This window comes from Kribbella sp. NPDC058693, from assembly GCF_042715335.1.
In the GTDB taxonomy this organism is placed as follows: Bacteria; Actinomycetota; Actinomycetes; order Propionibacteriales; family Kribbellaceae; genus Kribbella; species Kribbella jiaozuonensis.
Genome location: NZ_JBHXSQ010000008.1, coordinates 1 through 48,711, shown reverse-complemented (window position 1 = coordinate 48,711; position 48,711 = coordinate 1). Strand labels below are relative to the sequence as shown.

General features: G+C 68.4%; 41 protein-coding genes, 1 tRNA gene and 2 pseudogenes. 11 read left to right on the top strand and 33 right to left on the bottom strand.

Annotated features, from left to right (window positions below; genetic code table 11):
- Positions 1–122: 122 nt before the first annotated feature.
- From ACFWUU_RS40090 to ACFWUU_RS40055, 8 genes and pseudogenes are all read right to left on the bottom strand, one after another.
- Positions 123–839, bottom strand: a complete 717-nt coding sequence (locus ACFWUU_RS40090; protein WP_137254711.1) for an ABC transporter ATP-binding protein — start codon at positions 837–839, stop codon at positions 123–125.
- Positions 836–1,765 carry an ABC transporter ATP-binding protein gene (locus ACFWUU_RS40085; protein WP_380183881.1) on the bottom strand — a complete coding sequence of 310 codons (930 nt, stop codon included), beginning with the start codon at positions 1,763–1,765 and terminating at the stop codon, positions 836–838. Before ACFWUU_RS40085 ends, ACFWUU_RS40090 begins: the two co-directional genes overlap by 4 nt.
- On the bottom strand, positions 1,762–3,477 hold the full coding sequence (locus ACFWUU_RS40080) for a branched-chain amino acid ABC transporter permease (RefSeq protein ID WP_137254709.1): 1,716 nt from the start codon (positions 3,475–3,477) through the stop codon (positions 1,762–1,764). Before ACFWUU_RS40080 ends, ACFWUU_RS40085 begins: the two co-directional genes overlap by 4 nt.
- Complete coding sequence (locus ACFWUU_RS40075) at positions 3,474–4,331, bottom strand: branched-chain amino acid ABC transporter permease (RefSeq protein WP_380090514.1); 858 nt, start codon at positions 4,329–4,331, stop codon at positions 3,474–3,476. Before ACFWUU_RS40075 ends, ACFWUU_RS40080 begins: the two co-directional genes overlap by 4 nt.
- Before the next feature lie 105 nt (positions 4,332–4,436).
- Positions 4,437–4,790, bottom strand: a pseudogene (locus ACFWUU_RS40070) (branched-chain amino acid ABC transporter permease); the annotation flags it as partial.
- An 84-nt stretch (positions 4,791–4,874) separates the two neighbouring features.
- Complete coding sequence (locus tag ACFWUU_RS40065; protein WP_233714727.1) at positions 4,875–6,116, bottom strand: branched-chain amino acid ABC transporter substrate-binding protein; 1,242 nt, start codon at positions 6,114–6,116, stop codon at positions 4,875–4,877.
- Between the two features lie 180 nt (positions 6,117–6,296).
- On the bottom strand, positions 6,297–6,878 hold the full coding sequence (locus tag ACFWUU_RS40060) for an ANTAR domain-containing response regulator (RefSeq protein ID WP_134098654.1): 582 nt from the start codon (positions 6,876–6,878) through the stop codon (positions 6,297–6,299).
- An 18-nt stretch (positions 6,879–6,896) separates the two neighbouring features.
- The gene (locus ACFWUU_RS40055; RefSeq protein ID WP_380183879.1) at positions 6,897–7,667 is read right to left on the bottom strand and encodes a transcriptional regulator; all 771 of its coding nucleotides are present in this window, start codon (positions 7,665–7,667) and stop codon (positions 6,897–6,899) included.
- A gap of 90 nt (positions 7,668–7,757) precedes the next feature.
- Here ACFWUU_RS40055 and ACFWUU_RS40050 point away from each other — a divergent pair.
- Positions 7,758–7,831: transfer RNA gene (locus ACFWUU_RS40050), tRNA-Leu, on the top strand.
- Between the two features lie 43 nt (positions 7,832–7,874).
- Positions 7,875–8,624: a transcriptional regulator gene (locus ACFWUU_RS40045; RefSeq protein WP_380183877.1), complete on the top strand. Its 750-nt coding sequence runs from the start codon at positions 7,875–7,877 to the stop codon at positions 8,622–8,624.
- A gap of 182 nt (positions 8,625–8,806) precedes the next feature.
- Here the strand turns inward: ACFWUU_RS40045 and pyk are convergent, their stop codons facing one another.
- From pyk to gltB, 4 genes are all read right to left on the bottom strand, one after another.
- Positions 8,807–10,258, bottom strand: a complete 1,452-nt coding sequence (gene pyk / locus ACFWUU_RS40040) for a pyruvate kinase (protein WP_137254706.1) — start codon at positions 10,256–10,258, stop codon at positions 8,807–8,809.
- Between the two features lie 99 nt (positions 10,259–10,357).
- Positions 10,358–11,908, bottom strand: coding sequence for a metallophosphoesterase (locus ACFWUU_RS40035; RefSeq protein WP_380183875.1), 1,551 nt, complete (start codon positions 11,906–11,908; stop codon positions 10,358–10,360).
- 74 nt (positions 11,909–11,982) lie between these two features.
- Positions 11,983–13,449: a glutamate synthase subunit beta gene (locus tag ACFWUU_RS40030; protein WP_380183873.1), complete on the bottom strand. Its 1,467-nt coding sequence runs from the start codon at positions 13,447–13,449 to the stop codon at positions 11,983–11,985.
- Positions 13,449–17,972 (bottom strand): glutamate synthase large subunit, encoded by a 4,524-nt coding sequence (gene gltB / locus ACFWUU_RS40025; RefSeq protein ID WP_380183871.1) that lies wholly within the window; start codon positions 17,970–17,972, stop codon positions 13,449–13,451. Before gltB ends, ACFWUU_RS40030 begins: the two co-directional genes overlap by 1 nt.
- A 232-nt stretch (positions 17,973–18,204) precedes the next feature.
- Here gltB and ACFWUU_RS40020 point away from each other — a divergent pair, with 232 nt between their 5' ends.
- Positions 18,205–18,765, top strand: a complete 561-nt coding sequence (locus ACFWUU_RS40020; RefSeq protein WP_380183869.1) for a phosphotransferase family protein — start codon at positions 18,205–18,207, stop codon at positions 18,763–18,765.
- Here the strand turns inward: ACFWUU_RS40020 and ACFWUU_RS40015 are convergent.
- Positions 18,690–19,472, bottom strand: a complete 783-nt coding sequence (locus ACFWUU_RS40015; RefSeq protein WP_380183867.1) for a hypothetical protein — start codon at positions 19,470–19,472, stop codon at positions 18,690–18,692. The genes ACFWUU_RS40020 and ACFWUU_RS40015 overlap by 76 nt on opposite strands.
- A gap of 71 nt (positions 19,473–19,543) precedes the next feature.
- On the opposite strand from ACFWUU_RS40015, the gene ACFWUU_RS40010 reads away from it, so the two are divergent.
- Together ACFWUU_RS40010 and ACFWUU_RS40005 are read left to right on the top strand one after the other, a co-directional pair.
- Complete coding sequence (locus tag ACFWUU_RS40010) at positions 19,544–22,690, top strand: tetratricopeptide repeat protein (protein WP_380183865.1); 3,147 nt, start codon at positions 19,544–19,546, stop codon at positions 22,688–22,690.
- Positions 22,691–22,700: 10 nt separating this feature from the next.
- Positions 22,701–23,726, top strand: coding sequence for a 1-aminocyclopropane-1-carboxylate deaminase (locus ACFWUU_RS40005; RefSeq protein ID WP_380183863.1), 1,026 nt, complete (start codon positions 22,701–22,703; stop codon positions 23,724–23,726).
- A gap of 3 nt (positions 23,727–23,729) precedes the next feature.
- On the opposite strand, the gene ACFWUU_RS40000 is transcribed toward ACFWUU_RS40005, so the two are convergent.
- The 13 genes from ACFWUU_RS40000 to hisI all read right to left on the bottom strand — a co-directional run bounded on the left by ACFWUU_RS40000 (position 23,730) and on the right by hisI (position 33,853).
- Positions 23,730–24,560 (bottom strand): hypothetical protein, encoded by an 831-nt coding sequence (locus tag ACFWUU_RS40000; protein ID WP_380183861.1) that lies wholly within the window; start codon positions 24,558–24,560, stop codon positions 23,730–23,732.
- 82 nt (positions 24,561–24,642) lie between these two features.
- A complete protein-coding gene (locus ACFWUU_RS39995; RefSeq protein ID WP_380183859.1) occupies positions 24,643–25,368 on the bottom strand; it encodes a VIT1/CCC1 transporter family protein in 726 nt (241 codons plus the stop codon).
- Positions 25,361–26,383 carry a prolipoprotein diacylglyceryl transferase gene (gene lgt, locus ACFWUU_RS39990; protein ID WP_380183857.1) on the bottom strand — a complete coding sequence of 341 codons (1,023 nt, stop codon included), beginning with the start codon at positions 26,381–26,383 and terminating at the stop codon, positions 25,361–25,363. Before lgt ends, ACFWUU_RS39995 begins: the two co-directional genes overlap by 8 nt.
- 64 nt (positions 26,384–26,447) lie before the next feature.
- Positions 26,448–27,143: a DsbA family protein gene (locus ACFWUU_RS39985; protein ID WP_380183855.1), complete on the bottom strand. Its 696-nt coding sequence runs from the start codon at positions 27,141–27,143 to the stop codon at positions 26,448–26,450.
- The gene (locus ACFWUU_RS39980; protein WP_380183853.1) at positions 27,140–27,610 is read right to left on the bottom strand and encodes a DoxX family protein; all 471 of its coding nucleotides are present in this window, start codon (positions 27,608–27,610) and stop codon (positions 27,140–27,142) included. The genes ACFWUU_RS39985 and ACFWUU_RS39980 overlap by 4 nt, the downstream gene beginning before the upstream one ends.
- Positions 27,607–28,263 carry an SCO family protein gene (locus tag ACFWUU_RS39975; RefSeq protein ID WP_233714726.1) on the bottom strand — a complete coding sequence of 219 codons (657 nt, stop codon included), beginning with the start codon at positions 28,261–28,263 and terminating at the stop codon, positions 27,607–27,609. The genes ACFWUU_RS39980 and ACFWUU_RS39975 overlap by 4 nt, the downstream gene beginning before the upstream one ends.
- 7 nt (positions 28,264–28,270) lie before the next feature.
- Positions 28,271–29,095 carry a tryptophan synthase subunit alpha gene (trpA, locus tag ACFWUU_RS39970; protein ID WP_380183851.1) on the bottom strand — a complete coding sequence of 275 codons (825 nt, stop codon included), beginning with the start codon at positions 29,093–29,095 and terminating at the stop codon, positions 28,271–28,273.
- A complete protein-coding gene (gene trpB, locus ACFWUU_RS39965; RefSeq protein ID WP_380183849.1) occupies positions 29,088–30,299 on the bottom strand; it encodes a tryptophan synthase subunit beta in 1,212 nt (403 codons plus the stop codon). The genes trpA and trpB overlap by 8 nt, the downstream gene beginning before the upstream one ends.
- Positions 30,300–30,375: 76 nt before the next feature.
- Positions 30,376–31,182, bottom strand: a complete 807-nt coding sequence (gene trpC, locus ACFWUU_RS39960) for an indole-3-glycerol phosphate synthase TrpC (protein ID WP_137254692.1) — start codon at positions 31,180–31,182, stop codon at positions 30,376–30,378.
- A gap of 13 nt (positions 31,183–31,195) precedes the next feature.
- Positions 31,196–31,453, bottom strand: a complete 258-nt coding sequence (locus tag ACFWUU_RS39955) for an HGxxPAAW family protein (RefSeq protein WP_137254691.1) — start codon at positions 31,451–31,453, stop codon at positions 31,196–31,198.
- A 56-nt stretch (positions 31,454–31,509) separates the two neighbouring features.
- A complete protein-coding gene (locus ACFWUU_RS39950) occupies positions 31,510–32,040 on the bottom strand; it encodes a Trp biosynthesis-associated membrane protein (RefSeq protein ID WP_380183847.1) in 531 nt (176 codons plus the stop codon).
- Positions 32,037–33,527: an anthranilate synthase component I gene (locus tag ACFWUU_RS39945; protein WP_380183845.1), complete on the bottom strand. Its 1,491-nt coding sequence runs from the start codon at positions 33,525–33,527 to the stop codon at positions 32,037–32,039. The genes ACFWUU_RS39950 and ACFWUU_RS39945 overlap by 4 nt, the downstream gene beginning before the upstream one ends.
- Entirely contained in the window at positions 33,524–33,853 is a 330-nt protein-coding gene (hisI, locus tag ACFWUU_RS39940) for a phosphoribosyl-AMP cyclohydrolase (protein WP_170989743.1), read from the bottom strand. The genes ACFWUU_RS39945 and hisI overlap by 4 nt, the downstream gene beginning before the upstream one ends.
- Before the next feature lie 91 nt (positions 33,854–33,944).
- Between hisI and ACFWUU_RS39935 the strand changes: the two genes are divergently transcribed.
- Complete coding sequence (locus ACFWUU_RS39935; RefSeq protein WP_380183843.1) at positions 33,945–35,024, top strand: dipeptidase; 1,080 nt, start codon at positions 33,945–33,947, stop codon at positions 35,022–35,024.
- Here the strand turns inward: ACFWUU_RS39935 and ACFWUU_RS39930 are convergent.
- Positions 35,021–35,905: a GNAT family N-acetyltransferase gene (locus ACFWUU_RS39930; protein WP_380183841.1), complete on the bottom strand. Its 885-nt coding sequence runs from the start codon at positions 35,903–35,905 to the stop codon at positions 35,021–35,023. The two genes, ACFWUU_RS39935 and ACFWUU_RS39930, sit on opposite strands and share 4 nt — an antisense overlap.
- A gap of 104 nt (positions 35,906–36,009) precedes the next feature.
- Between ACFWUU_RS39930 and ACFWUU_RS39925 the strand changes: the two genes are divergently transcribed.
- A complete protein-coding gene (locus ACFWUU_RS39925; RefSeq protein ID WP_137254685.1) occupies positions 36,010–36,318 on the top strand; it encodes a Fe-S cluster assembly protein HesB in 309 nt (102 codons plus the stop codon).
- 75 nt (positions 36,319–36,393) lie between these two features.
- Here ACFWUU_RS39925 and ACFWUU_RS39920 read toward each other — a convergent pair whose 3' ends face one another.
- Both ACFWUU_RS39920 and ACFWUU_RS39915 read right to left on the bottom strand, forming a co-directional pair.
- On the bottom strand, positions 36,394–38,190 hold the full coding sequence (locus tag ACFWUU_RS39920) for an ABC transporter ATP-binding protein (protein WP_380183839.1): 1,797 nt from the start codon (positions 38,188–38,190) through the stop codon (positions 36,394–36,396).
- The gene (locus ACFWUU_RS39915) at positions 38,187–40,007 is read right to left on the bottom strand and encodes an ABC transporter ATP-binding protein (RefSeq protein WP_380183837.1); all 1,821 of its coding nucleotides are present in this window, start codon (positions 40,005–40,007) and stop codon (positions 38,187–38,189) included. Before ACFWUU_RS39915 ends, ACFWUU_RS39920 begins: the two co-directional genes overlap by 4 nt.
- Positions 40,008–40,100: 93 nt before the next feature.
- Here ACFWUU_RS39915 and ACFWUU_RS39910 point away from each other — a divergent pair, with 93 nt between their 5' ends.
- A complete protein-coding gene (locus ACFWUU_RS39910; RefSeq protein ID WP_380183835.1) occupies positions 40,101–40,742 on the top strand; it encodes a TIGR03085 family metal-binding protein in 642 nt (213 codons plus the stop codon).
- Here the strand turns inward: ACFWUU_RS39910 and ACFWUU_RS39905 are convergent.
- From ACFWUU_RS39905 to ACFWUU_RS39890, 4 genes are read right to left on the bottom strand one after another with little or no spacing between them, the layout of a single operon-like run.
- Complete coding sequence (locus ACFWUU_RS39905; protein WP_137254681.1) at positions 40,728–41,309, bottom strand: DedA family protein; 582 nt, start codon at positions 41,307–41,309, stop codon at positions 40,728–40,730. The two genes, ACFWUU_RS39910 and ACFWUU_RS39905, sit on opposite strands and share 15 nt — an antisense overlap.
- Positions 41,306–42,070 carry an MBL fold metallo-hydrolase gene (locus ACFWUU_RS39900; RefSeq protein WP_380183833.1) on the bottom strand — a complete coding sequence of 255 codons (765 nt, stop codon included), beginning with the start codon at positions 42,068–42,070 and terminating at the stop codon, positions 41,306–41,308. The genes ACFWUU_RS39905 and ACFWUU_RS39900 overlap by 4 nt, the downstream gene beginning before the upstream one ends.
- Positions 42,071–42,084: 14 nt before the next feature.
- The gene (locus ACFWUU_RS39895) at positions 42,085–44,190 is read right to left on the bottom strand and encodes an alkaline phosphatase family protein (RefSeq protein WP_380183831.1); all 2,106 of its coding nucleotides are present in this window, start codon (positions 44,188–44,190) and stop codon (positions 42,085–42,087) included.
- A gap of 59 nt (positions 44,191–44,249) precedes the next feature.
- Positions 44,250–45,539 carry a family 43 glycosylhydrolase gene (locus ACFWUU_RS39890; protein WP_380183829.1) on the bottom strand — a complete coding sequence of 430 codons (1,290 nt, stop codon included), beginning with the start codon at positions 45,537–45,539 and terminating at the stop codon, positions 44,250–44,252.
- 148 nt (positions 45,540–45,687) lie between these two features.
- Between ACFWUU_RS39890 and dacB the strand changes: the two genes are divergently transcribed.
- From dacB to ACFWUU_RS39875, 3 genes and pseudogenes are all read left to right on the top strand, one after another.
- Positions 45,688–47,259 carry a D-alanyl-D-alanine carboxypeptidase/D-alanyl-D-alanine-endopeptidase gene (gene dacB / locus ACFWUU_RS39885; protein WP_380183827.1) on the top strand — a complete coding sequence of 524 codons (1,572 nt, stop codon included), beginning with the start codon at positions 45,688–45,690 and terminating at the stop codon, positions 47,257–47,259.
- A gap of 40 nt (positions 47,260–47,299) precedes the next feature.
- On the top strand, positions 47,300–48,250 hold the full coding sequence (locus ACFWUU_RS39880) for a GNAT family N-acetyltransferase (RefSeq protein ID WP_380183825.1): 951 nt from the start codon (positions 47,300–47,302) through the stop codon (positions 48,248–48,250).
- Positions 48,247–48,711 (top strand): annotated as a pseudogene (locus ACFWUU_RS39875) (hypothetical protein); the annotation flags it as partial. The gene ACFWUU_RS39880 and the pseudogene ACFWUU_RS39875, both read left to right, overlap by 4 nt.

Genomic DNA, 48,711 nt, shown 5'->3' with positions numbered 1-48,711 from the left:
CGAACACACTTTTAAAATTAATGCGGTGGGCGGCCCCGCCACTCACCCCGGTTTTTTGGGGCGCCCCGTGGGTGTTAAGTCGGCTTTTTCAACCCCAAAATTAACCCCCCCGCGACGAACCCTCAGTCCTCGCCGAGATAGGCCTTACGGACCGAGTCGTTCACCAACAGATCGCTGCCGGAGCCCGACAGCACGATCTTCCCGACCTCGAGCACGTAGCCGAAGTCGGCCCGCTTCAACGCGGCCTGGGCGTTCTGCTCGACCAGCAGGATCGTCGTACCCTGCCGCTGCAGCTCGGTCACCGTCGACATGATCCGCTTCATCATGATCGGCGACAGACCCATCGACGGCTCGTCCAGCATCAGCAGCTTCGGCCGGCTCATCATCGCCCGGCCCATCGCCAGCATCTGCTGCTCACCGCCGGAGAACGTACCGGCCGGCTGCTTGCGCCGCTCCCCCAGGATCGGGAACAGCTCGTACGCCGACTCCAGGTCGGTCCGTACGCCGGTCGGGTCCCGGCGCGAGAACGCGCCGAGCATCAGGTTCTCCTCGACCGACAGCCGCGGGAAGATCCGCCGGCCCTCGGGCGAGTGGGCCAGACCCCGGGTGACGATGTCGTGCGCCGCCACGTGGTCGATCCGCTCGCCCTGGAACCAGATCTCGCCGCCGGTCGGCCGGAGCAGACCGGAGATCGTCTTCAGCGTGGTGGTCTTGCCGGCGCCGTTGGTGCCGATCAGCGACACCACCTGCCCCTGCTCCACGCTGAAGCTGATCTTCTTCACCGCAAGGATCTTGCCGTAGGCAACTTCCAGGTCCTTGACCTCGAGCATGGCGGTCATGAGGTCTCCTCTCCCGTTGCCTCGTCCTCGTCGTCCTCGCCGGTGCCGATGTAGGCCTCGATCACCCGCGGGTCGGACTGCACCTCGTCCGGGCTGCCCTCGATCAGGGCCTCCCCCTGGACCAGACACAGCACCCGGTCGCACAGGTTGAAGATGAACCGCATGTCGTGCTCGATCACCACGACCGACAGCCCGGAGTCCCGGATCTTGAAGATCAGGTCCATCGCCTGCCGGGTCTCCTGCGGGTTCATACCGGCCGTCGGCTCGTCCAGCAGGATGAGCTTCGGGTCGGTGGCCAGCGCCCGCGCGATCTCCAGCCGGCGCTGGTCGCCGTACGGCATGTTCCGGGCCAGGTGCTCGGTCGAGCGGCCGAGACCGACGAAGTCGAGCAGCTCCTGCGCCCGGGCCCGGGTCGCCTCCTCCTCGCGCCGGAACTTCGGCCCTCGCAGGACCGACGTGAGCGCGCCCGCGCTGGTCCGGCAGTACCGCCCGACCATCACGTTCTCCAGCGCGGTCATGTTCGCGAACAGCCGGATGTTCTGGAACGTCCGCGCCATCCCGGCCCGGACGACCGCCCGCGGCTTGGGTGGCAACGGCGACAGCGCGGCGAGCTCCTGGACCGGCACAGCCTCCAGATCGAGCTCCTCGCCCTTCTTGCGCTTCGGGGCCTTCGGCGCCTTCCGCGGTACACCGGCGAACCGGACCTGACCGCTGGTCGGCTTGTACAGACCGGTCAGGCAGTTGAAGAACGTCGTCTTGCCGGCCCCGTTCGGGCCGATCAGACCGACGATCTCACCCTCGCGAACGGTCAGGTTGACGTTGTTGACCGCCAGCAGACCACCGAACCGCATGGTCACGCCGGAGGCTTCCAAGACCGGCTCGCCGATCGGCCGGGAGGCCGCGGGCCGGGACTCGGTCACTGTCATTTCGCCTCCCCGACGGCCAGGCGTTCCTCTTCGATCTCGACGGCCAGCTCCTCGTCCTCTTCGTGGAACTCGAGCTGTCTCCGTCTGCTCGCGACCAGGCCCTCGGGCCGGAACCGCATCATCAGCACCAGCAGCAGGCCGAACATCAGCAGCCGGTACTCCGAGAAGAACCGCAGCTTCTCCGGCAGCAGCTTCAGGATCGTTGCTCCCAGCAACACACCGGCGATGGTGCCCATACCGCCGAGCACGATCGCGGCGAGCAGGAACGCCGACTCGATGAACTGGTACTGGTCCGGACTGACCGCGGCGTCCTGGTGCGCCTTGATGGTGCCGGCCAGACCGGCCAGGAACGCGCCGACCGCGAACGCGAGCAGCTTCAGCCCGAACACGTTCACGCCCATCGCCTCGGCGGCCTTCTCGTCCTCCCGGATCGCGACCCAGCCGCGGCCGATCCGGCTGTTGTTCAGCCGGGCGAAGACCAGGATGACGAAGCCGATCAGGATCAGCAGCAGGAAGTAGTAGTTCGAGAACCGGCCCAGCTCGATCCCGGCGATCGCGTGCTCGTCACCGAAGTTGAACCCGCCGATCTCCAGGTCGGGGATACCGGGGATACCGTTCGGTCCGTTGGTCAGGTTCGGGCCGTTGTTGCCGTCCAGGTTGCCCATCGAGAACCGGAAGATCTCACCGAAGCCGAGCGTCACGATGGCCAGGTAGTCACCCGAGACCCGCAGCGTCGGCGTACCGATGATGAGACCCAGCGTCGCGGACACCGCCGCACCAACCAGCATCACGACCAGGAACGGCGGCTTCCACCCGACAGTGGCGAACGCCGAGTTCGACAGCACCGCTGCCGTGTAGGAGCCGGCCCCGAGGAACGCGATGTACCCGAGGTCGAGCAGGCCGGCCAGACCGACCACGATGTTCAGGCCCATCGCGGTGGCGCCGAAGATCAGCACCTGGTTCGCGATCGACATGTTCGCGTCCGACCCGTTCTGCGTGAACGGGAACAGGAACGCGACCACGAACGCGGCCAGCGTGAGCACCTTGCGGTGCCGCTGCCCGACGTGACCGACGAACGTCATCGTGCCGGTCCGGAACAACGCCGTCGCGATCACGGCGATGAACACCAGACAGAGCACGAACGACCAGGCGTCCTGCAGACCGAGGGCGTACGCCGCGGCGAACAGCACCGCGGCCATCAGCACCGCGATCGTCAGGATCTCGAACCAGCCCGGCAGCCTCGCCTCGCTCATGTCCCGCAACTGCCGCAACGGCAGCATCCAGCCCGAGACCGCGATCGCCAAGGCACCTACGAGCGTGATGTACGCACCCGGGTTCACGTTGATCAGGCCGTCGGACTCGGTGCCGATCGCAACCAGGATCAGCACCATGTACAGCGTCAGACCGGCGCCGAGCGTCCGGATCCCGAGCGTGGCGTCCAGCCACGCGCCGAGCCTGGTCAGCGGGCCCTTCTCGGCCAGCAGCAGCACCAGCGCCAGGACGGCGGTGATGATCGCGAGGATCTGCAGCCCGCCCGGATAGAAGTTGATCGACAGGTCGTTCAGGATCGTCTTGTCGTAGCTCCACGACAGGAACGAGCCGACGATCACGAGCACGACGCCCGCGATCCCCAACGGCCACGCGATCGGGCTGACCGGTTTCGCCGGCGGCGCTTCCGTTGCCTCCGGCACCGGAGTTTTCACATCCGTCATGCCCGGTCCACCACCCTCGCGCCGAGCAGGCCCTGCGGCCTGAAGACCAGAACCAGAATCAGGATGACGAAGGCCCAGACGTCCTTCCAGGTGCTTCCGCCGAACTGACCCGGGATGTACTGCGTGGCCATCGCCTCGACCACACCGAGCACCAGACCGCCGACGACAGCGCCGTACACGTTGCCGATACCACCGAGCACGGCCGCGGTGAACGCCTTCAGACCGGCCAGGAAGCCCATCCGGAAGTCGATGTTGTTGTTCTGCAGACCCTGCGAGACACCCGCGATCGCCGCGAGCACCGCACCGAGTGCGAACGCGACCACGATGATCCGGTCGACGTTGATACCCATCAGTCGGGCGGTGTCCGGGTCCTGCGACACGGCCTGCATACCGCGGCCGAGCCGGGTCCGGTTGATGAAGAACCACAGCAGTACGGCGCAGACCACGAGCGCGGCGACGGTGAAGATCGCGGACCGCTGGATGGTCACGCCGCCGACCTGCAGCGCCGTACCGGTCACCACGTCGAGCTGCGGGAACGGGATGCGCTGCTTCGCGCTCGGCCACTCGACCTTGTTGATCAGTTCCTTGAAGATGACCCAGCCGATCTCCGCGGTCAGCGCGGACGCGACGGCCGTGGCAGCCACGGCCTGCACGTTGATCTCGACCCGCGCACCCTTCTTCGCGAGCCGGCCGGCCAGCACGCCGACCGCCGTACCGACGATGGCACCGCCGACGACGGCCACCACGATGTACAGCGCGGACACGTCGCCGTTGTACAGCCGGACGACGCCCCACAGCACGACGGCGCCGACCGCGGCGCCGAGCAACGGGGCCCGGTCGTTCCATTTGGACACCGGGTGGTTGAGGTTGACCTTGGCCTGCCGCGCACCGACGACGTAGCCGATGGCGATCGCCAGGCCGGCGAACACCGCGACGGTCCAGCCCGGCTGCTCGTAGAAGAGCCGGATGAACTCCTGCAGGAACACCGAGATACCGATCGCGGTGATCAGCGGTGCCAGCCGTGGCGCGTTCCGCAGGGGACGGTACGCGACACGTTCCATCAGCACCGCGGTGCCGACCGACGCGATCATCGCGCCGATGATCATCACCGGCAGGATCCAGACGCTGGTATGACCGTTGAAGAACAGCAAGTACGTGGTCAGCGCGCCGAACGCGCCGATCATGAAGACCTCGCCGTGGGCGAAGTTGATGAGCTGCACGATGCCGTAGACCACGGTGTAACCCACCGCGATCAGGGCGTAGAGCGAGCCCAAGGTCAGCCCGTTGACGAGCTGCTGGAGGAACTGGTCCACGTCGACCTCCCATCTGCCTCAGTTATGACACGCCACGGGGGTGGGAGGATCGCTCCCACCCCCGAGACATGAGGTCGACTTCGCTTACTTGTCTTCGAACGCCTTGGTCTCGACGGTGGCCCACTTGCCACCGGCAACCTTGTAGACGGTCAGCACCTTCGACGTGGTGTCACCGTACTGGTCGAAGGAGACCTTGCCGGTCACGCCGTCGAACGAAACCTTGCTCATGGCATCGACCGTCGCCTGACGCGCGGACTCGACGTCCTTGGCGTCCTTCAGCGAGGTCTTCAGCGCCGCGATGATCGCGTTGGCCGCGTCGAAGGAGTAACCGCCGTACGCCGCGTACGGCTCCTTGTAGCCCTGCGCGTTGTAGTCGGAGACGAACTTCTTCGCCGACTCCAGCGAGTCCACCGGCGCGCCGACCGAGGTGGCCAGGTCGTTGTCGGAGGTCTTGCCGGCCAGGGTGATGTACTTCGGGTCGAAGATGCCGTCGCCGCCCATCAGCGGGACGTTCAGACCGGCAGCCTTCATCTGCTGCGAGAGCGGACCGGCCTGCGGGTACTCACCACCGTAGTAGACCGCCTGCGGAGCGGACGGCTTGATCGCGGAGATCACGGCCTGGTAGTTCGAGTCGTCCGGGTTGATGGTCTGGGCCGCAACGACCTGACCGCCGAGCTTCTTGAACTCCTCGGTGAAGGTGCCGACCAGACCCTGGCCGTACGCCTTCTTGTCGTGGATGGTGGCGACCTTGGTGATCTTCGCCGTCTCGTACAGGTACCGGGCCGCGAACGGACCCTGGACCGCGTCGGTGGTGCAGGTGCGGAAGTACGTCTTGTACGGCCGCTGCGGCGCGGTCTGCCAGTTGGCGCCCTGGGTCAGGCCGGGACCGGTGTTGGCCGGCGAGACCTGGACGATGTTCTTCGGCGCGAGCACCGGCTGGACCTGCTGGCTGACGCTGGTGTTCAGCGTGCCGACCACGCCGATCACGTCCGCGTCGCCGGCCAGGGCGGTGGCGGCGTTCTTACCGGGGTCCGGCTTCGCCTCGTCGTCCTTCGGCACGACCTCGAGCTTCCAGCCCGGGATCGCGTTGGAATCGTTGGCCTGCTTCACGGCCAGCTCGACGGAGTGCTGGATACCCAGACCCAGGGCCGACAAGTCTCCGGACAGCGGCGCGATGACACCGATCTTGGCAGTCTTCGTCGAACCTCCGGAGCTCCCCCCGGAGTCGTTGCCACTGCGTGAGCCGCAGGCAGTCAGAGCCAACGACGCAACGATCAGCGACGCGCCGACCCTTACTACGGAACGCTGGTGCACTGTTCCTCCCATGTCTGGATAGTCCGGCAAATCCCCGGACTCTCGCGTTTGCCGCGAGCATCCGCAGGTTAGACCTCGGGTGGCTCTTCAGGCGATGTGACAGAGCGTGTGTTGTGAGGTCGTTACAGCGGTAAGCAGCATGGGGAGTAGTGGTTACTGTACGCGCGCTCAGCCCGATGAGCGGAGAGTGATTCAGTCGCTACTGCCAGCCTCGTCAACGACCAACTGCGCGACCTGCCGCATCGAAACTCTTTTGTCCATTGCGGTTTTCTGGATCCACCGGAACGAGTCCGGTTCGGACAACCCGAACTTGGTCTGCAGGATCGACTTGGCCCGGTCGACCAGCTTGCGCGTCTCCAGCCGCTCGGCCAGGTCCGCGACCTCCCGCTCGAGCTCGGCGAGCTCGACGTACCGCGACGCGGCGATCTCGATCGCGGGCAGCAGATCGGCCTTGGAGAACGGTTTCACCAGGTACGCCATCGCGCCGGCGTCCCGCGCCCGCTCGACCAACTCCCGCTGCGAGAATGCGGTCAGCATCAGCACCGGGGCGATCCGCTCCCCCGCGATCTTCTCCGCCGCACTCAACCCGTCTAGCTTGGGCATCTTCACATCGAGAATCACCAGATCCGGCCGCTGCTCCTCAGCCAGCCGGATCGCCTCTTCCCCGTCCCCCGCCTGCCCGACGACGTCATACCCCTCTTCCGCGAGCATCTCAGCCAGATCCATCCGAATCAGAGCCTCGTCCTCAGCGATCACCACACGCTTAGCAGTCACGCCCACACCTTAGCGACCTCACCCCTTGGCCCCCACGAACCCGTCCAACACAGCAACCGCCTCTTTCCGACTGACCGCGATCACGTTCCGCCTCGGCTGCCGCCAAGCGATCCCGAGCAGATCCAACGCGTCAGTGAGAATCTTCCGAATGTCCTCCGACTCGTTCGAGAACATGTACCGCACGTAGCAGTACCGCTTCCCCGTCGCCGGCTTACTGGCCCAGTTCACAAACCGACACCCATCCGAGTGAAACAACCCCCGCAAGAGCCGTTCGGGGTACTTGGCAACAATCTCCCGCTGCCAGTCAGCCAACTCGATCTTCCGCAGATGCTTCAGCCCAGGGCCGTGCTGCGGGAAGAGACACGTCCAATGCTTCCAACGCGCCTCGATCCGGATCGCATTACCGTTCCGCAGACAAGGGCTCGCGGTAGGTTTCACCAGTCGCATCGTCGCGGCGATCTCCTGGTTGAGGATCGGGTACTTCGGATCGTTCGAGATCGACAAGACGTAGACACCTCGCCTGGCCTTCGCGATGTGGCCGTCGCCCAGGTACCAACCGAGCAACAGCGCGTACGCCGACTCGTCCAGCTCGGCTCCGTCACACCTGGGACAAGGCGTCCCCGGATACGGGGTCCCCCGCGGCAGGCCTTGACGCTGATACAGCCGCCGCCAACGCCGGATCGTCTTGACAGCAACACCGTGGATCTCGGCGTTCGTCTTGTCACTAACGCCGTTGTCCGACATCCGCAACGCGGAGTCCACCGTCTCCTGCGACCTGAAGTGAGCCATGCGACATACTCGCGTCGCCCACCGACAGTTTCGGGCCGTCGTGCCGATGCGCGAGCACCGGCGGCGATGCGCTAACATCTTTCAGGCCACGCCCTGGTATTCCAATTGGCAGAGAATGCGGATTCAAAACCCGTACAGTGTGGGTTCGAGTCCCACCCAGGGCACCGTCGACCGCTATCTGTCGGTCGTGTCTGCGAGTCTCCCGTCATGTACGACGAGCAGATGCGCGCGTTCGCTCGCGATGCCATGGCTCGCGGCGAGAGTCTCAACTCGATCAGCAAGCGTCTCGGAATGAGTCGCGCTACCCTCCGTGATTGGCGGGATCGAAGGGGTCGTCCGCGGTACCCGAATGACTGCCCACGGTGCGCGGACGGGAAGCTCGATGCTGCGTCGTACGCCCATTTGCTCGGGTTGTATCTCGGTGACGGCTGCCTGTCGAAGCATCGGCGCGAGGTCTACGCGCTGCGGATCGCGTGCGACGACGCCTACCCCCGACTGATCGACGAGGCGGCGGACGCCGTTCTCGCCGTACATCCAAGCCGCCCAGTGCATCGCGTCCAAGCCGTCGGCTACACGTCTGTCGTCGCCTACTGGAAACACTGGCCGTGCATGTTCCCTCAGCACGGGCCGGGGCCTAAGCATCATCGGAGGATCGAACTTGAGGGCTGGCAGCAGGAGATCGTTGCCGAATACCCCGAACTCTTCCTCCGCGGTCTCTTCAACTCCGACGGCTGCCGAGTAGCCAACTGGACAACCCGCACCGTCGCCGGCCACCTCAAGCGCTACGAATACCCCCGCTACATGTTCTCCAACGAATCCACCGACATCATGCACCTCTGCCAATGGTCCCTGGACCTACTCAACATCCCCTGGCGCATGCCCCGCCCCAACGCCCGCTCCGTAGCCCGCCGAGAAGCAGTCACCCAACTAGACACCTTCATCGGCCCCAAGTCATAGCCCACCACCAGTCCCGGCCCCAGTCCTCTGCTTCCCCTCCTCGAACCCCGCGACCCGCCGGCTACCCACCCAGCCCAGCCACATCTCAGAACTCTGTTCTTTGTTTGTTTTGGGGTGCAAGTAGTTGAGGCGGGCAGTCGGTTGACTGGCCGCCTCAGCTGCTTCTGTGAATGGTTGTTCGGTTACGGGTTTTGGCTGCGGTAGGCCGGGGCTATGCCTTCGATGGCGTCGCCCATGCGGTGGACTCGGAGGGCGTTGGTGGAGCCGGGGATGCTGGGTGGGGAGCCGGCGACGATTACTACCAGGTCGCCCTTTTGGAGTTTGCCCAGCTCGAGGAGGCGTTGGTCTACCTGGCGGACCATTTCGTCGGTGTGTTCGACGGTCGGGACGATGTACGTCTCGATGCCCCACACCACGCTCAGCCAGGAGCTGACCGACGGGACCGGGGTGAACGCAAGCAGCGGTACCTCGGTGCGATATCGCGCCAGCCGCAGCGCCGTGTCGCCCGACTGCGTGAACGCGATCAGGTACTTCGCGTCCAGCCGCTCAGCAACATCCGCGGCGGCCCGGGCGATCACGCCGCCCTTCGTCTTCGGTTCCCACTCGATCGCCTGGACGCGGCTGAGGCCGTGTTCCTCGGTGGACTCCACGATCCGCGCCATCGTCTTGACGGTCTCGATCGGGAACCGGCCGACGCTGGTCTCGCCGGACAGCATGACCGCGTCCGCACCGTCGAGTACGGCGTTCGCGACGTCGGAGGCCTCCGCCCGCGTCGGGCGCGGTGCGGAGATCATCGACTCGAGCATCTGGGTGGCGACGATGACCGGCTTCGCGTTCAGCCGGGCCTGGTCGATGATCAGCTTCTGGACCAGCGGGACCTCCTCGAGCGGGAGCTCCACACCGAGGTCACCACGCGCGACCATGAACCCGTCGAAGGCCTCGATGATCTCGTCCAGGTTGGCGACCGCCTGCGGCTTCTCGATCTTGGCGACGACCGGGAGCCGCAGCCCCTCCTCGTCCATGATCTTGTGCACCAGCTGGATGTCGGCCGCGTCCCGCACGAACGACAGCGCGATCATGTCGGCCGGCAGGTGCAGGGCCCAGCGCAGGTCCTCCACGTCCTTCTCGGACATCGCCGGCACGCTGACCGCGACACCCGGCAGGTTGATGCCCTTGTGGTTCGACACCGGCCCGCCGACGGTGACCCGGCAGACCACGTCGGTCTCGGTGACCTCCTCGGCCACCAGCGCGATCCGACCGTCGTCGATCAGCAACTGGTCGCCGGGTCTCACGTCACCCGGCAGGCCTTCGTACGTCGTCCCGCAGATGGTCTGATCGCCCGGCACCTCCCGGGTGGTGATCGTGAAGCGCTCGCCGTAGGTCAGCGTTGCCTTCCCCTCGGCGAACTCGGCCAGCCGGATCTTAGGACCCTGCAGGTCGACCAGGATGCCGACGTTGCTACCGGTCTCCGCGGCTGCGGTGCGGATCCGCTGGTAGATGCGCTCATGCTCGGCATGGGCGCCGTGGCTCAGGTTGAGCCTTGCGACGTCCATACCTGCTTGGACGAGTTCCAGGATGCGCTCCGGGGCGGCCGTAGCCGGGCCGAGCGTACAAACGATCTTTGCGCGACGCACGTCACAAAACCCTACTCCTGCAAACCACTGCCCCCGCTGGTCCACCCCCGTTACTGGACAGTTAACAGCTGATGGCAATCAGCCGCATCGCCTGAATCGTCAAGAACTCAAGGGGGTGTAGGCCCCTACGGTCACATCGCCACTGGGTTGCGCGGTGACCGTCTGCAGGCCGACCGGCTGCCCCTTCTGGTACGTGATGAGGGTGACCTCACCCGGCTTCCGCAGCGTGTAGCCCAGGGCGAACGCGTACGCCGCTCCCCCGGTCGTCCCGTTCGTGTACGTCGTGACCGCGCGCCCGTCGATCACCCGCGTCGTCGGGCCGACCTGGCGGTGCAGATGACCGGACAGCAGCAGCGTCGCGCACCCGCGCTCGGCGGTGGCGGCGTACGACGACGGGTCGTGCACCACCATCGTCGAGATCCGCTTGTCCTCCGGCTGGTCGCAGGCGACGTCCGCGAGCCGGTTCGACTGGTGCTCGATCGTCTCGTCCCCCGGCATGTCCGCGCTGCCCAGGCCGGTCTTGGTCGGGTCGCTGTCGCCGAGGAACCGGATCCCCTCGACCTCGACCGGCTTGCTGTCGAGTACGGTGAACCCGCTCTTGCGCATGAATTCCTCGACGTGCCCGCCGGCGTCGTGGTTGCCGGCCACCGCAACTACCTTGAAGTCCTTGAAGTGCTGCCGGAGCGAGTTGATGCTGAACGCTTCCCAGCTCTGCCCCGACGAGGTGTCGTCACCGGCGTCGATCAGCAGCTTGGCGCCGCCGGCCTTCGCCACCTCGGACGCGAACCCGTCGATGCCGATGTTGTCGTGCCGGTCCGACACCAGCAGCGCGACCTTCTCCTCCTTGTTCGGCTGGTGGATCTCCGGCGCGACGTCGGCGACCCGGTCCTTGAGCTGCCCGTACAGCTCGGTCGACTTCCGGTACGTCTCGACCAGCGTCCGGATCACCCCGACACCGCCCGTGGTGGAGAACCCGGACGCGACCTCGACCTTCTTCAGCCGGTCGTCGAACGACATCTCCGGCAGCAGCTTGAACAGCGGCTGCCACTGCGTCGGCGGTACCTCGGCCGGCCGCATCCGCCCCGGCCCGTAGATCGAGGCGATCGTGATCAGCATCGCGACCAGTACGACGATGGCGCGGTGCTCGAACCGGCGTTCGTGCCGGTGGACCAGGTGCCACAGTTCGCGCCGGCGACGTACGCCGAGGGCCGTCCACAGCGTCGCGACCACGACGACCACGAGCAGGCCCGTACCGGCTCCGGCGACTGCGTTGTCGACGGCCATCTGCTGGATGACCTGCTTGATCTGCCCGATTTCACCGTCGGGCTGGGACGCGATCAGGGTGTCGCGGGTGAGCAGCTCGGTGAGGTTGTCGGCGTCGGTCTCCTGTACGTCGATGTTGACGCCGATGCTGCCCGGAGTGTCGGCCGGGATCCGCAACCGCGGGAGTACGGCGCCGAGGTCGAGCGTCGCGTACCCGTCGAAGGTGGGCGACACCGTCGCCGCGTGTGCGCCGATCGTCACCCGCTCGGAGTCGTTCACGAATCCGAGCAGGCCGACCACGGCCGTGGTCAGGACGAAGAGCAGACTGAGCCCGGCCCACGGTGCGATCGCACGGAGCCGGGCCTTCGTCACCAGCCGGGTAGCCACGCTTCCAACCTATCGAGCCGATCCAGTTCGGGCACCCACCTCGCGTTTCGTGTTGGCGGGTGCCCGAAATGCGATCAAACCGCCAGCGGCCGGGCGGTCGGCGGGATCGGGGTGGGAAGCGTGGACGAGCCGGTGAGGTGGGTGTCCACGCCGTTGGCGCAGGACCGCCCCTCGGCGATCGCCCAGACGATCAGCGACTGACCCCGACCGGCGTCACCGCAGGCGAAGACGCCCTCGACCGAGGTCTGGTAGTCCTTGTCCCGCTTGACGTTGCCGCGCTCGTCGAGCTCGACGCCGAGCTGCTCGAGGAAACCCTCGCGCTCCGGGCCGACGAAGCCCATCGCCAGCAGCACGAGCTGCGCCGGGATCGTCCGCTCGCTGCCCTCGACCGGGTTGAACTTGCCGTCGGCAAACTTCACCTCGACCAGGTTCAGTCCGGAGACGTTGCCGTCGGCATCGGCCTCGAAGTTCACCGTCGAGACGGCGTACACCCGGTCGCCGCCCTCCTCGTGCGCGGAGGCGACCCGGTAGATCATCGGGTACGTCGGCCACGGCTGGTGCCCCGGACGGTCGTCGCCCGGCCGCGGCATGATCTCCAGCTGGGTCACCGTCCGGGCGCCCTGCCGGTGCGCCGTACCGAGGCAGTCGGCACCGGTGTCGCCGCCGCCGATGATCACCACGTCCTTGCCGGTCGCAACGATCTGGTCGTCGACGGTCTGCCCGAGCGCGACCCGGTTGGCCTGCGGCAGGTACTCCATCGCCTGGTGGATGCCGCCGTACTCGCGGCCCGGTACGGGCAGGTCGCGGGCCGCGGTGGCCCCGGTGGCGATGACGACAGCGTCGTACCGCTGCTTGAGCTGGGTGCCGGTCACGTCCACGCCGACGTTCACGCCGGAGCGGAAGACCGTGCCCTCCTCCTTCATCTGCTGGATCCGGCGGTCGACCTGCAGCTTCTCCATCTTGAACTCGGGAATGCCGTACCGCAGCAGGCCGCCCGGGGTGTCGGCGCGCTCGTAGACCGCGACCGTGTGGCCCGCGCGGGTCAGCTGCTGTGCGGCGGCCAGGCCGGACGGACCGGACCCGACGACCGCGATCGTCTTGCCGGTCAGCCACTCCGGCGGCTGGGGCCGGACGTCGCCGGTCTCCCAGGCCTTGTCGATGATCGCGACCTCGACATTCTTGATCGTCACCGGGTCCTGATTGATACCGAGCACACAGGAGGTCTCGCACGGCGCCGGGCACAGCCGCCCGGTGAACTCCGGGAAGTTGTTGGTGGCATGCAACCGCTCGATCGCCGAAGACCAGTCGTCCCGCCAGACCAGGTCGTTCCACTCCGGGATCAGGTTGCCCAGCGGGCAGCCGTTGTGGCAGAACGGGATACCGCAGTCCATACAGCGGCCGGCCTGCTTGGTGATGATCGGCAGCAGCGCCTTGCCCGGTCCACCGGGGTAGACCTCTTTCCAGTCCTGCTTGCGTTCCTCCACCGGCCGCCGGTCGGCGACCTCGCGCGGGGTGGTCAGGAATCCCTTGGGATCAGCCATCAGATGGCCTCCATCATCGCTCGCGTGGTGGCATCCTCGTCCAGCCCGTCACGCTCGGCGGCCGCCTTGGCCGCCAGCACCCGGGCATAGTCGCGGGGCATCACCGTGGTGAACCTGGCAGCCGCCGCGGGCCAGTCGGCGAGCAGCTTGGCCGCCCGTTCCGATCCGGTCTCCTCGAAGTGCCTGCGGACCAGGTCGTGCAGCAGTTCGGACTCGTCGGTGCTGACCGGGTGCAGATCCACCAGCTCCGGGTTCACCAGCGCGTGGTCCAGGTCGATCACGTGGGCCACGCCGCCCGACATGCCGGCCGCGAAGTTCCGGCCGACCGCACCCAGTACGACGACGCGGCCGCCGGTCATGTACTCGCAGGCGTGGTCGCCGACCGACTCGACGATCGCGGTCGCGCCGGAGTTCCGGACGCAGAACCGCTGGCCGACGCCGCCGCTGATGAACAGCTCGCCCGACGTCGCGCCGTACGCGATCACGTTGCCGGCGATGATCTGGTCGGCCGCGTCGAACCGCGCGCGGCGGTCCGGCCGGATGACCACGCGACCGCCGGACAGGCCCTTGCCGACGTAGTCGTTGGCGTCACCCTCGAGTCGCAGGGTGACCCCACTCGGCACGAAGGCGGCGAACGAGTTGCCGGCCGACCCGGTGAAGGTCAGGTCGATCGTCCCGTCGGCCAGGCCGGCCGCGCGGTACCGCTTGGTGATCTCGTGGCCGAGCATCGTGCCGACGGTGCGGTTGACGTTGCGGATCGCGAGCTGCGCGCGCACCGGTTCGCCGTTCTCCAGCGCCGGCCGGCAGATCTCGATCAGCTCGTTGTCGAGCGCCTTGTCCAGGCCGTGGTTCTGCCCGACGACCTGGTGCCGCGACGCGCCTTCCGGCAGCGACGGCACGTGCAGAATCGGCGCCAGGTCGAGACCGTCGGCCTTCCAGTGGTCGACCGCGCGCTGGACGTCCAGCACCTCGGCGTGACCGATCGCCTCGTCGAGGGTCCGGAATCCCAGCTCTGCAAGGTATTCCCGGACCTCCTCGGCGATGAACTCGAAGAAGTTCACGACGAACTCGGGCTTGCCGGAGAACCGCTCCCGCAGTACAGGGTTCTGCGTGGCGACGCCGACCGGGCAGGTGTCGAGGTGGCAGACCCGCATCATGATGCAGCCCGACACCACCAGCGGAGCGGTCGCGAAACCGAACTCCTCCGCACCCAGCAGCGCCGCGATGATGACGTCCCGTCCGGTCTTCAGCTGGCCGTCGGTCTGTACGACGATGCGGTCGCGCAAACCGTTCAGCAGCAGGGTTTGCTGCGTCTCGGCGAGACCCAGCTCCCACGGACCACCGGCGTGCTTCAGCGACGTCAGCGGCGCCGCGCCCGTACCGCCGTCGTGACCGGAGATCAGTACGACGTCCGCGTGCGCCTTGGAGACACCCGCGGCGATCGTGCCGACTCCGACCTCGGACACCAGCTTCACGTGGATCCGTGCCGCCGGGTTCGCGTTCTTCAGGTCGTGGATCAGCTGGGCCAGATCCTCGATCGAGTAGATGTCGTGGTGCGGCGGCGGCGAGATCAGGCCGACACCCGGCGTCGAGTGCCGGGTGCTCGCCACCCAGGGGTACACCTTCGGGCCGGGCAGCTGCCCGCCCTCGCCGGGCTTCGCGCCCTGCGCCATCTTGATCTGGATGTCGTCGGAGTTCGTCAGGTACTCCGCGGTGACGCCGAACCGTCCCGAGGCGACCTGCTTGATCGAGCTCCGCCGGGTCGGGTCGTACAGCCGGTCGGCGTCCTCGCCGCCCTCACCGGTGTTCGACTTGCCGCCGAGCCGGTTCATCGCGATCGCCAGTGTCTGGTGCGCCTCGGCGCTGATCGAGCCGTAGCTCATCGCGCCGGTGGAGAACCGCTTGACGATCTCGCTGACCGGCTCGACCTCGTCGATCGAGATCGGTTCGCGGTCGCTGCCGAACCCGAAGAGGCCGCGCAGCGTCATCAGCCGCTCGGACTGCTCGTTCACCCGGGACGTGTACTGCTTGAAGATGTCGTAGCGACCGGTCCGCGTGCTGTGCTGCAGCCGGAAGACCGTGTCCGGGTCGAACAGGTGCGGCTCACCTTCACGCCGCCACTGGTACTCGCCGCCGATCTCCAGCTTGCGGTGCGCGGGCAGGATCCCGTCCGCCGGGTAGGCGCGCAGGTGCCGGCGGCGTACCTCCTCGGCGATCGTGTCCAGGCCGACGCCGCCGATCCTCGACGACGTACCGGTGAAGTAGATGTCGACCAGGAACGGGGACAGCCCGTTCGCCTCGAAGATCTGGGCGCCGGTGTACGACGCGACCGTCGAGACACCCATCTTCGACATGACCTTGAGCACGCCCTTGCCGAGCGACTTCACCACGTTGCGGACAGCCTGCTCGGGCTCGATCCCCGGCAGGTAGGTGCCGCGCCGGCAGAGGTCCTCGACGGACTCCAGCGCCAGGTACGGGTTGATCGCGGCCGCGCCGTACCCCATCAGGAGCGCGACGTGGTGGACCTCGCGGACGTCACCGGCCTCGACGACGAGACCGACCTGGGTACGGGTCTTCTCCCTCACCAGGTGGTGATGAACCGCGGCCGTCAGCAGCAGCGACGGGATCGGCGCGCTGTCGGCGTTCGAGTGCCGGTCGGACAGCACCAGGATGCGGGCGCCGTCCCTGATCGCGGCACTCGCCTCGGCGCACACCTCGTCGAGCCGGGCCTTGAGCGCGGCGCCGCCCTCCTCGACGTCGTACACACCGCGGAGGACCGTGGTGGCCAGGCCGGGCATGTCGCCGTCGAGGTTGATGTGGCGGAGCTTGGCCAGCTCGTCGTTGGTGATCACCGGGAACGGGATCACCACCTGCCGGCAGGACGCCGGGCTCGGGCTGAGCAGGTTCGCCTCCGGGCCGAGGGACGAGGACAGCGAGGTGACGAGCTCCTCGCGGATCGCGTCCAGCGGCGGGTTCGTGACCTGGGCGAACAGCTGTGCGAAGTAGTCGAACAGCAGCCGCGGCCGATCGCTCAGCACCGCGATCGGCGTGTCGGTGCCCATCGAGCCGATCGGCTCGGCGCCGGACTTCGCCATCGGGGTGAGGATGACGCGCAGCTCCTCCTCGGTGTACCCGAAGACCTGCTGGCGCCGGGTCACCGACGCGTGGCTGTGTACGACGTGCTCCCGCTCGTGGAGGTCCTCGAACCGGATCAGGCCGCCGTGCAGCCATTCGTCGTACGGATGCTCGGTGGCGAGCGCGTTCTTCACCTCGGCGTCGGTGATGATCCGGTGCGCGTCGACGTCGACCAGGAAGATCCGGCCCGGCTCGAGCCGGCCCTTCTCGGTCACGGTGGCCGGGTCGATGTCGAGGACGCCGGCCTCGGACGCGAGGACGACGAGGCCGTCCTCGGTCACCCAGTAGCGCGAGGGACGTAGGCCGTTGCGGTCGAGGACCGCGCCGACCTTGGTGCCGTCGGAGAAGACCACCGACGCCGGGCCGTCCCACGGCTCCATCAGCGTCGAGTGGAACTCGTAGAACGCACGCCGCTTCGGATCCATCGTGGTGGCGTTCTCCCACGCCTCCGGGATCATCATCAGCATCGCGTGCGGCAGCGAGCGGCCGCCGAGGTGCAGGAGCTCGAGGACCTCGTCGAAGGAGGCCGAGTCCGAGGCTCCCGGCGTACAGATCGGGTAGAGCTGCTCGAGGTCGCCGGGGATCAGGTCGCTGGCGAGCAGGGCCTCGCGGGCGCGCATCCAGTTGCGGTTGCCCTGGACGGTGTTGATCTCACCGTTGTGGGCGATGTACCGGTACGGGTGGGCCAGCGGCCAGGACGGGAACGTGTTCGTCGAGAACCTGCTGTGGACGATGCCGATCGCCGAGGCGAGATCGGGGTCCGTCAGCTCGGGGAAGAACTTGTCCAGCTGGTCGGTGGTGAGCATCCCCTTGTAGGTGATGGTCCGGCCGGACAGCGACGGGAAGTAGGTCTCCGTCTCCTTCTCGGCCCGCTTCCGCAGCCGGAACGCCATCCGCTCGAGCGCCAGGCCGAGCACGCGGCCGGTCTTCGCGGTGACGAACAGCTGCTTGAAGGTCGGCATCACCGAGCGTGCGGTCGCGCCGAGCAGGTCGGGCGTGGTCGGGATGTCCCGCCAGCCGACGACACTCAACTGCTCCTCGGCGGCCAGCTCCTCGATCCGATTGATCGCCTTGGCGGCGTCGTCGGGATCGGCGGGCAGGAACGCGATACCGGTCGCGTAGCTGTGCGTCGCCGGCAGCTCGAACTCGCACACCTTGCGGTAGAAGGCGTCCGGGACCTGCAGCAGGATGCCGGCGCCGTCGCCGGAGTCCGGTTCGGCGCCGGACGCGCCGCGGTGCTCGAGATTGCGCAGGGCGGTCAAGGCCTTGGCCACGATGTCGTGGCTCGGTTCACCGGTCAGGGTCGCGACGAAGGCAACACCACAAGCGTCGTGCTCGTGCTGCCCGTCGTAAAGACCCTCGCTCGGGAATGGGGGGCGACCATACATTCAGGGGCTCCCGTCGTCCTACGGTCAAACAACTGGCCGCGGGACAACATTGGCCCAAGCCGGGTGTCCCGAGACTACCTCATGACGCCCACCAGCTGGACTTCCAGTCCACCGTGAAACGCCTTGATGACCCACAGTAAGCAAGCGCTCACTACTAGCCTCCCATCTTCCCAGCCCACCGCCCCCACAACCACCCAAACCACCCGAAATTCACCTACTGAGACCACCCGCGGTGGAGTGGGCTGGAGAGAGGCTGGCTGGGGCTCTGGGGCGGTTCGTGGGCGGTTCGGTGGTCGAGCCTGCCTGGGGTGCTCGGGACGTACTGCGAGACCGCCTGAGGACCGTGGAGCTGCGGGGTGGATGGGATGCGCTGACTCGGGCCGGGCTGAGTTCACCGGCGATCGAGGAGCTGTGGGTACGGCGGGAGGCCGCGCTGGCGGTGCTGGACCGGCTGCCGCGGGTGCCGACGCATGGCGATGCCCATCCGGTGAACCTGCTTGGCCGGGACGGCGAGGACGTTGTCGCCATCGACTGGGAGCAGTTCGGGCTGGGGCCGGCTGGATTCGACCTCGGGTATTTGGCGCTGGCTGTCGACACCCCGCTGGACGCCTTGGTTGCTGCGCACGGTGGCGACGTACGGCGTGGGGCGGTGCTGGTGGCGGCGTATACCGGGGTGTCGCGGGCGGCTTGGGCGCTTGCGCGGCCGGGCGCCGGGGGTCAGGTCGGGCGGTTGGGGAGGTTGGCGGGGATTGTGGATGAGGCGGTCTGCCAGGCGGTGTGGAAGGACTTGTAGGTGGGGTAGCGGGTGGTGGTGGCTTCGGTGAGTACGGCGTGGAGTGGGTCGGGTGAGTCGGTGAGGAGGAGTTGGGCGGTGCGGGCCATCACGTAAGCGGTGGTTCGGGTGTCGATGGGGGCTCCGAGGGCGTGCTCCTCGGGGGCCATGTAGCGGCTGGAGCCGAACATGCGGCCCATCGTGTTGACGAACGGGCCGCGGTGGTAGCTGTCGAGGTCTATGACCGTCAGGCGCTTCGCCGGGAAGTCGTAGAGCATCGAGGAGTGGTAGAAGTCGCCCTCGACCCAGCCTGCGGCGTCCAGGGCGGCGTGGAGGTCGTAGAGCGTGTTGAGCGCGGTGAGGATCTCCTCGGTGGGGAGCGCCTTGAAGCGTTCGAGGGCGGGGCCTAGGAGGTCGCCGTCGCGCCAGTCGTAGACGAGCACCGGCCCGACTGGGGATTCGATGACCGCGTGCAGCGTCGGCAGGGCGGAGTGGTCGACAGAGTGCGCGAGCTCGGCGGCGTTTCGGATCAGCGCGACGCGGTCCTCGAAGCCGAGGAACGCTTGGGTGTCGGCGGGGTCGCCGGCGGTCTTCACGAAGTACCTGGCCTCGGCGGTCTGGACGCCGTACGAGATGTTGCCGGAGTCCTGGGCGCCGAAGCGGGTGAAGACGGTGCCGAGTTGTTCGAGATAGGCGGGGGGTGGGACGTCGATCTCGTGTGGAAACACCCGGGCGACGCTAGTGCAGCCGCGGTTGCTGCGCGATCGATTTGGCCCGGCTGGTGGGTACTGTGCCGAGCGTGGCTGAGGTGGGGATCCGACTGTTCGGGCCGCTGGCGGTCACGGTCGGCGGCGAACCGGTGGAGCTGAAGGGCGACCGGCTGCGGACGCTGCTCGCCGTACTCGCGATGTCGGCGGGTGAGTGCGTCGCGGTGGACACGCTGGCCGATCGGGTCTGGGGTGACGAGCTCCCGGATCGGGTCAAGAGCAGTCTGCACACGCTGATCGCGCGACTCCGTCAGGCGCTGGGGGCGGACTCTGTGCAGACGCGTCCTGGTGGGTATGTGTTCGCGGTGTCGGCGGACCAGGTCGACGTGCTGCGGTTCAAGCGGGCGGTTGGGCCGGCTGAGGCGCTCCAGGAGTGGACCGGCGAGCCGTTCTGCGGCACGAGGTCGGACTGGCTCACGACGACGGTCCTGCCGCAGCTGGTCGAACTGCGGCTGTCGGCCGTCGAACGCCTCGCCGATCTCGAGCCATCCGAGGACCTGCTCGTACAGCTGCAGGAGCTGACCGCGGAGTACCCACTGCGCGAGTCACTCTGGATCCGGCTGCTCCGAATGCTGGCCGCCGCCGGCCGCTCCGCCGAGGCCCTCGGCCGTTACGACGTGATCCGCGCCCGGCTCGCCGACGAACTCGGCGTAGGACCAGGCGCCGAACTGCAACAACTCCACGCCGACCTCCTCGCAGCGGACGCCGACCTGCACCGCCACCGCGCCCCGAACGCCGACCGGCACCGCGCCCGGGATGCAGACCGCCACCGCGCCTTGGACGCCGACCGCCACCACGCCTTGGACGCCGACCTGCACCCGCACCACGCCGCCCACGCCGCCCACGGCGACCACGGCGACCACGGCGACCGGTGCGACCGGTGCGACCGGTGCGACCGGTGCGACCGGCGCGACCAGCGCGACCAGCGCGACCAGCGCGACCAGCGCGATGACCGGGCCGACCTGCGGCTCCCTCACCCGGTCGAGCTGGACGCCCCGAGATCGCTCCCCGCCGATCTGCCCAGCTTCACCGGCCGCGCCGCTGAGCTGGCCGTTCTGGCCGCGTTGCCGGGCGGTGTGATGGTTGCGGTGGTGGACGGGATGGCGGGGGTTGGGAAGACGGCGTTGGTGGTCCGGGCGGCGCATCAGCTGGCGCCGTCGTACCCGGACGGGCAGGTGTTCGTCGATCTGCACGGGCACACCGACGGAGTGAGGCCGGCGGAAGCCGGGGAGGTGGTGGCGCGGCTGCTGGAGGTCTTCGGCGTACCGGCCGACCGCGTGCCTCGCGAACTCGACGACCGAGCCGGACTGCTGCGCACCCTCCTCGCCGACCGCCGCGTCCTGCTGGTCCTCGACAACGCCGTCGACGAGGCACAGGTCCGCCCGCTCCTCCCCGGTACGCCGGGTTCGGGCGTGCTGATCACCAGCCGGCACCGCCTGGCCGACCTCGACACCACCGCGGCCGTCTCCCTGCAGACACTGCCACCCGACGACGCCGTCCACCTCTTCACGACCGTCGCAGGCAGGAGCGGTACGTTGCCCGCCGTACTGACCGAGCTCGTCGAGCAGTGCGGACTCCTCCCCCTCGCGATCCGCATCTCGGCCGCCCGGCTGAGATCCCACCCGTCCTGGACCGCCGAGCAACTCCTGGAGCGACTCCGCAGCCACGAGCACCGCCTGACCGAGCTCGCCGCCGGACCGCGCAGTGTCGCGGCCGCGATCGACCTGTCGTACCGCGAGCTCGGCCCGGACCTCCGCCGCGCGTACCGCCGACTCGGCCTCCACCCCGGCGCCGACTTCGGGACCGACTCCGCCGCAGCTCTGCTCGATCTCGGCCACGCCGCGACAGCCCGCGCTCTGGAACAACTGCTGAACGTCCATCTCCTCCAAGAGCCAGCGTTCGGCCGCTACCAATTCCACGATCTCGTCCGCGACCACGCCCGTACCGTCGCCGCCGACGAGTCCCCCGCCGCACTCACCCGCCTGGTCGACTATTACTGCCAGGCCGCCACCGAAGCGACTGCCCGCCGCTACCCGAACCACACCGGCCTCCATCACCACCCCGACGCCGACCCGATCACCAGTACGCCGGACGACTGGCTCCAAACGGAACTCCCGAACCTCCTCCTGATCAGCGAACAGGCCGGCAACTGCACCCTGCACTTCTCGGCCAGCCTGTACCCGTACCTCCGCACCGTCGGCCGACTCACCACCCTGGAAGACCTGCACCACCGCGCGCTCGACGTCGCACGCGCCACGAACAACACCACCGGCGAGACAGACCTGCTACTCCGCCTCGGCGAATGCCACCGCGTCCAAGGGATCCACGCGCAGGCACTCGAGGAGTACGGCGAAGCGCTGAAGCTCGCCCGCACCAGCGCCTACCGGTCAGGTGAGATGCGCGCGCTGCACGGTCTCGGCCTCGTCCACGGGACCCAGGACCGCAACAGCCTCGCGCTCCGCGAACTGCACGAGTCGCTCGGCGTCGCGGAGTCCATGGACAACCAGTCCGGTCGCCTGGCCGCGCTGAACGGTCTCGGCTGGATGTGCGGCAAGCTCGGCGATCACGCCGCCAGTCTGGAGTTCACCGGCCGCGCACTGATCATCGCCCGCGCGATCGACCACCGCAGCGTCGGGAAACTGCTGACCAGCATCGCCCACGCCCACCTCCTCCAGGCGGACCCGCTGCGGGCGATCGAGTTCTACCAGCAGGGCCTGGAGCACGCACGGGACAACGGCAACCTGCACAACCAGCTCCGCTCGCTGGACGGGCTGGCCGAATCACACCGGCAGCTTGGTGCGTACTCCGACGCGTTCGCCTGCCGTGAGCAGGCGATGGACCTTGCCCGCGACCTGGGCTCACCCAACTGGGAGTTCGAGGCGCACCAGGGATTCGGCCGGCTGCACCTGACCGTTGGACGGCCCAACGAAGCTCTCGACTCCCACCGCCGCGCGCTGGAGCTGGCGACGCAGCTCTACCAGCCCGTGGACCAGGCGCGGGCCTACGACGGGCTCGCGTATGCGCTCGCAGCGCTCGGCCGGTGCAAGGACGCCCGACAGCACTGGCAGCGCGCGCTGACGATCCTGGAGACGGTCGGCGTCGAGACCAGCGACGACCCCGAGACCAGCGTCGCAGTACTGCGCGGTCAACTGGAGCAATTCGCCGTACCGGCTGATTAGTCTGGGCGGCATGACTCTCGCCGACTTTCCCAGGTATCCGTTGTTGTTCGGGCCCAGCCCGGTGCATCCGCTCGAGCGGTTGTCGGCGTACCTGGGTGGGGCGAAGGTGTGGGCGAAGCGGGAGGACTGCAACTCCGGCCTTGCGTACGGCGGGAACAAGACGCGGAAGCTGGAGTACCTGATCCCGGACGCGCTCGCTCAAGGCGCGGATACGTTGGTCTCGATCGGCGGGTATCAGTCGAACCACACCCGGCAGGTCGCGGCGGTCGCCGCGAAGGTGGGGCTGAAGGCGGTGCTGGTCCAGGAGAACTGGGTCGACTGGCCGGATGCGCTCAACGACCGGGTCGGCAACATTCTGCTGAGCCGGATCATGGGGGCCGAGGTGCGGCTCGATCCGGCCGGGTTCGGGATCGGGTTCAAGGACAGCTGGAAGCAGGCGCTCGAGGACGTGCAGGCGCGCGGTGGTACGCCGTACGCGATCCCGGCCGGCGCGTCGGATCATCGGCTCGGCGGGCTCGGGTTCGCGCAGTGGGCGTACGAGGTGGAGCAGCAGGAGCGGGAGCTCGGGGTCTTCTTCGACACGATCGTCGTGTGTTCGGTGACCGGGTCGACGCATGCCGGGATGATCGCCGGGTTCGCCGGGCAGGACCGGCCGCGGCGGGTGATCGGGATCGACGCGAGCGCGAAGCTGCAGGAGACGCGTGATCAGGTCGAGCGGATCGCCCGGGCGACGGCCTCGTTGATCGGGTTGGGGCGCGAGCTGCGGGACGACGAGATCACGGTGCTGGAGGGCTGGGCGGGTGACGAGTACGGGATCCCGGTGCAGTCGACGCTGGACGCGATCCGGCTGACCGGGCAGCTCGAGGGCATGATCATCGACCCGGTCTACGAGGGGAAGTCGATGGCGGGCCTGATCGGCCTGATCCGCAACGGCGACATCCCGAAGGACTCGACCGTGCTCTACGCGCACCTGGGTGGGCAGCCTGCTCTCAACGCTTACAGCGGGCTGTTCACGCACTCGCAGTCGATCGCCTAGCGGCTACCAGCCGCCGGCGAAGAAGGATTCGAGGCCGGGTAGCGGGTGTGCGGCGGTGGTCGCGTTCGCGAACACGATGACGGCCAGTGTGAGCGCCAGCAGCGGGGTGAAGACGCCGTACGCCGCCAGCAGTCGCCGGGGGCGCCGCTCGGACCGGTCTGTCCTGGTGAACCCTCGCCAGAGCAGGACGGAGAGAAGCACGAGCACGAGGACCACGAGCGTGCCCTCGATGGCCATGACCGCGTGGAACTTGACGTAGTCGCTGCGGATCACGTCGAGGGCGGGTGAGTTCTGGCCGTCGGCGAGGTGCTGCCTCACCTGGGCGAGGGTGTCGGGCAGCGGGCCGGCTGAGGCGTTGGGCTTGCCGAACAGCATCGGGAGGAGGGAGCCGAACGGCGCGGCCATGCCGTGGATGTTGGCCATGACGGCGGCGAGCGAGACCACGGCCAGAGCGGTGGACAGGACGCCGCTCGCGGCGAGGGCCACTGCTCGGAGGCCGCCGGTGCGGAGGAAGGCTTGCCAGCTGAGTACGCCGAGGGCGATGAGGACCGCCAGCAATGCAGCAGCGAGGAGGGCTTTGGCTACGTGGTAGCGGAACCAGTAGTCGACGACGGGTTGGAGTTCGGCACCGAAGTCGGCGTTGCCGGTGTGCCAGTAGCTGACGAACGCGCTGCGGAAGGTGGCGATGAGGGTCGATTCACTGCCGAGGGCGGTGGTCGCCCGGGTGCTCGCCAGGGCGGCGGGGGCCAGTACGAAGGCGACGAGGAGTGCCGCGGTGGCGGTCGCGGCGGAGGTGAGCGCCTGCCATGGCCGGAGGAAGGTGGTCGACGTCATGGGGTCACGCTAGGCGGGCGTGTCCGGTGCGAACCATCACGCTGGATCGACTCTTGGGGTAGCGCCGGCGATACCTCTTGCGTCAGCCGATTCCGGGGCCGACGAGGGTGCCGACGAAGTACGTCAGGGCGGCTGCGGCGGCGCCGAGGAGCAGTTGGCGGAGACCGGAGTACCACCACGAGCGGCTGGTGACGCGGGAGACGACGGCGCCGCAGACGAACAGTGCCGTCAGGGAGAGGATGAGGGACGGTAGGACGTTGCCTGCGCCGAGCAGGTACGGCGCGAGCGGGATGAAGGCGCCGACTGCGAAGCAGATGAATGACGAAGCGGCTGCGATGACCGGGTTCGGGAGGTCGTCGGGGTCGATGCCGAGTTCTTCGCGGACGTGTTCCTCGAGGGCTTGGTCGGGGTTCGCGTGGAACTGCTTGGCGACCTTGCTCGCGAGGTCCGGGTCGAGGCCCTTCGCGCGGTACGTCTCGGCGAGCTCGATCTCCTCGTCGATCGGGTGCTTCTTGATCTCCTTGCGCTCGATCTCGATCTCGGCGTGGGCGAGCTCGCGCTGGGAGGCGACGGAGGTGTACTCCCCCGCCGCCATCGAGAACGCACCCGCGGCCAGACCGGCGAGGCCGGCCAGGATGATGAACTTCGAGCCGGAGCTGGTGCCGCCGTCCATGCCGGCGATCAGGGCGAAGTTCGACACCAGGCCGTCCATCGCCCCGAACACCGCGGGCCGCAGCCAGCCGCCGTTCACATCACGGTGCGTGTGGTCCCCGTGATGCTCAGCCGACACATCAGGCGTCTCAGTCACGAGCCCCATCAGACTCGGAACCGTTCTTAACTTCAACCTTCGGCGCTTCTGTCGAGCTTTCTGGTTCGCTCGCCTCGGGCGTTTCCTCGTCCGTTTCCGTCTCAGGAGCCTCGTCAGCAGCGTCCTCGGCGTCTGCCGGCTTTTCTGCGGGAGCTGGCTTGCCGGCGGCTGGGCCGGTGGAGATGTCTTCCTGACCGGGGTGGCGTTTGGCGCTGATGATGAAGGCGGCCACGGCCAGGACGAACAGGATGAGGGCGGTCCAGACGTTCAGGCGGAGGCCCAGGAAGTGGTTCACGGTGTCGATGCGCATGTTTTCGATCCAGGCGCGGCCGGCGGTGTAGCCGGCGACGTACAGGAAGAAGGCGCGGCCGTGGCCCAGTTTGTAGCGGCGGTCGACCAGGATGACGAGGGCTACGACGCCCAGGTTCCAGACCGCCTCGTAGAGGAACGTCGGGTGGAAGGTGGCGAAGTCGGCGTACCCGGCCGGACGGTGTTCCGGTGAGATCTCCAGGCCCCACGGCTTCGTGGTCGGGCGGCCGAAGAGTTCCTGGTTGAAGTAGTTGCCGAAGCGGCCGAACACCTGCGCCAGCGCGATCCCCGGCGCCATCGCGTCCGCGACCGCCAGGAACGGCACCTTCGCCCGCCGGCAGGCGATCCACGCACCCAGCGCGCCGAACCCGACCGCACCCCAGATACCGAGCCCGCCGTGCCAGATCTTCAGCGCGTCGATCGGGTGCCGGCCCTCGCCGAAGTACAGCTCGGCGTCGGTGATCACGTGATAGATCCGCGCCCCGACCAGCCCGAACGGGATCGCCCAGAACATGATGTCGGCGAGCACCGGCGCGGACCCGCCGCGCGCCACCCAGCGGCGGCGGCCGAGCCAGTAGCCGACGAAGATGCCGGCCAGGATGCACAGCGCGTACGCGCGGATCGGAAGGCCGAAGATGTGCCAGACACCCTGGCTCGGGCTGGGGATGAACGCCGGAACCATCACGGCGGGAATCAGACTAGACATGGCAAGGGGGAACGCTACTCGACCCACCAGACCACTGCCAGAAACGCACGGTCACGATGGGGCCTCAGCTTGCGACCGCGTCGACGGCGTTCTGCAGCCCCTCGGAGCTCAGCTGGTCGGTCGGCAACTGCTTGCCGTTCACGTAGACCGTGGGCGTCCCGGTCACGCCGCGGTCGTCGGCCGCCTTGCCCACCGACTCCAGCCAGCCCGCGTACGTGTTGCCCTGCAGCGCCTGCTGGAACTTCTCGTCACCGACGCCGAGCTGCTTGCCGAGCTCGATCAGCTGGTCCGTGGTCCACGACTTCGAGAAATCGCCGTACATCTCGTCGGCGAAGCTCAGCGCCTTGCCGTTCGCGGCCGCGGCGGCGAACGCGTTGGCCAGCCGCGGCGAGGCGTCCGGGTTGACGAACTGCAGCGGCCAGTAGGTCAGCGTCGCCGTACCGTCCTGGACGAGCTTGTCGATGGTCGAGCCGCTCGCCTCCTCGAACTCCGCGCAGTGCGGGCAGCGGAAGTCGAGGTACAGGTCGATGTTGACCTTCGCGCCGGCCTTGCCGACCGTGACGCCCTTGCCGGACGTGCCCGGGCCGGTGATGACCGTGGGCTCGGGCCGGCCGTTCGAGGTGACCTCGACCTTGGAGTGACCGCGGTAGTACTGCACTCCGACACCGCCCGCGAGCGCGAGGACCAGGACGACCACCACGATGATCCCTGGCGAGATCCGGCGCTTCGGCTGCTGCAGCAGCGGATTGGCGTTGCTCACGACGCGATGACTCCTTGCGGTTCGGATACGACAGCGAACTTACTGACGGGCTGCCACCACAGCCACACGGCCAGCGCCAGCAGGCCGATGTCCCGGAGGATCTCCTGCAGGTAATTCGTCTGGCCCGCAGCGACCTGACCGCCGCCGCCGAAGCAGCCGCAGTCGATCGACAGGCCGCGGGCCCAGGCGGACGACACCGCGACGATGAACACGATCATGAAAACACCCGCGGCCACGGCCGAGGCGCGGACACCGAAGCCGACGATCAACAGCAACCCGATCGCGATCTCCAGGAACGGCAGCCCCCAGCCGACGGGCTGCACCAGCGACGACGGCAGCAGTTCGTACGCGCGGACCGCCTGAGCAGCCGTCTCAGGATCGGTGACCTTCAACGCGCCGGCGACCAGCATCACGCCGCCGAGCACGAGCCGGGCAACGAGCGACACCCAGGGGAACCAAGCCTTCACTGGTTGTCCGCCACCAGCTTGCCGAAGTCGTGCGACAGGTCGCCGATGGCCGCGTCGGACAGCCAGAGCACGTTCGCCTTGTCGTTCTTCCCGAAGCCGATCACCTGCGCTCCGTGACCGACCTCGTACCCTCCGGAAGGAAGCTTCTGCATCCCTTCCACCGGTACGCCGACCGCCTTCGCGACGTCCTTGATCGACGCCAGCGACCCGGTCAGCCCGGTGAACGACGGGTCGAACCGGTCCAGGTACTTGCGGATCACCGGACCGGTGTCCCGCGACGGGTCGGTGGTGATGAACAGCATCTGGATCTGGTCGCGCACCGGCTGGTCCAGCTTGGTCAGCGCGGACGCCACGTCAGCCATCACGGTCGGACACACGTCCGGGCAGTTCGTGTAGCCGAAGAACACCAGCGTGACCGGCTTCTTCGTCGACGTGACCAGGTTGAACGGGTTCCCGCCGGTGTCGGTCAGGGTGGTCGCGGGCATCGAGTACGGCTGGTCCAGCGTGGCGCCGCGCAGCCCGTTCGGGTCCTGGCTGCTGCGGATGATCGCCCCGCCCGGATTGTCGGCCTTCTGCTCCTTGCCACTGCAGCCCGCGAGGGCGAGCAGAGCCACCGCGGCCAGCAGAACGACCGCGTTCCTGGTTCGACTCACGGCGGTACTAACGTTCGGCAGGCGTGCGGGGTTCCCGGCGGACGCCCTCAGCGAGGTCTTCGGTCAACGCACGGACGCCGGCCGGGCCGCCGTCCTGGAGCGCCTTGACCAGGGCCGCGCCGACGATCGCCGCGTCCGCGAACGCCACCACGCCGGCCGCCTGATCCCCGTTGGAGATGCCGAGGCCGACGCCGACCGGTAGCCCGGTCACCGCCTTGGTCCGGCCGACCAGCGGCGCCGCGAGCTCCGACGGCTTGTCCCGCGCACCGGTGACACCCATCACAGCGGTCGCGTACACGAACCCGCGGCAGGCGGTCGTGGTCATCGCGATCCGCTCGTCGGTCGACGACGGCGAGACCAGGAACACCTTGTCCAGGTCGTGCTTGTCCGCGGCCGCGATCCACTCCGCGCCCTCGTCCGGGATCAGGTCCGGCGTGATCAGCCCCGCTCCCCCGACGCCGGCGAAGTCGGCCGCGAACCGGTCCACGCCGTACCGCTCGATCGGGTTCCAGTACGTCATCACGAGCACCGGTACGTCGGAGTACGCCGCGATCTTCTCGACCGTGCTCAGCACGTCCCGGGTCCGCAGCCCGCCGGCCAGCGCGACCTCGGTGGCCCGCTGGATCGTGACGCCGTCCATCACCGGGTCGCTGTACGGCAGGCCGAGCTCGATCACGTCGGCACCGCCGTCGATCATCGCCTTGACCCCGTCCACGGCGCCGTCGTACGTCGGGAAGCCGGCCGGCAGGTACCCGATCAGCGCGCCGCGGCCCGCGTCGTTCGCCTTCCGGATCGCGACCCCACCCTTGCCCAGGGCAACCACATCACTCACCGGAGGCCTCATTCCCGCCGAGGCCGAACCACTTGGCGGCCGTGTCCATGTCCTTGTCCCCGCGACCGGAGAGGTTGATCAGAATAGTTGCCTCAGGCCCCAGTTCCTTGGCGATGTCGAGTGCGCCGGCGACCGCGTGCGCGGACTCGATGGCCGGGATGATGCCCTCGGTGCGCGACAGCAGCTGGAACGCGTCCATCGCCTCGGCGTCGGTGATCGGCCGGTACGACGCGCGCCCGGTCTCGGCCAGCCACGCGTGCTCCGGACCGACGCCCGGGTAGTCCAGCCCCGCGGAGATCGAGTGCGACTCGATCGTCTGGCCGTCCTCGTCCTGCAGCAGGAACGACCGCGCACCATGCAGTACGCCGACCTGCCCGGCCGTGATCGTCGCCGCATGCCGACCGGTCTCGAACCCGTCGCCACCCGGCTCGATGCCGTACAGCTTCACGCTCTCGTCCGGGATGAACGCCGTGAACAGGCCGATCGCGTTCGACCCGCCACCCACGGACGCAACCGCGGCGTCCGGCAGCTTGCCGAGCAGTTCGAGCGACTGCTCCCGCGCCTCGTCACCGATCCCGCGGACGAAATCGCGCACCATCGCGGGGAACGGGTGCGAGCCGGCCGCCGTACCGAGGATGTAGTGCGTCTTGTCCACGCTGGCGACCCAGTCGCGGAGCGCCTCGTTGATCGCGTCCTTCAGCGTCCGGCTGCCGGTCTTGACCGAAATCACCTCGGCGCCGAGCAGCCGCATCCGGGCCACGTTCAGCGCCTGGCGCTCGGTGTCGACCTCGCCCATGTAGACGACGCATTCCAGGCCGAGGTACGCGCACGCGGTGGCCGTGGCGACGCCGTGCTGGCCGGCGCCGGTCTCGGCGATCACCCGCGGCTTCCCCATCCGCTTGGTCAGCAGCGCCTGGCCGATCGCGTTGCGGATCTTGTGCGCGCCGGTGTGGTTCAGGTCCTCGCGCTTCAGCAGGATCCGCGCGCCGGCCGCGTCGGACAGCCGGGTCGCGTCGTACAGCAGGCTCGGGGCGCCGATGTAGTCGCGCAGCATCCGCTCGAACTCACCGGTGAACTCCGGGTCGGCCATCGCCTCGCGCCACGCGGTCGTGAGCTCGTCGAGCGGCGCGATCAGCGCCTCCGGCATGAACCTGCCGCCGAAACGGCCGAAGTGCCCGAACTGATCGGGCAGCACAGTAGACATCCGACAAAACCTTCCAACCCGGCCCAGACGGCTCGGGAGAGTTACTACCCCTACCCGTTTGGACCGGGAGGAGAGGTCAGTGCCGCTGCTGGATTGCGGGGTGCGATCCGGCGGCGACGAGGTCGGCGACCGAGGCACGAGGATCGCGGCCGGTCACCAGGGTTTCACCGACGAGGACGACATCGGCCCCGGCGCGCGCGAACTCGATTACATCATGCGGCCCGCGGACGCCGGACTCGGCCACCCGGACCAGTTCGGTCGGGATCGTCGGCGCGACCCGCGCGAACGTGTCCCGGTCGACCTCGAGAGTCTTCAGGTTGCGGTTGTTCACGCCGATGAGCTGAGCGCCGGCGTCCACCGCACGCCGGGTCTCCTCCTCGTCGTGCACCTCGACCAGCGGGCACAGGCCGATCGAGTGCGCCCGCTCGATCAGCGAGACCAGAGCCTCCTGCTCCAGCGCGGCCGCGATCAGCAGCACCATGTCGGCGCCGGCTGCCCGGGCCTCCCAGAGCTGGTACGACGAGACGACGAAGTCCTTGCGCAGGACCGGCACGTCGACCCGGCCGCGGACCGCGCGCAGGTCGTCGAGGCTGCCGTTGAACCGGCGCTCTTCGGTGAGGACCGAAATCGCGGCGGCGCCACCCAGCTCGTACTCCCCGGCCAGCGCGGCCGGGTCGGTGATCTCGGCCAGCTCGCCCTTCGACGGGCTGGACCGCTTCACCTCGGCGATCACCGCGATCCCGTCACCACGGAACACGGGCATCGGGTCCTTGGCGTCGGGCTTGCGCTGGGCCTCCTGCTTCAGATCGTCCAGGCTGACCCGCGCCTGGCGCTCCGCAAGGTCCTCGCGGACCCCAGCGAGAATGTCGTCAAGCACAGTCATGTCCGTCCGCCCCTCAGTGGTCGCCGTCAGTCGGGACCCCGAAGCCCAGCAACTGCAGCACCTTGCCGGCCAGCGCACCGAGCACCGCGATCGCGACGGAGATCCAGAACAGCACCCAGTTCGGCCCGAGCACCATCGCGATGGCGCCGAGCGTGAACGCGACCAGCACGATCACCACCGCGGTCCACGCCGCGGGGCTGTTGCCGTGCAGATCGTGGGGGGCCTCCTCGTCGATCCGACTAGCTCCTTGATCCGCCACCGTATTGTCCATAGTTGGCGCCACTCCTCCTCGTCGTCACGTCCTATTGTGGCGGTAGCCCGCCGCGATCAGAGAGTCGGGTCCTCCCCGGCGTCGATCGCCTTCCATTGATCGGCCGGTGAGGCAGCCGGATCACGCTCGTATCGTGCCGTAGGTCGCCGCCACCGATGCGCCGTCAGCACGGTGATCAGCCCCGCTGCGACCAGTGCAATCCCGCCGGCCAGCGCGAACCAGGGCGCCACGCCGAGAGTCTGCGTGACCTGGTCGGCGAGTACGTCGCTCAGCTCGGGCCGCAGCCTGCTCAACTCGGCACCATCGGGTCGCACGAACAGCCCGACGACGACCGCGATCGCGCCCAACAACGCCACAAGTGCGCCCAGCACCCGGCGCAGCGCCGTACCTGCGAGCTTGGTGACGACCACGGCGACGACCGACGCAAGGGCCAGGGTGACCGGTGCCTTGGTGATCGTGTAGCCGTTGAACACCACGTCGGCGCGGCCGTTGCCCGGGTTGGCCGAGACCCAGGTCAGGTAGCCGGACAGGCCGAGCAGCACCAGCGCCACCAGGGCCAGCAGGTCGACTATCCGTTGAGGTTTCATACGTCGCTGAAGGTTCCCGCGACCGCGATCGCGTTCAGGACGGCGGCCGCCTTGGTCCGGCACTCCGCGTCCTCCGAGGCCGGGTCGGAGTCCGCAACGATCCCGGCGCCGGCCTGCACGTACGCCGTCCCGCCGCGCAGTACCGCGGTCCGGATCGCGATCGCGGTGTCGGCGTCGCCGGCGAAGTCCAGGTAGCCGACCACGCCGCCGTACACGCCGCGCCGGGTGACCTCGAGCTTGTCGATGATCTCCATCGCCCGCGGTTTCGGTGCCCCGGACAACGTTCCGGCCGGGAACGCCGCGGTCAGTGCGTCGAACGCGGTCTTGCCGGCCGCCAACTGCCCGGTAACCGTCGATTCCAGGTGCATGACGTGGCTGTACCGCCGGACGGTCATGAAGTCGACCACCTCGACGGTGCCCGGCGCGCAGACCCGGCCGACGTCGTTGCGGCCGAGGTCGACCAGCATCAGGTGTTCGGCGCGCTCCTTGGCGTCGGCGCGCAGCTCCTCCTCGAGCGCGTGGTCCTCCTCCGGCGTCGCGCCGCGGCGGCGGGTGCCGGCGATCGGGTGCAGGATCACCTTGTTCTCGGTGACCTTGACCAGCGCCTCCGGGCTCGAGCCGACGATGTCGAAGCCGTCGAGGCGGACCAGGTACATGTACGGGCTCGGGTTCGACCTTCGCAGCACCCGGTAGATGTCCAGCGCGCTCGCGGTGGTCTGCAGCTCGAACCGCTGCGAGACCACGATCTGGAATGCCTCGCCGGCCCGGATCTCCTCCTTGGCGTGCTCGACGGCCTCCCGGTACTCCGCGCTCGAGCGCTGCCGGTGCGGGTCGGGCTGCGCCTGCCGGTCGGCGCGGACGACGTACGACGGGGTGGGCTGCGCGAGGTCGCGCTCCATCGCGTCGAGCCGTCGGACGGCGTCGGCATACGCCTCGTCGACGCGCTCGTCGGAGTCGTCCCAGTTGACCGCGTTCGCGATCAGCCAGATCTCGCCGGTCTCGTGGTCGAGGGCGGCCAGGTCGGTGGCGAACAGGAACGTCAGCTCGGGCAGGCCGAGGTCGTCGGTCGTTGTGTCGGGCAACCGCTCCAGGCGGCGGACCGCGTCGTACCCGAGGAAGCCGACCATGCCGCCGGTCAGCGGCGGCAGGTCGGGCAGCCGCGGCGTGTGCAGGATCTCGAGCGTCTCGCGGAGCGCCTTGAGCGGGTCACCGGTCTGCGGCAGGCCGACGGGCGGGTTGCCGGTCCAGACGGCCTCGCCGTCCCGCTCGGTCAGCGTCGCGGCGGAGCGGACGCCGATGAACGAATAGCGTGACCACACCCCGCCGTTCTCCGCGGACTCGAGCAGGAACGTGCCTTCCCGCTCGGCCGCAAGCTTGCCGTAGACACCGATCGGCGTCTCGGCGTCGGCGAGCAGGCGCCGCGTGACGGGGATGACCCGACGGTCCTTCGCGTACTCGCGGAACGTCTCCAGCTCCGGGATCGTCACGCCGCCACCTCGATCTCGCCGTGCTCGAAGCAACTGCGGGTGCCGGTGTGGCAGGCGGGACCTTCCTGGTCGACGAGGACGAGCAGGGTGTCGGCGTCGCAGTCGACGAGGATCTGCTTCACATGCTGACGGTGGCCGCTGGTCTCGCCCTTGACCCAGTACTCCTGCCGGCTACGGGACCAGAACGTGCTCCGCCTGGTCTCCGCGGTACGGCGTACCGCCTCGGCGTTCATCCAGCCCACCATCAGGACCTCGCGCGTGTCGTACTGCTGCACCACCGCGGGTATCAACCCCGCCGCGTCGAAGGTCAACTCGTCGATGTTCACCGACCCATTGTCCCCGATCTGATCGGCAGCACTGACCACGGGCCGACCACGGGCCGACCACAGGCTGACCACGGGCTGACAAGATGGCGGGATGACGAGTGAGTACGTGGTGATCGACGGCCACAACGATCTGCCCATCGCGTTCTACGAGTTGTGCAACTACGACCTCGACGCGCACGACCTGGCCGGATCGGTCCCGGAGCTGAACACGGACCTGCCGCGGCTGCGGGCCGGCCGGGTCGGCGCCCAGTTCTGGTCGTTGTGGGTGCCGCAGGACGAGCACTCGGTACGGCGTACGTTCGAGCAGCTCGACTTCGTCCTGCGCTTCGTCGAGCGCTTCCCGCAGGACCTGCAGCTCGCGTCGTCGGCCGATGACGTGGACGCGGCGATCAAGGCCGGCCGGATCGCCTCGCTGATGGGGATGGAGGGCGGCCACTCGATCGGCGAGTCGCTCGGCGTACTGCGGGTGATGCGCGAGCTCGGCGTGCGGTATATGACGCTCACGCACAACAACAACGTGTCCTGGGCGGACTCGGCCACCGACGAGCCGGTGCTCGGCGGGCTGAACGACTTCGGCGAGCAGGTCGTCCGCGAGATGAACCGGATCGGCATGCTCGTCGACCTCTCGCACGTCTCCGCGGACACCATGCGGCACGCGCTCCGCGTCACCGGCGCGCCGGTGATCTTCAGCCACTCCTCGTCCCGCGCGGTCTGCAACGTGCCGCGGAACGCGCCCGACGACGTGCTCGAGACGCTCGCCGCCAACGACGGCGTCTGCATGGTCACCTTCGTCCCGTACTTCGTCTCGCAGGCGTACGTCGACTGGCTCGACGGCATGCGCGCGCTGGCCAAGGAACGCGGGCTCGAGGGCAAGGAACACCGCGAGGAGGTCGAGAAGCTGTACGGCGTACCGCGACCCGACATCACGCTCGCCGACGTGGTCAAGCATGTCGAACACATCCGCGAGGTGGCGGGGATCGACCACATGGGCGTCGGCGGCGACTACGACGGCTGCCCGGAGTTCCCGGTCGAGCTGCCCGACGTGTCGTCGTACCCGGTGCTGTTCGACGCGCTGGCCGACCGCGGCTGGAGCGGCGAGGACCTCGGAAAGCTTGCCGGAGGCAACATCCTGCGCGTGCTCCGGGCCGCGGACGACGTGGCGGCGTCCTAGGCGTCCTGGGCGTCCTGGACGTTGCGGTTCTGCGCCCTGATCTCGGGCAGCGGTTCCAGACCGGCGGCCTGGTACGTCGCGACCGCGCCGTCGTTGGACGCCGGCGTACAGGTGTAGATGCTCGACGCGCCCAGCTCCTGCAGAGCACGAGCACACGCGAGCACCATCGCCGTGCCGTATCCGCGCCCGCGATGCAGCCGGTGCACGCCCATCGGCTCGATGTAGCCGGGACGCCCTTCCCCGGCTGACCACACGGTCGCGGCGGCAACGGACTCACCGGTCTTGTTACGCGCGATCAAGCACAGCGCATCGGCGTACGGCACACCGTCGGCCATCGCGAACCAGCGGTCGTCGGTGAACGTCGACCCGTCGAACGACGCCCGCTGTACGGCGGTCCGCTCGTGCGCGTCCTCCGCACCGACGACGTCGACCCGCATCCCCGGATCCGGCACCGGCCCGCTCAGACTCCGCAGCAGCGGGACCCACGGCTTGTCCGCATCCCACCCGTCCTTGAACAACAGGTCCTGCACGAGCGCCCCCATCGGCGTCTCGACCGCCACCTGGCCTTCGATCAGTACGCCGGTCGCCGGCGTCGACACATCCTCGACGATCCGCCGCGCCAACTCGTCGTCCCGCTGCAGCTCCGGCGCGATCGACATCCGCAGCCAGTCAGGCTCATCGAGCATCCCCACCGCAACGATCTCCCCGTCCCGCCGCCAGATCCGGGTAGCAGCCGCCGTCGCATCCGCCCCGAACCGCCAGAACCACCCCAGATCCCCCGGATGCAACTGCAACGGCAGCCCGTCGCGGCTCCAGTCCCGCAGCACCCCCACAACCTCGCTCAGCTCACCGGTCCCCGCCGTACTCAAAGCAATCGCCATACCCCCGATCTCACACCATGGCCCGGACAGTTCGCACACAGGTTTGTGATTCTGCGGTGCGGGCACGGGACGGACTCAAGTGTTAACCGACGGATGGAGTGGCTGTGCTGACCCTGACTGAGAACGCGACGCTGGTGATCAAGAGCATCACTGGGGTCGAAGGCGCGCCGGAAGGGGCCGGGGTGCGGATCTCGCAGGAGAACCCGGCGGATCCGGCACTCGCGGTGACCACCACAGAGGCTCCGCAACCGGGTGACCAGGTTGTCGAGGAGGCGGGTGCACGGGTATTCCTCGAGCACAACGCCGCGAACGCGCTCGACGACAAGATCCTGGACGCGGCGGTCGACGACAAGGGCGGTGTCGAGTTCCTGCTGGTGCCGCAGCCGGGCGCCGGAACCGCACCGACCCCCTGATCCCACCTGAGCACGCCGGCCGGGATCGACCCCCCTTAGATCCCGGCCGGCGTTCAGGGCTCTACCAGTAGGGGGTCAGACCGCGCTCCGCTGGGCGATCCAGCTGTCGTGGAGATGCGTGTACACGCCACCGGCGCCGACCAGCTCGGCGTGCGGTCCGCGTTCGACGATCTCGCCGTCGTCGAACACCAGTACCTCGTCGGCCGCCTCGGCCGTCGACAGCCGGTGCGCGATCGTCACCGACGTACGCCCGGCCATCAGCCGCTCGAGCGCCGCGTTGACCCGGACCTCGGTGCCCGGGTCGACCGCGGAGGTCGCCTCGTCGAGCACGAGCAGATCCGGGTCCGCGATGTTCGCGCGGACCAGCGCGACCAGCTGCCGCTCCCCCGCCGACAACGACTCGCCGCGCTGCCCCACCGGCGATTGCAGCCCGTCCGGCAGCGACTCCAGCCAGTCCGTCAGCCCGAGCGACTCGAATGCCGTGACCAGCTCCGCGTCGGTCACCTCGGGCCGGCCGAACCGTACGTTCTCGGCCAGTGACGCGTCGAACAGGTACCCGTCCTGCGGCACCATCACCACCCGCTCGCGCAGCGACTCGAACGAGATGTCCTTCGCGTCCACCCCGTCGAGCCTGACCGCACCTGACGTCGGATCCATCAACCGGGTCAGCAGCTTCGCGAACGTCGTCTTCCCGGATCCGGTCTCGCCCACGACCGCGACCCGTCGATGCGGCTCGATCCGTACGGCGACATCGCGCAGTACCAGCTCGCCTTCTGGATAAGCGAAATCGACATCGTCGAACTCGACCGTGATCGGCCCGCGAGCCTGCGTCACGCCGTCCGCACCGGGATCCACGACGTCGGCCGGCGTCGCGATCACGCCGAGCACCCGCCGCCAACCGGCGAAGGCACTCTGCGCGTCGGTCAGCACCTGCGTCGCGATCTGCACCGGATCCGAGAACAGCGACACCAGGAACATGAACGCGAGCAGCTCGCCGAGCGTCGCCTTGCCGTCGACCCCGAGCAGTACGCCGACCGTGAGCACGCCCGCGTTCGCGAGACCGGCTGCAAGACCGCCGATCGAGAACGTCAGACCGGTGATCGCCTGTGCCTTGGTCGCCGTCTTGCGGTAGTCCTCGATCGACGCGTCGATCCGGTCCTGCGTGCGCTTCTCGATCGCGTACGAGCGGACCACCTGCGCGCCGACGACCGGCTCCGAGATCGCGGACAGCATCTCGCCGACCTTCGCCCGGACCACGCCGTACGCCGCCGACATCGCGCGCTGCAGGTACTTCAGGCTGGCGAACAGCGGGATGAAGCAGAGCAGCACGACCAGCGCCAGCTGCCACGAGTAGAAGAACATCACCACGGTCGCCAGCGCCATCTGCCCGAGGCTGACGATGAAGATGAACCCGCCGAACTGCAGGAACTGCGAGACCGTGTCCACGTCCGACGTGACCCGGCTGACCAGCGCGCCACGCCGCTCGGTGCTCTGCGTCAGCACCGGCAGGTCGTGCACATGCCGGAACGCCTTGATCCGCATCGTCGCCAGCCCGGACTCCGAGTTGACCGCGAGCCGCACAGTCGTCAGGTACGACGCTCCCGCGGTCAGGATCACGCCGAGCGCGCAGACGAGACACATCCACGCGACGTACGACATGTCCGGACCGCCGGCGCCGGACAGCCCCTTGTCGATCGTCTGCTGCACCGCGATCGGTACGACGATCCGCCCGGCCGTCATCGTCAACGCGAGGATCCCGGTCACCCACCACCCACGGGCGAGCTCGGGCGAAACCTTGAGACCTTCCTTGAGGGTCTGCAGACCACCTGCGTTGTCGCCGTGGTCCAACCGACTCGCTTCCGCGGCGCTCACGCCGACGCCTCCAGTTCTTCCTCGCGACGCTCGGCGTCCTTCTCGTAGGCATCGACCAGGTCCCGATAAGCGGGAGTCGACGCCTGCAGTTCGGTATGCGTGCCGTGGGCCTGGATCCGCCCGTCGTCCATGAACAGCACCTCGTCGGCGAGCGAGATCGTCGCCTTCCGGTACGCGATCACCAGCACGGTCGTCGCCGCCCCGGCGTCGTCCTGTACGGCGGTCCGCAGCCCTGCCAGGATGCGTGCCTCGACCTGCGGGTCGACCGCGCTCGTCGCGTCGTCCAGGATCAGCAGCCGCGGCCGTCGTACCAGGGCACGTGCCAGCGCGATCCGCTGCCGCTGCCCGCCGGACAGCGTCGTACCGCGCTCGCCGACCTTGGTGTCGAGTCCGTCCGGCAGCGACTTCACGAAGCCGTCGCCCTGCGCGATCCGCAACGCGTCCCAGACGTCGTCGTCGCTGTACTCGCCACCGAGCGTGATGTTGCCGCGGATCGTGTCGTCGAACAGGAACGCGGTCTGTGCCACCAGCGCGACCGAGCCGGCCAGCTCGTCCCGCGCCAGGTCCCGCAGATCGACACCGTCGACCTTGACGGCACCCTGCTCCGGGTCGACCAATCGGGTCAGCAGCGTGGTCAGCGTCGACTTGCCGACCCCCGTCGGCCCGACGACCGCGACCGTCCGCCCGGGCTCGATCGTGAAGTCCATCCCGGCGAGTACGTCGCGCTCGGGCAGGTAACCGAACCGGACGCCGGCCACCTGCAACCGGGCCGCCTTCGTCGACTTCAGCCGCGCCTCGCCGTACTCCATCCCGCCCTCGGCGGTGAGCACGCGCTGCACCCGGTCCCAACCGACGACCGACCGCGGAAGCTCGCCGAGCACCCAGCCGAGCGCGCGGATCGGGAACCCGATCAGCGTAAACAGGAACGCCACCTGCACCACGTCACCGGCATCCGCACCACCGGACCGCACCCGCCCGACGCCGACCAGCAGTACGGCGAGCACGCCCAGCCTGGGTAGACCGTCGATCACCGGGTCGAACATGCCGCGGGCCTTGTTCACCGCGATGTTCGCGTCGCGCAGCTCGTTCGTCGGGCCGCGGAAACGCTCGGTCTCGGCCGCCTCACGCCCCAGCGTCTTCACCACTAGCGCGCCGTCGAACGACTCGTGCGCGACCTCGGAGACGTCGGCGCGGAGCTGCTGCGCGCGGGTCGCGAGCGGCTGCAGGTAGCGCTGGAAGATCACGTTCGCGACGAAGACCAGCGGGAACACCAGGCACCCGACCAGGGCCAGCCACACGTCGGCCGCGAACATCGCGATCGTCGCGAACACCAGCATCGCGATCACGCCGATCGCCATCGGCAGCGGCGCGATCACGAACCAGGTCGACTCCACGTCGGCGTTCGCGTTCGACAGCAACATGCCGGTCGAGTGCTGGTGGTGCCACTCGAGCGGAAGCTTCAGGTACTGCCGGGTGACCCGCCGCCGGTACGTCGCCTGCAGCCGGAACTGCATCACGCCGGCCCCGAGGCGCCGCCCCACCACGCCGATCGCGTTCAGGATCGCGATCCCGATGAACAGCGAGATCAGCGTGGCGAGCGCCCCGCCGGTCGTCTCCCCGCTCTCGAACGCCGGCCGGATCACGTGATCGGTCGACCAGCCGAGAGCCCAGCCTCCGGCCACGGTCATCCCGCCGTACAGCATGCTGGCGAGCACGGACAGCGCGAAGATGCCCGGCTCCTCCCAGATCGCGACCCGCAGCACCCCGAACCCCCGGCGGGTGACGCTGCCCTTGTCTGGGACTTTCGGGACAGGCAAGACACACTCCAGGGCAATCAGGTGCAAACGTGGGACACAGGCATGACAACGATTGACATTCTGCCACTCCCACCCGACAACTACGATCGAGTTGTGACCGACTACAGCCGGGTAGAACGACTTGCGCTCAGTGACCTATTCGACCAGTTGGGGCCTGATCAGCCCACGCTGTGTGAGGGGTGGGACACCTACGACCTCGCGGTCCATCTGTACGTCCGGGAAGCCGATCCGATGGCCGGTCCGGGGATCATGATCCCGGCGCTGTCGGACACCACCGCGCGGAGAATGAAACGCGCGAAAGAGCGTTACAGCTTCGCCGAGGTGGTCGACAAAATCCGCAACGGCCCTCCGCCGGTGTCGATCTACGCGCTGCCCAAGCTCGGCGCCCAGTTCAACACGGCCGAGTACTTCGTCCACCACGAGGACGTACGCCGCGCGCAACCGACCTGGGACGTCCGCACGCTGCCGGCCGACCAGCAGAACGGGCTCTGGAAGACCGTCCGGCTGGCGTCGAAGTCGATGAACCGGAAGTCGCCGAGCGGCCTGGTGCTCAGGCTGCCCGACGGCACGACGTCGGTCGCGAAACGGCCCACCGAGCTCGGCTCGGTCACCGTGACGGGTCAGCCGAGTGAGCTCGTGCTGTTCTGCTTCGGGCGGCAGCAGGTTGCCGACGTCGAACTCGATGGCGAGGCGGAGGCGATGGAACGGCTCCGCAACGCGTCATTCGGGGTGTGATTTCCGCCGGGCGCGCTGGATCAGGCCGCTGACAACGGTGGTGAGGATGACCAGCACGATCGCCGCCAGCACGCCCTGCCACGGCTCGTCGAAGAGCGCGTAACCGAGCAGTCCGATCGCCATGTAGACCGCGGCCCACAGCGACGACGCGGTCAGGTCGACCAGCGCGAACCGCTCCCACGGGTACCCGGCCAGCCCGGCCGCGAGCAGCACAGGCACGCGTCCGCCCGGGATGAGTCGCGAGGTCAGCAGTACGCCGATCTCATGCTCCTTCAGCCGCACCCGGAGCGCGTCGAGCGACGCGTTGTCCCGCAGCCATCCGACCCGCTTCGCCAACCGCTCGCCGCCGAACCGGCACCCGGCGTACACAATCAAGTCGCCGACGTACGCCCCGGCCGCGCCCGCGATCAGTACTCCGACCAGCCCGATCGGATTGCTGTGCGACGCCAGTACGGCGCCGGCCGACACCGCCGCGCCCGTCGGCAGCACGGGAAGCACCGCCCCGATCAGCACCGCCCCCGCCAACGCGAACAAGTACCAGACGTCGAACTTGGTGTCCCCACTCATCCAGACACCTCGAGCGATTCACCTGGCACCAATAGTTTCACCTTCACCGCGGGGTCCACCTCGGCCATCGCGGCCCGGAACCTGTCCCCCGGTGGCAGGAACAACTCCGGCTTGACCCAATCGAAGCCGATCGGCCAGAACGTCCCGAAATGTACCGGCACCGCCGTGGAAGCACCCACGCGCCGCACCGCCTCGGCCGCACGGACCGGATCCAGATGCCCCGGCCCGAGCGACGGCCCCCATCCGCCGACCGGCACCAGCGCGAGGTCCACCTGCCCGGCCTCCGCGGCCAGCCCGTCGTACAGATCCGTGTCGCCCGCGAACCAGACGCTCGGCGAGCTGTCGATCCGGTAGCCGATCGCCTGAGCGGAGTACGACGACCACGGCAGCCGCCGGCCGTCGTGATGAGCGGTGACAGCGGTGATCTCGAGCGACCCGATCTTGATTTGATTGCCCGGAGCAACTTCGATGCACCGCTCGGAGTACGCCGGTCCGCTGTCGGCGTGGATCAGCTTCGCCGCACCGCGCGGCACCACCAGCGCGGCGTCCGGCGCGACCATCGGCAGCGAGGTGAGGTGCAGGTGGTCGGCGTGCAGGTGCGAGACCAGGACCGCGTCGCAGCGCCCCGCCTCGGGCGACGGGTTCGGACCGCGGCGGCGGCGCAGGTGCGCGATCCTCGACGTCAGCACCGGGTCGGTCAGCAGCCTCGTACCGTTCGCCTCGATGGTGGTGGTGGCGTGCCCCCACCATGTCACTCGCATGTGATTCGCACGCTCTAAGCCTCGACCTTCGACTCGACCGGATCCTTGAGGTCCTTGCGATGCCCCAGCTGCTCCAGCCAGCCGATCAGCACCTCGTGGACCGCGTCGGAGCCTACGGGAGCATCGTGCAGCTCCCACCGCGACGGGTGCACCAGGACCGCATCGGTCTGCCATCCGCCGATCCCGCCATGGCATCCGACCAGTTCCTCGAACGCCGCTACCTCGTGCGTGTAGTCGTCCAGCCGGCTGACCACGACGAGGTCCCCGTTGTGCGCCATCTCTGCCTGCCGCAGCACCGACGCCGGCGCCAGCTCGCCGTACGGCGTCAGCGGGTCCTCCCCCTCGACCCGGCCGGATCGCAGTACGTGGACCCCGGCCCGACCGATCGCGACCGGTCCTTCGGCAAGCGAGTCGACCACGACGAACCCGATGCCGGGATGTGTCGCGAGGCCCGGGATGAGCTTCGGGTGCAGCAGCTCGATCTCCTCCAACGGCACCCGACCTGGCGTGGTGGCGAGGTAGATCAATGCGAGATTGCCGGATGCGGTGACGACCATCTGCTCGTCGGCGGCGACCGGCGGCTCGCAGTCCTTCGGACCGAGCTCGACCTCACCACTCTTCACGTGCAGCGCCTTCCGGGTCACCGAGCCGGCCACGCTGCGGCGCATCGACAGCTCGGTGAGGAACGCGTTCACCGGCCCCCAGCCCTCGGACTTGCCGACCGCCGAGACCGGCTCCTTGGTGGTGTCGACGAGGTCGTCGACCACCTCGGTCAGCGTCCGGCCGTACCGCTGGTGGAACGTCGAGCCCTGGCTCTGACCGTGGTCGGACAGCACGACGATCTCGTACGAGTGCGGCAGGATGTCGATGATCCGCTTCAGCGCGCCGAGCACCCGGTCCAGGCCTTCGAGGGTCTGCAGCGACTCGGCCCGGGTCGGTCCGGCGTGGTGCGCGACCTCGTCGTAGTCGACGAAGTCGCAGTAGATCACCGGCGTACCTTTCACCAGCTCGTCGGTGATCAGCGAGACGTTCAGGTCGCGGAGCAGGACATTGGTGATCGCGCGCAGGAAGATGTACCCGCCGCCGCGTTTCACCCGCGGCACCAGATGCCGGACCCGCTGGCGCCGAGCCTGGTGCAGCTCCTTGATCATCTCCGCGACGCACAGGATCAGCCCGCGGGCGGCGCCCTGCGGGCTGGAGAAGAACCGGACGTACCCGCGGCTGCGGCTGTTCGGCAGGGCGGCCCGGCTGAACACCAGCTCGCACTTGTCCGCGTCGCCGGACCAGTTGTTGCTGATGCTGACGCCGCCGTCCGCGAGCAGCCCCCGCCCGGTCGACATCCGTTCCTCGAGCTCGGCCGCGTCCCGGCCACGGTTCGTGACCATCACCCGGCCGGTCTCCTTCTCGTACCACCGGAACGCCGGGATGTACTTCGAGCCGCCGTGCAGGATCCCGGCCTGGCTCGCGGGCGTCGTCGCCGGTACGCCGGTGTGCCAGGCGAGCATCGAGTGGTGGCCGTCCCGGATCCAGCCGCCGAGGTTCGGCAGGTTGCCGGCCAGGACCATCCAGTTCAGCAGCGGCGCCGACAGCCCGTCGATCTGGATGATCAGCAGCCCCGTCTTCGGCGCGGGCTCGATCCGCCGGGCCCGGCGGTGCACGACCCGCATCACCTCGGCGACGTACGCGTCGTCACTGCCGGCGTACGCGACCCAGCCGACGAAAGCGCTGATCGAGGACATCCAGATCGCCACCAGCACCGGCGCCTCGACCCCGCCGTGCAGGTTCACCCCGGGGTCGACGGTGATCGCCAGGTAGACGACTCCGAACTGTGACAGCAGCCCGCCGATCAGTACGCCGAGCGAGCCGATCAGGACCGCGATGCCGGCCAGGATCCAGCGCATCAGCACCGAGAACACCGCGAGCAGGACGACCAGCCGGAAGATCGGCAGCCGTCCGTCGCTGCTGATCTGCGGCAGCGTCCAGAACGTGATCACCAGCGAGATCAGCGACGCGAGACCGCCGTACAACATCGCCTGCAGGCCGCGACCGGTACGGCGGAGATCCAGCCACACCGGTCGCCGCCGCCGGTCGTCGTACACCTGTTCTGGTGGTTTCGCCATCGCCCGCTTCCCCGTAGTGCAATCTGCCAGTACGAGACTACGGGGTCAGGCCGAGGGGTTTACTGCACCTCGAGGTAGTCGACCTCCGTGTACTGATCGCCCTTCGTCAACCGGATCGTGTTCCAGCCGGCGTTGAGCGTGACCGGCACAGAGCTCTCATGCCAGTTGTCCCAGCCGGTGACCGGGTAGCTGACCGCGCCCGCGTTGTTGCCGTTGACAACGAGACCGTGGCTCGCGGTGGAGGCCGATCCGTTGGCGTAGCCAACGTGCAGCGTGTAGCTGCCGGCGACCGGGGCGAAGACCGTGTTCTCGACCCAGGAGTCGGCGTAGTCGATGTACGCGACCACCTTGCCGTCCGACGCACCGGCGGCGTTGGCGCGGACGCTGCAGTGGTTGAGCGTGCCGCGCTCAGCTTCGTACCGGACGCGACTCCCGCGGACTACAGGGTAGTCATTGGCCCAGCCGAGGTCCGCGACGTACAGATGCCGCTGGTTGCCGACCCACCCGTGCAGGAACACCTCGTTGTCGACGAAGTCCGCGCCACCCGGCCCGCAGACCGCGTTGTCGAAGGTCGCCGTCGTCATCAGCGGCCGGTACGCCGTTGTCCACGGACCGCTCAGGCTCGGCGAGGTCGCGTACGACGTGAGGTAGTTGCAGTCGGTGTAGCCGCCGCCGGAGAAGAACAGCACGTACTGGCTGCCGCGCTGGACCAGGTCCGGCGCCTCGATCACGCCGCTCGACGTGAGCATCGCGGTGTTGCCGCCGACCAGGGTCCGGCCGTTGTCCGTCGTACGGGTGAGCCAGAGCGTCGACGGCTGGCCGATCGCGTTGCCGTCGTTCTTCCAGACCAGGTAGCGGGTGCCGTCGTTGGCGACGAACGTGTTGGGGTCGATCGCGCCGCCCAGGTCGACCGGGCAGATCAACGGCGTCGTACCGACCGGTTGGAACGGGCCGAGCGGTGAGGTCGCCGTGGCTACGCCGATGCACTGGTGACCGGAGGCCTTGTGCCAGGCGGTGTAGGTGAGGGTGTACGTGCCGTCCGGGTTCGGGTAGACGTCCGGCGCCCAGGTGCGGCCCGGCTGGGCCCAGGCTGCGGACGGGCCGCCGGGCATCGCGTCGCCGCGGATCGTCCACGGGCCGTTCGCGCTCGGGGCGGTGGCGACCGGGACGGTGCCGCGGCCGTTGTTGGTCGAGTACGCGTACCAGGTGCCGTTCTGCTGGAACACGTCCGGATCGGGGAAGTCCTCGCCGATGATCTGGCTCGGGAAGACGGAGACCGCGTGGGCGGGCACGGACAGCAACGCGGAGAGGGTGAGTGCGGCCACCAAGGCCGCCAGAAGTCGTCGCATGGGTGACTCCTCAGGTGGGGGCGGATACCTGTGTGAGGAACTTTTCCATCGATTCACCTGAAACGCGAGACCCCAATCCCTGGACCTTGAGGGAGGCGGGGTGTTGACTCCGGCTAGTTGTTTTCCGCCTGGTTTGAGGGAGTGTCTCGTGAGTCATTTACCGAGAGTGTCGGGGCGCGGGTTGGTCGCCGCGGTGGCTGCCGTCGCCGCCGTGGCCGGTGGTGTGGTGGGACAGTCGGCCGCGGCGCCGACCGCAGTACAAGAGACGGCTTTGCAGCAGCGGCTCGACAGCCTGCTGAACGACAGCCGGTACGACGGTTCGCAGGTCGAGCTTGTGGTCCGCGATGCGACCACCGGTGAGACGCTGTACAACCGCAACGGCGACCAGCGGATGCTGCCCGCCTCGAACACCAAGCTGTTCACGTCGACGGCCGCGATGCACGTGCTCGGCCCGTCGTACCGCTTCCACACCGACGTACTCGCCACCGCACCCGTCCGCGGTGGGAAGTTGCGCGGTGACCTCTACCTGAAGGGGTACGGCGACCCGACCGCGCTGGAGTCCGACTACGTCGGCCTGGCCAAGCAGCTCAAGGCGGCCGGCGTCCGGCGGGTCGACGGCGACCTGATCGCGGACGACTCGTACTTCGACCATGTCCGGCTCGGTGACAGCTGGGCCTGGGACGACGAGCCGTTCTACTACAACGCCCAGATCTCCGCGCTGACGCTCGCCCCGAACACCGACTACGACTCCGGTACGGCGATCGTCGAGAGCCTGCCCGGCGCCAAGGCCGGGGCGCCGCTGAAGCTGAACATGGTCCCGGCGAACGGCGTACTGAAGGTGATCAACACCGCGACGACCGGCGCCGCGGGGACGTCGAACACGCTCAACGTCGAGCGCGACCACGGCACGAATGTCGTCCGGGTGAGTGGCTCGATGCCGCTCGGCGCCTCGGTCGACCAGGAGTGGGTGACGGTCTGGGAGCCCGAGCTGTACGCCGCCGACGTGTTCCGGCGGGCGCTGACCGCGCAGGGCATCTCCGTCAGCGGCCACATCAAGAACGCGGCGACCCCGACCGGCGCGGCCAGGCTGGCGCGGGACGAGTCGATGACGGTCGGCGAGCTGCTCACGCCGTTCCTCAAGCTCTCGAACAACATGCACGCCGAGACACTGGTGAAGACGATGGGCGCGGTCGTCGAGGCCGACGGCAGCTGGCCCGCCGGGCTGGACGTGGTGACGAACTACGCGCAGAGCGTCGGCGTCGACACCAGCCGGATCCGGCTCTCCGACGGCTCCGGCCTGTCCCGCAAGGTCAACGTGACCGGTGACGCGGTCACCGACATCCTGATCGCCGCGCGCAAGGAGCCTTGGTTCCAGCAGTGGTACGACGCGCTGCCGATCGCGGGCAACCCGGAACGGTTCGTCGGCGGCACGCTTCGCAGCCGGATGCAGAACACGCCGGCCGCGAACAACCTGCACGGCAAGACCGGATCGCTGACCGGCGTGACGGCGCTGTCCGGCTACGTGTCGAACAAGGACGGCCGCAAGCTGGTGTTCTCGATGATCAGCAACAACTACCTGGACAGCCCACGCTCGATCGAGGACGCGGTCGGCGTCACGCTCGCCTCGTGGTCCGACCAGGGCACTCCCCCGGCGGCGGCGGTTCCTTCGTTGAAGACCGCTCAGACAACCTGTGACCTGGAGTGGGACAAGGCCTGCTAATCGGTTCGACAGTACGGCGGTCGTTCACCACCATGAGTGCATGACCGCCGTACTGCCATCCGCGTACACCGTCCGCCCACCGACGAAGGAGGACGCGCAGGCGCTCCTCGAACTGGTGTCGGACTACAACACCTCGGTGGTCGGCTTCGCCGACTACACGCTGGAGGACGCCGAGGACCAGCTCACCGAGCCCGGGTTCGATCCTGCGCGGGACGGCTGGCTGGTCTTCGAGGGCGAGACGATGGTCGGCTACGGCGCGGTCTTCGGGAAGGGCGACCACGGTCAGTTGGATCTCGACATCGTCACCATGGATCTCGGCGTGGAGACATATCTGCTCGAGAAGATCCTCCGGCGTTCGGCGGAGTTTGCGCGGGAGTACGGGCATTCGTCGGTCCAGGTGGACGCGGTCAACTACCAGGTGGATGCCGCGCGCCGGGATCGCTTTGCCGGTTACGGTTTCCAGCCTGGTACGACGTTCCACCGGATGCGGATCGAACACGACGTACCGGTCGCGGCGCCTGTGGTGCCGGATGGGGTGACGGTACGGCGGGGTGCTCCGGACGAGGCGAGTCAGCGCGCGGGGCACGCCGTACTGAATGAGAGTTTCGAGGGGCAGTTCGGGTTCACGCCGCGGTCGTTCGAGGAGTGGCGGGCGGCGCAGGAGAATTTCTCGGCGTTCGACTGGTCGCAGCTGACGTTGCTCGAACTGGACGGCGAGGTCGTCGCGATGCGGTCGTGTACGAACCAGTTCGTCGAGGACGAGAACTGCGGGTACATCGGGCGGCTGGGTGTGCTGGAGAAGGCGCGCGGCAAGGGCCTGGCGAAGTTCCTGCTCCGCGACCAGTTCGCCGTCGACGCGGCGGCCGGGCGGGCCGGCACGATCCTCCACGTCGACACCAACAACCCGACGCCGGCACTCGGGGTCTACCTGTCCGTAGGTATGCAACCCACGCTGGTGATGGAGGTCCTACGACGCGAGGTCACCGCATGAGCCTGCCCGCCGGCTACACGTCCCGCCCGATGGTGCAGGAAGACGCGCAGCTGATCGCCAACCAGTCCGCGACCTACACGTCCGCCCTCCTGGGCTTCCCCAAACACAGCCCCGAAGACGTAGCCAACTACCTCCGCGACCCCAGCATCAACCTCGCAACCGACGGCTGGGTAGTCCTCACCCCCCACGGCACCTACGCCGGCTCAGCCACCGCCATGCCCATCGGCAACACCCAACTGAACATCGACATCCTGAGCGACTCCCCACCCATCCTCAACTGGCTCCTACACCAAGCCGAACACCGAGCCCACGACCTGGCCTCCGCCGTGCCGGCAGGTCCGGCCAGCACAGCCGGCGCGGATCCCCTCGCCGGCTCGGACGGCTCGGCCCATCCCGCTCGCCCGGGAGGCTCCGCCCTCGTCTCCACGCCGCCCGCCGGCGCAGCCGGCGGGCGGCGGGAG

What these genes read in the sequence shown, in the direction of transcription:
- ACFWUU_RS40055 (WP_380183879.1), bottom strand. Translation starts at nt 7,667, where the DNA reads ATGGCTCACTTCAGGTCGCAGGAGACGGTGGACTCCGCGTTGCGGATG.
- trpC (WP_137254692.1), bottom strand. Translation starts at nt 31,182, where the DNA reads ATGACTGTGCTTGACGACATTCTCGCTGGGGTCCGCGAGGACCTTGCG.
- ACFWUU_RS39880 (WP_380183825.1), top strand. Translation starts at nt 47,300, where the DNA reads ATGACCGCCGTACTGCCATCCGCGTACACCGTCCGCCCACCGACGAAG.
- ACFWUU_RS40030 (WP_380183873.1), bottom strand. Translation starts at nt 13,449, where the DNA reads ATGGCTGATCCCAAGGGATTCCTGACCACCCCGCGCGAGGTCGCCGAC.
- lgt (WP_380183857.1), bottom strand. Translation starts at nt 26,383, where the DNA reads ATGTCTAGTCTGATTCCCGCCGTGATGGTTCCGGCGTTCATCCCCAGC.
- ACFWUU_RS39895 (WP_380183831.1), bottom strand. Translation starts at nt 44,190, where the DNA reads ATGGCGAAACCACCAGAACAGGTGTACGACGACCGGCGGCGGCGACCG.
- ACFWUU_RS39950 (WP_380183847.1), bottom strand. Translation starts at nt 32,040, where the DNA reads ATGAAACCTCAACGGATAGTCGACCTGCTGGCCCTGGTGGCGCTGGTG.
- ACFWUU_RS39905 (WP_137254681.1), bottom strand. Translation starts at nt 41,309, where the DNA reads ATGAGTGGGGACACCAAGTTCGACGTCTGGTACTTGTTCGCGTTGGCG.
- ACFWUU_RS40065 (WP_233714727.1), bottom strand. Translation starts at nt 6,116, where the DNA reads ATGGGAGGAACAGTGCACCAGCGTTCCGTAGTAAGGGTCGGCGCGTCG.
- ACFWUU_RS40090 (WP_137254711.1), bottom strand. Translation starts at nt 839, where the DNA reads ATGACCGCCATGCTCGAGGTCAAGGACCTGGAAGTTGCCTACGGCAAG.
- ACFWUU_RS39900 (WP_380183833.1), bottom strand. Translation starts at nt 42,070, where the DNA reads ATGCGAGTGACATGGTGGGGGCACGCCACCACCACCATCGAGGCGAAC.
- ACFWUU_RS40085 (WP_380183881.1), bottom strand. Translation starts at nt 1,765, where the DNA reads ATGACAGTGACCGAGTCCCGGCCCGCGGCCTCCCGGCCGATCGGCGAG.
- ACFWUU_RS39890 (WP_380183829.1), bottom strand. Translation starts at nt 45,539, where the DNA reads ATGCGACGACTTCTGGCGGCCTTGGTGGCCGCACTCACCCTCTCCGCG.
- ACFWUU_RS40005 (WP_380183863.1), top strand. Translation starts at nt 22,701, where the DNA reads ATGACTCTCGCCGACTTTCCCAGGTATCCGTTGTTGTTCGGGCCCAGC.
- ACFWUU_RS40080 (WP_137254709.1), bottom strand. Translation starts at nt 3,477, where the DNA reads ATGACGGATGTGAAAACTCCGGTGCCGGAGGCAACGGAAGCGCCGCCG.
- ACFWUU_RS39930 (WP_380183841.1), bottom strand. Translation starts at nt 35,905, where the DNA reads ATGGCGATTGCTTTGAGTACGGCGGGGACCGGTGAGCTGAGCGAGGTT.
- gltB (WP_380183871.1), bottom strand. Translation starts at nt 17,972, where the DNA reads ATGTATGGTCGCCCCCCATTCCCGAGCGAGGGTCTTTACGACGGGCAG.
- trpB (WP_380183849.1), bottom strand. Translation starts at nt 30,299, where the DNA reads ATGTCTACTGTGCTGCCCGATCAGTTCGGGCACTTCGGCCGTTTCGGC.
- ACFWUU_RS39955 (WP_137254691.1), bottom strand. Translation starts at nt 31,453, where the DNA reads ATGGACAATACGGTGGCGGATCAAGGAGCTAGTCGGATCGACGAGGAG.
- ACFWUU_RS40000 (WP_380183861.1), bottom strand. Translation starts at nt 24,560, where the DNA reads ATGACGTCGACCACCTTCCTCCGGCCATGGCAGGCGCTCACCTCCGCC.
- ACFWUU_RS39935 (WP_380183843.1), top strand. Translation starts at nt 33,945, where the DNA reads ATGACGAGTGAGTACGTGGTGATCGACGGCCACAACGATCTGCCCATC.
- ACFWUU_RS40045 (WP_380183877.1), top strand. Translation starts at nt 7,875, where the DNA reads ATGTACGACGAGCAGATGCGCGCGTTCGCTCGCGATGCCATGGCTCGC.